Annotated in this window: 60 protein-coding genes (2 of these 60 cut by a window edge); 18 read left to right on the top strand and 42 right to left on the bottom strand. The window is 45.1% G+C overall.

Annotated features, from left to right (window positions below; genetic code table 11):
* The 7 genes from AYO36_RS12195 to AYO36_RS12165 form a co-directional block, all read right to left on the bottom strand.
* On the bottom strand, window positions 1–744 hold the 5' portion of the coding sequence (locus AYO36_RS12195; RefSeq protein ID WP_064300580.1) for an MBL fold metallo-hydrolase. It extends 393 nt beyond the left edge of the window; the window shows 744 of its 1,137 coding nt (coding positions 1–744); its start codon is at window positions 742–744; its stop codon lies beyond the left edge, outside the window.
* Window positions 745–779: 35 nt separating this feature from the next.
* Window positions 780–1,355: a sulfurtransferase TusA family protein gene (locus AYO36_RS12190; protein WP_064300579.1), complete on the bottom strand. Its 576-nt coding sequence runs from the start codon at window positions 1,353–1,355 to the stop codon at window positions 780–782.
* Between the two features lie 28 nt (window positions 1,356–1,383).
* On the bottom strand, window positions 1,384–1,680 hold the full coding sequence (locus AYO36_RS12185; RefSeq protein ID WP_023466941.1) for a rhodanese-like domain-containing protein: 297 nt from the start codon (window positions 1,678–1,680) through the stop codon (window positions 1,384–1,386).
* Between the two features lie 25 nt (window positions 1,681–1,705).
* A complete protein-coding gene (locus AYO36_RS12180) occupies window positions 1,706–2,065 on the bottom strand; it encodes a rhodanese-like domain-containing protein (protein WP_064300578.1) in 360 nt (119 codons plus the stop codon).
* 22 nt (window positions 2,066–2,087) lie between these two features.
* A complete protein-coding gene (locus AYO36_RS12175; RefSeq protein ID WP_023466937.1) occupies window positions 2,088–2,567 on the bottom strand; it encodes a DsrE/DsrF/DrsH-like family protein in 480 nt (159 codons plus the stop codon).
* 55 nt (window positions 2,568–2,622) lie between these two features.
* On the bottom strand, window positions 2,623–2,886 hold the full coding sequence (locus AYO36_RS12170; protein ID WP_023466936.1) for a metal-sensitive transcriptional regulator: 264 nt from the start codon (window positions 2,884–2,886) through the stop codon (window positions 2,623–2,625).
* 144 nt (window positions 2,887–3,030) lie between these two features.
* On the bottom strand, window positions 3,031–3,879 hold the full coding sequence (locus AYO36_RS12165) for a LysR family transcriptional regulator (RefSeq protein WP_064300577.1): 849 nt from the start codon (window positions 3,877–3,879) through the stop codon (window positions 3,031–3,033).
* A gap of 115 nt (window positions 3,880–3,994) precedes the next feature.
* Between AYO36_RS12165 and AYO36_RS12160 the strand changes: the two genes are divergently transcribed.
* Window positions 3,995–4,843 (top strand): sulfite exporter TauE/SafE family protein, encoded by an 849-nt coding sequence (locus AYO36_RS12160; protein WP_064300576.1) that lies wholly within the window; start codon window positions 3,995–3,997, stop codon window positions 4,841–4,843.
* 50 nt (window positions 4,844–4,893) lie between these two features.
* Here AYO36_RS12160 and AYO36_RS12155 read toward each other — a convergent pair whose 3' ends face one another.
* On the bottom strand, window positions 4,894–5,751 hold the full coding sequence (locus AYO36_RS12155; protein ID WP_023466934.1) for a YihY/virulence factor BrkB family protein: 858 nt from the start codon (window positions 5,749–5,751) through the stop codon (window positions 4,894–4,896).
* A 187-nt stretch (window positions 5,752–5,938) separates the two neighbouring features.
* Here AYO36_RS12155 and AYO36_RS12150 point away from each other — a divergent pair, with 187 nt between their 5' ends.
* Together AYO36_RS12150 and AYO36_RS12145 are read left to right on the top strand one after the other, a co-directional pair.
* Complete coding sequence (locus AYO36_RS12150) at window positions 5,939–7,033, top strand: nitric oxide synthase oxygenase (protein WP_064300575.1); 1,095 nt, start codon at window positions 5,939–5,941, stop codon at window positions 7,031–7,033.
* Window positions 7,030–7,476, top strand: a complete 447-nt coding sequence (locus AYO36_RS12145; RefSeq protein ID WP_064300574.1) for an NUDIX hydrolase — start codon at window positions 7,030–7,032, stop codon at window positions 7,474–7,476. Before AYO36_RS12150 ends, AYO36_RS12145 begins: the two co-directional genes overlap by 4 nt.
* A gap of 21 nt (window positions 7,477–7,497) precedes the next feature.
* Here AYO36_RS12145 and AYO36_RS12140 read toward each other — a convergent pair whose 3' ends face one another.
* From AYO36_RS12140 to AYO36_RS12115, 6 genes are all read right to left on the bottom strand, one after another.
* Complete coding sequence (locus AYO36_RS12140) at window positions 7,498–8,277, bottom strand: GNAT family N-acetyltransferase (protein ID WP_193748177.1); 780 nt, start codon at window positions 8,275–8,277, stop codon at window positions 7,498–7,500.
* A 93-nt stretch (window positions 8,278–8,370) separates the two neighbouring features.
* A complete protein-coding gene (bcaP, locus tag AYO36_RS12135; protein WP_023466930.1) occupies window positions 8,371–9,759 on the bottom strand; it encodes a branched-chain amino acid transporter BcaP in 1,389 nt (462 codons plus the stop codon).
* Window positions 9,760–9,975: 216 nt separating this feature from the next.
* Window positions 9,976–11,772, bottom strand: coding sequence for a mechanosensitive ion channel (locus tag AYO36_RS12130; protein WP_050678922.1), 1,797 nt, complete (start codon window positions 11,770–11,772; stop codon window positions 9,976–9,978).
* A gap of 214 nt (window positions 11,773–11,986) precedes the next feature.
* The gene (locus AYO36_RS12125; protein WP_053452507.1) at window positions 11,987–13,843 is read right to left on the bottom strand and encodes an ABC transporter ATP-binding protein; all 1,857 of its coding nucleotides are present in this window, start codon (window positions 13,841–13,843) and stop codon (window positions 11,987–11,989) included.
* The gene (locus AYO36_RS12120; RefSeq protein WP_064300573.1) at window positions 13,840–15,564 is read right to left on the bottom strand and encodes an ABC transporter ATP-binding protein; all 1,725 of its coding nucleotides are present in this window, start codon (window positions 15,562–15,564) and stop codon (window positions 13,840–13,842) included. The genes AYO36_RS12125 and AYO36_RS12120 overlap by 4 nt, the downstream gene beginning before the upstream one ends.
* A complete protein-coding gene (locus tag AYO36_RS12115) occupies window positions 15,557–16,042 on the bottom strand; it encodes a MarR family winged helix-turn-helix transcriptional regulator (protein ID WP_029343299.1) in 486 nt (161 codons plus the stop codon). The genes AYO36_RS12120 and AYO36_RS12115 overlap by 8 nt, the downstream gene beginning before the upstream one ends.
* A gap of 157 nt (window positions 16,043–16,199) precedes the next feature.
* Between AYO36_RS12115 and AYO36_RS12110 the strand changes: the two genes are divergently transcribed.
* Window positions 16,200–16,541, top strand: a complete 342-nt coding sequence (locus AYO36_RS12110) for an ASCH domain-containing protein (protein WP_064300572.1) — start codon at window positions 16,200–16,202, stop codon at window positions 16,539–16,541.
* A 45-nt stretch (window positions 16,542–16,586) separates the two neighbouring features.
* On the opposite strand, the gene AYO36_RS12105 is transcribed toward AYO36_RS12110, so the two are convergent.
* Window positions 16,587–17,456: a cation diffusion facilitator family transporter gene (locus AYO36_RS12105; protein WP_053452503.1), complete on the bottom strand. Its 870-nt coding sequence runs from the start codon at window positions 17,454–17,456 to the stop codon at window positions 16,587–16,589.
* Window positions 17,457–17,755: 299 nt separating this feature from the next.
* Here AYO36_RS12105 and AYO36_RS12100 point away from each other — a divergent pair, with 299 nt between their 5' ends.
* Complete coding sequence (locus tag AYO36_RS12100; protein ID WP_064300571.1) at window positions 17,756–18,079, top strand: thioredoxin family protein; 324 nt, start codon at window positions 17,756–17,758, stop codon at window positions 18,077–18,079.
* A gap of 78 nt (window positions 18,080–18,157) precedes the next feature.
* Here the strand turns inward: AYO36_RS12100 and AYO36_RS12095 are convergent, their stop codons facing one another.
* The 12 genes from AYO36_RS12095 to AYO36_RS12045 form a co-directional block, all read right to left on the bottom strand.
* The gene (locus tag AYO36_RS12095; protein WP_064300570.1) at window positions 18,158–18,337 is read right to left on the bottom strand and encodes a hypothetical protein; all 180 of its coding nucleotides are present in this window, start codon (window positions 18,335–18,337) and stop codon (window positions 18,158–18,160) included.
* A gap of 153 nt (window positions 18,338–18,490) precedes the next feature.
* Window positions 18,491–18,787 (bottom strand): excalibur calcium-binding domain-containing protein, encoded by a 297-nt coding sequence (locus AYO36_RS12090; protein WP_029343294.1) that lies wholly within the window; start codon window positions 18,785–18,787, stop codon window positions 18,491–18,493.
* Window positions 18,788–18,901: 114 nt separating this feature from the next.
* Window positions 18,902–19,756: an anti-sigma-V factor RsiV gene (gene rsiV / locus AYO36_RS12085; RefSeq protein WP_064300569.1), complete on the bottom strand. Its 855-nt coding sequence runs from the start codon at window positions 19,754–19,756 to the stop codon at window positions 18,902–18,904.
* Window positions 19,740–20,258, bottom strand: coding sequence for an RNA polymerase sigma factor SigV (locus AYO36_RS12080; RefSeq protein ID WP_082874247.1), 519 nt, complete (start codon window positions 20,256–20,258; stop codon window positions 19,740–19,742). The genes rsiV and AYO36_RS12080 overlap by 17 nt, the downstream gene beginning before the upstream one ends.
* 109 nt (window positions 20,259–20,367) lie before the next feature.
* Entirely contained in the window at window positions 20,368–20,526 is a 159-nt protein-coding gene (locus tag AYO36_RS16815) for a hypothetical protein (protein ID WP_156501857.1), read from the bottom strand.
* Window positions 20,527–20,547: 21 nt separating this feature from the next.
* On the bottom strand, window positions 20,548–21,021 hold the full coding sequence (locus AYO36_RS12075) for a hypothetical protein (RefSeq protein WP_064300568.1): 474 nt from the start codon (window positions 21,019–21,021) through the stop codon (window positions 20,548–20,550).
* A gap of 159 nt (window positions 21,022–21,180) precedes the next feature.
* Window positions 21,181–23,538: a carbohydrate binding domain-containing protein gene (locus AYO36_RS12070; protein WP_064300567.1), complete on the bottom strand. Its 2,358-nt coding sequence runs from the start codon at window positions 23,536–23,538 to the stop codon at window positions 21,181–21,183.
* Between the two features lie 61 nt (window positions 23,539–23,599).
* Window positions 23,600–24,946 carry a GH1 family beta-glucosidase gene (locus AYO36_RS12065; RefSeq protein WP_064300566.1) on the bottom strand — a complete coding sequence of 449 codons (1,347 nt, stop codon included), beginning with the start codon at window positions 24,944–24,946 and terminating at the stop codon, window positions 23,600–23,602.
* Window positions 24,947–24,969: 23 nt separating this feature from the next.
* Window positions 24,970–25,893, bottom strand: coding sequence for a carbohydrate ABC transporter permease (locus AYO36_RS12060; RefSeq protein WP_081637442.1), 924 nt, complete (start codon window positions 25,891–25,893; stop codon window positions 24,970–24,972).
* Between the two features lie 3 nt (window positions 25,894–25,896).
* On the bottom strand, window positions 25,897–26,793 hold the full coding sequence (locus AYO36_RS12055; protein WP_023466912.1) for a carbohydrate ABC transporter permease: 897 nt from the start codon (window positions 26,791–26,793) through the stop codon (window positions 25,897–25,899).
* Between the two features lie 60 nt (window positions 26,794–26,853).
* Window positions 26,854–28,161, bottom strand: a complete 1,308-nt coding sequence (locus AYO36_RS12050) for an ABC transporter substrate-binding protein (protein ID WP_064300565.1) — start codon at window positions 28,159–28,161, stop codon at window positions 26,854–26,856.
* A 204-nt stretch (window positions 28,162–28,365) separates the two neighbouring features.
* Window positions 28,366–29,379 carry a LacI family DNA-binding transcriptional regulator gene (locus tag AYO36_RS12045; RefSeq protein ID WP_023466908.1) on the bottom strand — a complete coding sequence of 338 codons (1,014 nt, stop codon included), beginning with the start codon at window positions 29,377–29,379 and terminating at the stop codon, window positions 28,366–28,368.
* 221 nt (window positions 29,380–29,600) lie between these two features.
* Here AYO36_RS12045 and AYO36_RS12040 point away from each other — a divergent pair, with 221 nt between their 5' ends.
* A complete protein-coding gene (locus tag AYO36_RS12040; protein WP_064300564.1) occupies window positions 29,601–30,029 on the top strand; it encodes a VOC family protein in 429 nt (142 codons plus the stop codon).
* Between the two features lie 185 nt (window positions 30,030–30,214).
* Here the strand turns inward: AYO36_RS12040 and AYO36_RS12035 are convergent, their stop codons facing one another.
* On the bottom strand, window positions 30,215–31,372 hold the full coding sequence (locus AYO36_RS12035; RefSeq protein ID WP_064300563.1) for a sigma-70 family RNA polymerase sigma factor: 1,158 nt from the start codon (window positions 31,370–31,372) through the stop codon (window positions 30,215–30,217).
* A 60-nt stretch (window positions 31,373–31,432) separates the two neighbouring features.
* Here AYO36_RS12035 and AYO36_RS12030 point away from each other — a divergent pair, with 60 nt between their 5' ends.
* Together AYO36_RS12030 and AYO36_RS12025 are read left to right on the top strand one after the other, a co-directional pair.
* Window positions 31,433–34,645 (top strand): DEAD/DEAH box helicase, encoded by a 3,213-nt coding sequence (locus AYO36_RS12030; protein WP_064300562.1) that lies wholly within the window; start codon window positions 31,433–31,435, stop codon window positions 34,643–34,645.
* A 19-nt stretch (window positions 34,646–34,664) separates the two neighbouring features.
* Window positions 34,665–35,480, top strand: a complete 816-nt coding sequence (locus AYO36_RS12025; protein WP_064300561.1) for an HNH endonuclease — start codon at window positions 34,665–34,667, stop codon at window positions 35,478–35,480.
* Window positions 35,481–35,739: 259 nt separating this feature from the next.
* On the opposite strand, the gene AYO36_RS12020 is transcribed toward AYO36_RS12025, so the two are convergent.
* The 6 genes from AYO36_RS12020 to AYO36_RS11995 all read right to left on the bottom strand — a co-directional run bounded on the left by AYO36_RS12020 (window position 35,740) and on the right by AYO36_RS11995 (window position 45,102).
* Window positions 35,740–38,901: a type I restriction endonuclease subunit R gene (locus AYO36_RS12020; RefSeq protein ID WP_064300560.1), complete on the bottom strand. Its 3,162-nt coding sequence runs from the start codon at window positions 38,899–38,901 to the stop codon at window positions 35,740–35,742.
* 24 nt (window positions 38,902–38,925) lie between these two features.
* The gene (locus AYO36_RS16935) at window positions 38,926–40,176 is read right to left on the bottom strand and encodes a restriction endonuclease subunit S (RefSeq protein WP_082874246.1); all 1,251 of its coding nucleotides are present in this window, start codon (window positions 40,174–40,176) and stop codon (window positions 38,926–38,928) included.
* Window positions 40,166–41,758, bottom strand: a complete 1,593-nt coding sequence (locus tag AYO36_RS12010) for a type I restriction-modification system subunit M (RefSeq protein WP_064300559.1) — start codon at window positions 41,756–41,758, stop codon at window positions 40,166–40,168. The genes AYO36_RS16935 and AYO36_RS12010 overlap by 11 nt, the downstream gene beginning before the upstream one ends.
* Window positions 41,759–41,917: 159 nt before the next feature.
* The gene (locus tag AYO36_RS12005) at window positions 41,918–42,415 is read right to left on the bottom strand and encodes a type II toxin-antitoxin system HicB family antitoxin (protein WP_064300558.1); all 498 of its coding nucleotides are present in this window, start codon (window positions 42,413–42,415) and stop codon (window positions 41,918–41,920) included.
* A gap of 54 nt (window positions 42,416–42,469) precedes the next feature.
* Window positions 42,470–44,782, bottom strand: a complete 2,313-nt coding sequence (locus AYO36_RS12000) for a DEAD/DEAH box helicase family protein (protein WP_082874245.1) — start codon at window positions 44,780–44,782, stop codon at window positions 42,470–42,472.
* Window positions 44,779–45,102, bottom strand: a complete 324-nt coding sequence (locus AYO36_RS11995; protein WP_064300557.1) for a nucleoside triphosphate pyrophosphohydrolase — start codon at window positions 45,100–45,102, stop codon at window positions 44,779–44,781. The genes AYO36_RS12000 and AYO36_RS11995 overlap by 4 nt, the downstream gene beginning before the upstream one ends.
* A gap of 89 nt (window positions 45,103–45,191) precedes the next feature.
* On the opposite strand from AYO36_RS11995, the gene AYO36_RS11990 reads away from it, so the two are divergent.
* Window positions 45,192–45,581, top strand: coding sequence for a RidA family protein (locus AYO36_RS11990; protein ID WP_064300556.1), 390 nt, complete (start codon window positions 45,192–45,194; stop codon window positions 45,579–45,581).
* 33 nt (window positions 45,582–45,614) lie between these two features.
* Here the strand turns inward: AYO36_RS11990 and AYO36_RS11985 are convergent, their stop codons facing one another.
* The 3 genes from AYO36_RS11985 to AYO36_RS11975 are packed head-to-tail and all read right to left on the bottom strand — an operon-like array spanning window position 45,615 to window position 46,664.
* The gene (locus tag AYO36_RS11985) at window positions 45,615–45,878 is read right to left on the bottom strand and encodes a hypothetical protein (protein WP_064300555.1); all 264 of its coding nucleotides are present in this window, start codon (window positions 45,876–45,878) and stop codon (window positions 45,615–45,617) included.
* On the bottom strand, window positions 45,868–46,230 hold the full coding sequence (locus tag AYO36_RS11980; RefSeq protein ID WP_064300554.1) for a hypothetical protein: 363 nt from the start codon (window positions 46,228–46,230) through the stop codon (window positions 45,868–45,870). The genes AYO36_RS11985 and AYO36_RS11980 overlap by 11 nt, the downstream gene beginning before the upstream one ends.
* Complete coding sequence (locus AYO36_RS11975; protein ID WP_064300553.1) at window positions 46,227–46,664, bottom strand: hypothetical protein; 438 nt, start codon at window positions 46,662–46,664, stop codon at window positions 46,227–46,229. The genes AYO36_RS11980 and AYO36_RS11975 overlap by 4 nt, the downstream gene beginning before the upstream one ends.
* Window positions 46,665–46,813: 149 nt before the next feature.
* Between AYO36_RS11975 and AYO36_RS11970 the strand changes: the two genes are divergently transcribed.
* The 4 genes from AYO36_RS11970 to AYO36_RS11955 are packed head-to-tail and all read left to right on the top strand — an operon-like array spanning window position 46,814 to window position 49,589.
* Window positions 46,814–47,494, top strand: a complete 681-nt coding sequence (locus AYO36_RS11970) for an ABC transporter ATP-binding protein (RefSeq protein WP_082874244.1) — start codon at window positions 46,814–46,816, stop codon at window positions 47,492–47,494.
* Window positions 47,487–48,485: an ABC transporter permease gene (locus AYO36_RS11965; protein ID WP_064300551.1), complete on the top strand. Its 999-nt coding sequence runs from the start codon at window positions 47,487–47,489 to the stop codon at window positions 48,483–48,485. The genes AYO36_RS11970 and AYO36_RS11965 overlap by 8 nt, the downstream gene beginning before the upstream one ends.
* A gap of 49 nt (window positions 48,486–48,534) precedes the next feature.
* Window positions 48,535–49,185: a Type 1 glutamine amidotransferase-like domain-containing protein gene (locus tag AYO36_RS11960; RefSeq protein WP_064300550.1), complete on the top strand. Its 651-nt coding sequence runs from the start codon at window positions 48,535–48,537 to the stop codon at window positions 49,183–49,185.
* Window positions 49,182–49,589, top strand: coding sequence for an NUDIX hydrolase (locus tag AYO36_RS11955; protein ID WP_064300549.1), 408 nt, complete (start codon window positions 49,182–49,184; stop codon window positions 49,587–49,589). The genes AYO36_RS11960 and AYO36_RS11955 overlap by 4 nt, the downstream gene beginning before the upstream one ends.
* Window positions 49,590–49,637: 48 nt before the next feature.
* Here the strand turns inward: AYO36_RS11955 and AYO36_RS11950 are convergent, their stop codons facing one another.
* Window positions 49,638–50,729: a GGDEF domain-containing protein gene (locus AYO36_RS11950; RefSeq protein WP_064300548.1), complete on the bottom strand. Its 1,092-nt coding sequence runs from the start codon at window positions 50,727–50,729 to the stop codon at window positions 49,638–49,640.
* Between the two features lie 145 nt (window positions 50,730–50,874).
* Between AYO36_RS11950 and AYO36_RS16930 the strand changes: the two genes are divergently transcribed.
* The 3 genes from AYO36_RS16930 (at window position 50,875) to AYO36_RS16925 (ending at window position 53,470) form a co-directional block, all read left to right on the top strand.
* Window positions 50,875–51,051, top strand: coding sequence for a hypothetical protein (locus tag AYO36_RS16930; protein WP_023466867.1), 177 nt, complete (start codon window positions 50,875–50,877; stop codon window positions 51,049–51,051).
* Between the two features lie 89 nt (window positions 51,052–51,140).
* Window positions 51,141–52,775 carry a methyl-accepting chemotaxis protein gene (locus AYO36_RS11945; protein WP_064300547.1) on the top strand — a complete coding sequence of 545 codons (1,635 nt, stop codon included), beginning with the start codon at window positions 51,141–51,143 and terminating at the stop codon, window positions 52,773–52,775.
* Window positions 52,776–52,888: 113 nt separating this feature from the next.
* Entirely contained in the window at window positions 52,889–53,470 is a 582-nt protein-coding gene (locus tag AYO36_RS16925; protein ID WP_064300546.1) for a sunset domain-containing protein, read from the top strand.
* 42 nt (window positions 53,471–53,512) lie between these two features.
* Here the strand turns inward: AYO36_RS16925 and AYO36_RS11935 are convergent, their stop codons facing one another.
* A complete protein-coding gene (locus AYO36_RS11935) occupies window positions 53,513–54,040 on the bottom strand; it encodes an NUMOD4 domain-containing protein (RefSeq protein ID WP_064300545.1) in 528 nt (175 codons plus the stop codon).
* Window positions 54,041–54,172: 132 nt separating this feature from the next.
* On the opposite strand from AYO36_RS11935, the gene AYO36_RS11930 reads away from it, so the two are divergent.
* Window positions 54,173–54,751, top strand: a complete 579-nt coding sequence (locus AYO36_RS11930; RefSeq protein ID WP_064300544.1) for an AAA family ATPase — start codon at window positions 54,173–54,175, stop codon at window positions 54,749–54,751.
* Window positions 54,752–54,791: 40 nt separating this feature from the next.
* Here the strand turns inward: AYO36_RS11930 and AYO36_RS11925 are convergent, their stop codons facing one another.
* Genes AYO36_RS11925 through AYO36_RS11915 form a run of 3 tightly spaced genes read right to left on the bottom strand, consistent with a single transcriptional unit; the run spans window position 54,792 to window position 57,220 of the window.
* Window positions 54,792–55,133: a GNAT family N-acetyltransferase gene (locus AYO36_RS11925; RefSeq protein WP_064300543.1), complete on the bottom strand. Its 342-nt coding sequence runs from the start codon at window positions 55,131–55,133 to the stop codon at window positions 54,792–54,794.
* Window positions 55,134–56,180 (bottom strand): DNA alkylation repair protein, encoded by a 1,047-nt coding sequence (locus AYO36_RS11920; protein WP_064300542.1) that lies wholly within the window; start codon window positions 56,178–56,180, stop codon window positions 55,134–55,136.
* 17 nt (window positions 56,181–56,197) lie between these two features.
* Window positions 56,198–57,220 (bottom strand): bifunctional transcriptional activator/DNA repair enzyme AdaA, encoded by a 1,023-nt coding sequence (locus AYO36_RS11915; RefSeq protein ID WP_064300541.1) that lies wholly within the window; start codon window positions 57,218–57,220, stop codon window positions 56,198–56,200.
* Between the two features lie 162 nt (window positions 57,221–57,382).
* Between AYO36_RS11915 and AYO36_RS11910 the strand changes: the two genes are divergently transcribed.
* Window positions 57,383–57,671: the 5' portion of a class I SAM-dependent methyltransferase gene (locus AYO36_RS11910; protein ID WP_064300540.1), read on the top strand. 287 nt of this gene lie beyond the right edge of the window; only the first 289 of its 576 coding nucleotides appear in the window; it begins with the start codon at window positions 57,383–57,385; its stop codon lies beyond the right edge, outside the window.

Below are 57,671 nucleotides of genomic sequence, written 5' to 3'. Positions count from 1 at the left end.
ATAACGCTGATCGACGATGAATGAAGTCGATCCAATCGTATGTCCTGGGGAATAAAGAGCGCGTACTTCAATCGCTGTATCCCCTACTTGAACCGTACTACCGTCTTCAAGTGGTGCATAATCGAATGTGACATCCGTCGCATCTTTCGGTGGCAACCAGTATGTCGCGCCTGTTTTTTCGGCGATGTCGCGTCCTCCAGAAATATGATCCGCATGAAGATGTGTATCAAACACATGCTTAATCGTGACGTTGCGTGATGCGGCATAATCCAAATACACATCTGTCATTCGTGTCGCGTCGATGAGTACGGCCTCTCCTTCTGAGATGACCATATACGAGAGACAACCTTTACCGATTCGAACGAACTGAACGACTTCGCCTTGATCAGTTCCTGTTTCGTTCAGCGTTCCGAGTGAAATCGGTTCTAGATGTTCACTCCATGCTTTCATACCGCCTGACAGATACGATACGTCTCGTCCTGCTTCTTCTAGCATATCGGCGACGAAAATCGATGAACCTTCTTTTGCGCAAACGACGAGAACATCCTGATCCGTCGGAAGCTGATCGAGAATCTCCTCGACACCATCCAACAATTCAAAATACGGAATGTTGAGGTACTTGAAGTTCTCTCCTTCGATTTTCCAATCTTGAAACGCATCCTCATTCCGGACATCTAAGATGAACAGAGACTCACGTCCAATGATTTTTTTTGTAACTTGTGCGGCTGTCATTGCTTGTGCCATATCTACTCGTTCCTCCTCTACTTTACGCTGTTGTATTATTTCGCTGAAACGAGTGTCGTCGTCTCAGACGCCCATTCCTGCATACCCGGTACGACATTGTGGACCGTATACCCCTTGTCACTGAGCTGTCGGCATGCCATGTCACTTCGGCTACCTGTCCGGCAGATGACATAAATCGTCTGATTTGAATCCAGTTCTGCATGGCGTGTCTCCAGTTCGCCTAACGGAATATTGATGGCTCCCGGTACATGGGCGAAGGCATATTCTGCTTGTTCACGAACATCAAGCACCGTGATCGAATCGTCTTGGCGTGCTGCTTCGACTGTTGCGTTGTCGACGGTTTGAGCGAATGCTGCTGGTTCCGTGACATCACCTGTTGATTTCCGAACGTAATGACGGAGCACTTCGCCTTCTTCAATCGTGCCTAAATAATGATTGCCGGTGCTGTTTGCCCAGGCACGGAGATCTGCAGTTGATCCTTTATCCGTCGCCTGGACTTCGATGACTTGTCCTGGTTCTAACGTCTTGATCGTTTTTTTCGTCCGAACGATCGGCATCGGACAAGCGAGACCTTTGGCGTCCAATACGATATCTGATTTAATCCTAGTCATACAATTCGCTCCTTTACGGTGTGGGGTATTATTTCGTTTCGCCTTCGTACGACATCATGCCGCCATCCATGTTCGTCACGTCATATCCTTGTCCTTCGAGATATGTCGTTGCGCGACCACTGCGCGCACCAGAACGGCATACCATGACATACTCTTTTTTCTTGTCGAGTTCGTTCATCTTGAATTCAATCAATCCGAGTGGAATATGGATCGCTCCCGGAATCATTCCTTCTTTGACTTCATCGACTTCCCGGACATCAATGACGTTCAGTTGTTCACCACGTTCGATTTTTTCCTGTACTTCTGTTGCTGTCATGCGTTTCATGTTCAATTCCTCCTCTTGATTCGATTTAGCGCCAGGCATTCATTCCGCCACGGACTTCCGTGACATTTGAATAACCGGCTTTTTTTAGTACTTTGACGGCTTGTTTGCTTCGCATCCCGCTTTGACAGATGACGAGCACTTCTTTGTCTTTCGGGATTTGATTCAGTTGACTGTTTAGCGTTTTTAACGGAATGTTCTTAAATCCTTTGATGTGATTGCCTTTGAATTCTGCCGGTGTCCGAACATCGAGATAAAATCGTTTGCGGTCGTTTAGTAACGGCTTCAGTTCCGTGGTCGACACTTGCTTGACGCCTTTTGTTGGGGCGAACATCTTATAAGCGAGATAGCCGACGACGAGCAACAAGATAATCGATAGTACATCCATGCGTCATTCCTCCTTCAGATCATTAGATGAATAGATTGACGTTTCCGTTCTCCGCATCGGCGAGGTAGGCGGCAACACCTGCATACTCAATCCCGTCGTGTAATTCTTCCTGTTTCAAACCGAGTAAATCCATCGTCATCGTACAGGCGACGAGTTTGACATCCTGCTCTTTCGCTAATTCGATTAAGTCCGGAAGCGGCATCGCATTGTGCTTCTTCATGACGTTTTTAATCATTTTTTGACCTGCACCACCGAAGTTCATTTTCGAGAGTGGCATCTTATCAGCACCGCGTGGCATGAACTTACCGAACATCTTCTCAAGGAATGTTTTATCCGGCTGGATCGGTTCATCTTTACGCATCGCATTCAAACCCCAGAAGGTATGAAAAATCGTGACTTCGTGATCGTATGCGGCTGCACCGTTGGCAATGATATAAGCTGCCATGACTTTGTCGTACTCTCCACTAAATAAAACGATGGTTGTTTTTTTTGTATCTGACATGAACGTAATTCCTCCAAGTTTTTACCCTAAGGGGTATATTAATTCATAAAAAAATTTATCTGCTTTTCATTAAGAGTTGAACAGCCTCTGCAACGGCTTGTTCATGATTTTCCGTCGCATCATCCTGACGAACACAGTCGATCAAGTTCTCACTGACGACGAGACCGATGACGCGATCGATTGCACTACGTGTAGCGCTCAGTTGTGTGACGACATCCTTACAAGACGCCTCTTCTTTCATCATTCGAACGATTCCGTGGATTTGTCCTTCAATCCGATTCATCCGATGAATGATGCGATCTTCATAACCGTTTTCCATATGAAGTCCATCTCCTTTTTTAAATGTGACATGCGTCATACCTCGTTGGTACATTTCATACAATAATACCTACAGGGGTATAAGTCAACGAAAAAGATTTCCGATTTTATCGCCATTGTAGAACGTCCGGAAATCTTTTTACATTTAACCTTTCCAATTCGCCTGTAAAAAAGTGATCCAATGTTCTGCAAGGCGAGTCGGCATCTTCTCTGGTAACAGGTAGCGAAACGTTCGTTTAGAAATCCCTTTCGCATGAAGCGCAAAGGACTCGGACGGGAAAGACGTGACGAGTCGTTCCGACAAGGCTGCAATGCCACTCCCATTAAAAACAAGTTGACGCACTAAATAGTTGGCATCGACTGTAATCGTTCGTGCGGGAACGATCGACGAAGCATCTAGCCAACGATCGAGCGCATAGCGGGATGCAGATCCTTCTTCGCGAACGATCCACGTTGCATCGTTTAACGAAAGGTGAGCCGCACCAATGATGTGCAGTTGATCTTTCGCAAAGACGATTTGTTTGATCCCATCAAGTGTCAGTTCTCCTTCGATCATCCCGAGATCAATCTCACGATGTCTTAAGGCTGCTGCCACTTGATCGTGATTCATTAATTGGATATCTAGTGATACCTCGGGATGAGCGCTCGAAAACAGATGAATCATGTCATCGAGCAACATTTCGTGAATCGTATGCGTTGCTCCAATCCGTAAGGTTCCGCGGAAGACACCTTCCGATTCATCCAGCTGGGACTGCATCTGTTCGAGCTGGAAAAGAACTTCTTTTGCGTGGCGATAGACAATCCAGCCCATTTCCGATACCTCGACCCCTATTGCGAATGAATCACGTATTAATAATGAATGTCCGATCTCTTCTTCTAGTCGTTTGACGTGAACACTGACCGTCGGTTGCGATAGAAATAACTGTTCCGCTGTTTTCGTAAAATGACGTGTTTCAACAAGTGTGACGAACGTTCTCAGTTCAGTTAATTTCAACAATACCCCTCCTCATTACATTTCATAATCATTTGTATGTAATTAATTCATTTTTATAATCTTGTATTCCTCTTTCATACTCAAGGTATCACGTATTAGAAAGAAGGACAGTTTCATGATGTATATCTCATTTATGTTATTAGGAGCAACCATCGGCATACTCTCCGGCTTTTTCGGAATCGGTGGCGGCATCATCCTGACCCCACTTTTATTGATTCTCGGCTATGAAGCCAGCACCGCGATCGTCCTCAGTCTGTTGCTGACACTCGGATCGACTGTGACCGGCACGCTCTCGCATCTTCGATTAAAAACATTCCGTTTTCGTGATGCCGGGATCATTGGTCTGTCTGGCATCATCGGTTCTGCGTTGATCACACCAGTCGTCTTTTGGCTCGAGCGTCATGCTGGTGCTGATGTCGTCTTATCAAGTCTCTACATTGTCTTACTGATTGGTTTTTCGATTCAGTTCCTTCGTCCCCGTTCAAAGGAACGTCCGTCTTTTCCGGTCCATCATGCTTCCGTCGTAAAGCTCGCCGTCATCGGACTTGCTGCCGGAATCCTCTCGTCGTTGATGGGTGTCAGCGGTGGATTCTTGTTGACGCCGCTCTTGCTCGCCTGGGTTCGCTTCCCGCTCAAAAAAGCAATCGGAACGAGCATCGCCTCTGCGACATTGATTGTTCTTGGAGGCGTGACGAGTTATGTTGCTTCCGGAACCAGTGCTCCGTTATCACTCGGGATTGCTTTAATCGTCGGTGCGTTCATCGGCTCACCACTCGGTGCTTCACTCTTGCATCGCTTCAATGAACCGTTCGTTCAAAAGACGTTAGGAATCTTTTATGGTGTCGTCGCCTTAAGCGTCATCGTCAAAGTATTCGGTCTTCCTTATCTGTCACTCGTCTTACTCGCTTTATTCACACTCAGCCTGTTGAGCGTCTTCGGTTACCGGATTCTTAAAACGGCCTAAATGAAAAAGCAGCTGACACATCGTCAGCTGCTTTTGTGCGTGCTCAATGATTAACGCACGCTTTCTTCTTTGATTTTTTGTGGTTTCATGATTTTTGCCTCTTTTTTCTGACGCATGCGTTCCGCATTCATCAATCCCCCTAACATCAGGACGACAGCGGACAAATAGAACCACGTCATCAAGACGATGATTCCGGCAAGCTGACCGTAAAGACGATCGTAACTCCCGAACTCAGCATAGTAAGAGAAGAATTCCGAAACGACTTGCCAAGCGATCGTCGCAAAAATGGCTCCAGGGAGTACTTGACGAACCGTTAGTCGGACACTCGGTAAAATCCGATACAATAAGATGAAAAAGACAAGTAAGAACAACGTCCCGAGTCCCCAGCGGAATAAGAACCAGATCCACGAATAGTTCGTCACGAAATCAGCGACGATTGCAAAGTGGTTGATGAAACGCCGTGTTAACTTTTCTGAAATCGGAACAATCAATGAAATCGGTAAGATGATCATCATCCCGATCGTAAAAGCGAAGTCTTGCAACAGTCCGCGCCAGAATGGCGCTTTTCGTGTCACTTCGAGCGCATCGTTTAGCGAGCGGACAAGTGACTGGACCGACATCGAAGCAAGCCAAAAGGCGGCGAGAAAACTGATCGAGGCAAGTTTGAATCCGCCTTGATCAAAGATTCCAACGACGTTCCGCTGAATCAAATCATACGTTTCTGCCGGAGCAAACGGTCGAATTAAATCCAGCACGTTATCGGACGTAAACGGTAAGAACGAGACGATCCCAACTACGAATAATAAGAACGGGAATAAGGACAACATCAGATAATAGGCGAGCTGAGCCGATTTATCAAAAAAGGCTTCACCAAAAAAACGGGCAAATACAGGTTTGATTAAAGACATACAAATTTCCTCACTTTCAACTAATTCTCTACACTATCCCCCATTTCATACCTCCTTTAAACTTTTGGAAGTCTTTTGAACTTATAACAACCTTATACATCATTCAAGTTTGGCGCTTCGGTTCTGCGCGGGGTACACTAGGAACAGAGATTGTATCGTGCTTGTTTTTTAGAAAGGATTTCGATTCGTGTACTCACTCATTCAAACCGAAGCAGAACGCTTCTTTACTTCTTATATAGAGCAATACCCCGAAATGGCCGGACGTCAGCAAGAAGTCATCCGTTCGATTGAAACAACAGGAACGTACGAACAGACGGCTTCCGAGCTAGCGTTCGGTGCCAAGCTCGCTTGGCGGAACAGTAACCGATGTGTCGGACGTCTCTTTTGGGAACAACTCCATGTCTTTGACGCGCGGGATGCGTTGACCGTTGAAGCGGTCCGCGACGCGTTATTTGAGCATATCCGGTTCGCGACGAACGAGGGACGAATTCGCTCGACGATCACGATTTTCCATCCGACACGTGTCCGGCTGCATAATCATCAACTGATCCGCTACGCTGGTTATGAGACCGCAACAGGAATCATCGGTGATCCGGCTTCGATCCAACTGACGCGACAATGTGAAGCACTTGGCTGGACCGGAGCGCATACACCCTTTGATATCCTGCCCCTCTTGATTGAACTCGATGGACAAGTCAGCCTGCATCCGATTCCAGATGAGTTCGTGCTCGAAGTCAGCATCACACATCCTGACTATGACCTGTTCGGTGGTCGCGAAGTCCGCTGGTATGCCGTGCCGATGATTGCCGACATGCAGCTCGAGATCGGTGGCATCGTCTATCCGTGTGCCCCGTTCAACGGATGGTACATGGGAACAGAAATCGGTGCCCGTAACCTCGCCGATACGGATCGTTACGATCTGTTACCGCTCGTCGCGACACAACTCGGTTTGAATACCTCGCGTGAACGTTCGCTTTGGAAAGACCGAGCGCTCGTCGAACTGAACATCGCCGTACTTGAATCGTTCGAACGCGCCGGTGTTACGATCGTTGATCACCATACGGCTGCGAAACAGTTCGCTCGTTTTGAAAAAAATGAAGCCGCGTGCGGTCGTGATGTCACCGGGGAATGGTCCTGGCTCGTGCCACCGATGAGTGGTGCAACGACGCATATGTTCCATAAGGATTACGACCCGGAAATCAAACGACCGAACTTCTTTCCGAAATCAACACAGACAGCGCCCGTGACCGGCTGTCCGTTCCACCAAGGAGCACTGAAATGAATTATGTCGAGCAGTTACGTCAAAAAATCGGTCATGACCCAGTCATTCTTGTCGGTTCCGTCGTCCTCGTCGTACAAAATGAACACATTTTGCTCGAACAACGAAACGAAACACAAGCCCGCTTTGGTTTACCAGGAGGATTGATGGAATGGGCGGAATCACCGGAAGAGACCGCGCGTCGAGAGCTTAAAGAAGAGACTGGCTTAGAGGTAAAACGATTAACGTTACTCGATGTCTACTCCGGTCCGCAATACGTGACGACGTTAGCGAACGGAGACGTCTTTCAAAGCGTCACCCTCGCCTATATCGGTGAACATCCGATTGGAATGTTAAAACAAAGTGATGAAAGCATCAATCTCCAGTTCGTCCCGCTTGATGACTTACCCGATCACTTAGTCGGTTCTCACGCTCGAATGATTGAAGACTACAAAAACCGCCGCTAAATGAATAGCAGCGGTTTTTGTTTATAGCGACTGACGCATGATGTATTGTTTCAAATCCCGCTGAGTCCACCCTTCAGAACGTAACGCCTCCCAAACCTGCACATCTGTTGATTGATAATGGTAGGTCGTTCCCGGTAAACGACGGACGACTTCTGTCGCATGTCGTGCTTTTTGTTCTGCTGGACCTACGACTGACAAGAGAGATGATCCGGCTACTGCCACTACACTTGCTTCTAATTGGTAATAATCCGTTTGTAATTGCTGCATGACATGAGGATCTTGCTGCCAGATGTATTCCCCTTGTCCATGGTATTGTTTTAAAAACTCCACTTCTTCGATCGTCGGCAGAGCGGCTTCTTGACGTTCATCCGTTAAATGAAAATATCCGATTTCTCCAACAATCGTATAGTGAAGCGATTCATACAAGCGAATTGCCGGATCGTTCCCTTGAATGACTTCAAGCATCAGACCATCCATTCCGATTTCTTTAGCATGGCTCAGTTGTGCTTGATACAAGGCTTTCGCGATCCCAAGACGACGATATTGTGGTGAAATCCCCAGTCCCCCACACCGCATGATGCGTTGACCCTCGATCTCCTTCCAACCGTTCAGCCAGAGACCGACCGGTATTTCTCCATGATAGGCAACGAATGAATGCTCCAATTGGTTCCCGTCTCGTTCGATGATGCGCTCTTGGAATTCTGCTTCCGATAAGTGCAGTGGAATCAAATAATCTTGGAATCCATCCTGCATCGCTTTGTACGCCGTTTTTACGCCAGGTGCGCGTTGAATATGAATCATCGAAAAACCTCCTTTTCCACTGAGCTGTTTCGCTTTCGTTCGCCTCATTTCCTGCATACAAAAACACCCTTGTCGCCAAGGGTGTTAGTCGATTCATTGATGGAGTTTCGAACGCTTGCGTCCATATCCGAAGTACAACAGTAATCCAATGGCTGTCCAGACAAAGAAGGCAATCCACGTGAATGGTTGTAAGTTGAACATGAGCATGATACAAGCAAGGACTGACAAAATCGGTAAGACTGGGACGAACGGAACCTTAAAGGCGCGCTTCAAATCGGGACGCGTCCGGCGTAGGACGATGACCGCGATCGAGATGAGCGAGAAGGCTGCTAGTGTTCCGATGTTGATCAATTCAGCAAGTGTACCAAGCGGCACGAATCCAGCGATTAAACCAGCAGTCGTTCCGAGAATCCAAGTCGCTTTAACTGGTGTGTGTGACTTTTCATTGACGTCTGAGAAGACTTTCGGTAATAATCCGTCACGGCTCATCGCGAACAAGAGACGGACGAGACCAAATGTCATGACGAGGATGACCGTCGTCATACCAACGATGGCTCCTAAGTCAACGAATCCAGCGACCCAGTCTTGGCCAGCCACTTTTAAGGCAAGGGATACTGGGCTATCAACACCTTCAAACTGTTTGAATGGAACGATTCCGACCATGATAGCAGAGACCACGACGTACAAAACGGTAACGATCGCAAGCGATCCTAGAATCCCAATCGGTAAGTTACGTCCCGGGTTTTTGACTTCTTCTGCTGCCGATGTGACGGCATCAAATCCAAGATAAGCGAAGAAGGCAATCGCTGATGCTTGCAGGACACCGCTCATACCGAACGGCGCAAACGGCTTGTAGTTGCCTGGTTCGATATACCAGATCCCGACGACGATGAACAAGACGACGACGGCAACTTTGACAAGTACCATGATGTTGTTGACGCGTTTTGTCTCTTTAATCCCAAGCGAAAGCAAGAGCGTGATGACCATCAGAATCAAGAACGCTGGTAAGTTAAAGAACGTTTCGCTTCCTGGTACAGCACCTGGAGCAGCTGTTAAAGCTGTCGGTAAATGGAGACCAAAGCCTGCTAACAGTGACTGGAAGTACCCTGACCAGCCGGTCGCAACGGCACTCGAAGCGAGTCCGTATTCTAAAATGAGACACCAGCCGATGATCCAAGCCACGACTTCCCCAATCGTTGCGTATGTATACGTATATACACTACCTGAGACGGGAATCATCGACGAGAATTCAGCATAACAAAGGGCTGCGAGCGCACAGACGATAGCGGAAATAATAAATGAGATCGGTAAAGCAGGTCCTGCATAAAGAGCGCCCGTTCCTGTCAGAACGAAAATCCCGGTACCGATGATGGCACCGATTCCAAGTAAAATAAGGTCAAACCCTGATAAGTGACGTGCCAGTTTGGAATGTTGTTTCATGTCCATCATCACACTGACATCTTTCTTGCGAAGCAAACTCATGTTTCATCCTCCGAACTTTTCTCTTTTTTCTGAATATTCAAATCATTGAGGTAATTGACTTTCTTATCATAACAAACGATGTCAGGTTCGATAAGTCTTTTTTTCTGTATTTTTTCACAAAGTGGTCAAACCACTTTTGTGAAAATGCGACAACGCTTTGATGCGTCAACGCAAAAACACCCTTTCCTCAAAATGAGAGGAAAGGATGTACTCGTATTACGGACGATCGTTTGGATGATCGAGGTTAGGACCTTTATGATCATCTGGATCGATCGGGTAATCATCTTGCTGTGCTAAATCGTTTTCTGGCAATGCACCTTTTGGTGTACCATGTGTCGTCTCATCTGTTGAAGAAGAGCGCGCTGAACGTGGTGCACGATCTGGTGTGACATCATCTGCTGCTTGTGAAGCTGCACCTTTTGCTGCATCTTTCAAGCTCGGTGATGAAGAAGTCGATGCTGACTTACTTGGAAGGTTCGATGTGTCGACTTCCGTGTTCTCTGCTTTCTTTTGCAGACGATCGAGGTAACGCGATGCATTATCACGTCCACCAAGACCAAAGGCAAGACCGAAAGCAAGCGCAAGTGCTCCAAGGATCAAGATGAAGGCTGAGTTGACAATCGTATCCGCAACACCCAATTGATCAAGTGCCATGAAGACAGCAAGTGCAAGAATCGCATACTTCGCAACGCTTGAGAGGACTTTTAGTTCAGAGTTGCCGAACAAGCTGTCCATCGTACGTTTGACGAGGTTACTGACGATGATCCCGATTGCGAGAATGATGATCGCTGTCAAGACGCTCGGTAAGAACGCAAGGACGGCACGACCGAGGTCGACCATGAAGTCAAGACCAATCAAGTTGAATGCTTCGACGACGAAGAGAACGACGATGACGATCTCAACGAGTGCACCTACGATTGAAGCTGGTGATGTAGAAGCTTGGTTCGCATCCCATGAACCGATCTTCAAGTGACGTGTCAGGTTGTTGAATCCAAGACGTGATAAGAGATCCGTAACGAATTTCTTGATGAAACGTCCGACGTAAAGACCGACAAGAATTAGAACGACACCAACGATGATGTTCGGAATCATACCAAGGACATCGTTCAACATGTTGATCGCTGGTCCTGTGATTCCTTTAATGTTCAATTGATCAAGTGCTGAAATCGTGATTGGAATCAGAATCAAGATGAAGACGACTGTTCCGAGAATCGACGAAAGTGATTTCGCATCTTTTTGATCCGTTGATCCAAGATTGAAGCGAGCTGCGAATTTATCTGTTCCAACAGCATGAAGGAAATTCGTCACGATATCGCGGACGATTTTCGCTACGAGGAAGCCGACGAAGAAGATGGCTGCCGCAGCAATCAAGCGTGGAATGAATCCAAGGAATGACGATAACAATTGGCTGAACGGTTGTGAGACACTCTCAATGTTCAACGCACCGAGTACACCCGGTAGGAACAGAAGCAAGACGAGGTAGAAGACGATCTCCCCTGCTACTTTTGGATAAGCTGAAAGATCCGTCTGACCTTGAAGCATCTTGTTCGAACGCACTTTGTCGTTCGCCATCAGCTTCGTTCCTGCTTTGACGATGATCATGCGAAGAACGACCGCGATGACGTATGCCAAGAGAAGGATGAGAGCTGCTTTCAAGATGTTCGGGATTGCCGCGAGTAATGTACTCATCGTATCCGCAAGTGGTCCAGCAATGATGTTCAGATCAAGGATGTTGAAGACCAAGATAAGAACGAAGACCATGAGAACCCAAAAGACGACGGTCCCGATGATTTTTTCAGGTGTCCACTTTTTCTTCTTTGGTGGCGTACCTTCTTTTTGAGGTGACAACTTATTGACGACCCCAGACTTCTCTAACGCTTTTTGAACCCCGTTCGCGATCAGCTTGGCAATGAGCCATCCAATCAAGAAAATGATGATCGCTCCAAGCAAGTTGCCGAGTGATCCGAGAATGCCGTTCAAGTTCAACGACGTTCCGTTCCAAATGTTATTCATCCTGCCACACTCCTTCACCTAAATAAAATTATATATTTCTGACACTTCTTTAATTTCCCCAGCTAAAGGATTTATTAAACCCTTGTCAGTACCAGAATGTGGCGTTTCTTGTTTCTCCTACAAAAACTGGATGTTTACTATATGTGAGTATACACTGCTACAGCAATCATTTCGGAAAAAAGCAGTATCGTCTAAATGACGACACTGCCTTATATCAAACGACTTCTTTTTCAGAGAATTGACTGTTGTACAGATCCGCATAAAAACCATCTGCCTCGAGCAATTCTTCGTGTGTTCCTTGTTCGATGACACTTCCTTGATTCATGACAAGAATCAAATCGGCATCTTTGATCGTCGAGAGACGATGGGCAATGACGAAGCTCGTCCGTCCCTCCATCAAGCGACGCATCGCTTGCTGGATGAAGACTTCTGTCCGTGTATCCACACTAGAGGTCGCTTCATCGAGAATCATGATCGGCGGATCAGCAAGAACGGCCCGAGCGATCGTCAACAGCTGTTTTTGACCTTGCGAGATGTTCGAGGCTTCCTCGTTCAAGACCGTATCATACCCGTCCGGCAACGTCCGGATGAAGTGATCAGCGTGCGCCGTTTTGGCTGCAGCGATGATTTCCTCCTCGGTCGCTCCACTCTTACCGTAAGCAAGATTATCTCGGATCGTACCGTTGAAAAGCCACGTATCTTGTAAGACCATCCCGAACGTCGTCCGTAAGTCTTCGCGTGACATCTCGCGGGTATCGATGCCGTCAATCCGGATCGTCCCCCCGTTCAACTCATAAAAGCGCATCAATAGATTGATCATCGTCGTCTTACCGGCACCCGTCGGTCCAACGATCGCGACCGTTTGTCCCGGTGCGACATCGATGTTCATGTCCTCGATCAAGAGATCGGTTCCGTAACCAAAATCAACGTGTTCGAACGCGACCGCCCCTTCAGCTTGCGTGAGACGATGTGTCGTCACTTCCTTGATTTCTTCTTCTTCGTCTAGTAATTCAAAGACACGTTCTGCTGCTGCGACCGTCGATTGAACGATGTTCGCGATGTTCGCCGTCTGTGTGATCGGTTGCGTGAATTGGCGTGTATAGGTGATGAACGCTTGGATATCCCCGATCGAGATCGCCCGTTGCGTGACGAGAATCCCGCCGACGATACTGATCAGGACGTAACTGATATTTCCGATGAACATCATCATCGGCATGATGATCCCGGAGATGAACTGTGCTTTACGTCCTGCTTCATACAACTCTTCGTTGACGGCATCAAACTGCTCGACCGCTTTGCGTTCATGTCCGAACGCTTTGACGACTGAGTGTCCGGTATACATCTCTTCGACGTGTCCGTTCAATTGTCCAAGCGTCCGTTGTTGATCAGCAAAGTATTTTTGAGACCGTTTCAAAATCGGACGAATCGCAAAAATCGAAACCGGTAATGAGACAAGTGAAATCAGTGTTAACAGCGGACTGATCGTCAACATCATGATCAAAATCCCGACGATTGTCACGATTGAGGTGATGAACGATGTCACACTTTGTTGTAACGTACTGCCGATCGTATCGATATCGTTCGTCACGCGGCTGAGCGTCTCCCCGTTCGGACGACCATCGTAGTATTTCAACGGCAGGCGTTCGAGTTTATGATTGACGTCTTCGCGTAAATCGTAGACTGTTTTTTGAGCGATACCTGACATTAAATACTGTTGCAAGTAATTGAAAAGACTACTGATGATATACAGTCCAGCGAGCCAGAGCAGGATCTGTCCGATTTTCGTGAAATCGATTGCCGCTCCCGGTACACCTTGGAACTTCGCATATGCCCCTTCAAACAATTCCGTGATTGCCGTCCCCATGATTTTCGGACCGGCAATCATGAAGACCGTACTGAGGATGGCTGCAAGGAAAACACCAACGAGCGCTGTCCGACGCGGACGCAGATACCGAAGCAGACGACGGAACGTTGCTTTGAAATCCTTTGGTTTTTCTCCGAGCATCATCATATTTCCGCCACCGGGACCACCAGGCGGAGGACCGCCGGCAGGTCGTTTTTTCTCACTCATGCGATTTCCTCCTCTGATAGTTGTGACTTAACGATTTCCTGATAGACGGCATTGTCAGCAAACAATTCATCATGCGTTCCGATTCCAGCGACTTTCCCTTCATCCAGGACGATGATTTGATCGGCATCGATGACGGTGCTGACACGCTGAGCGACGATCAAGACGGTTGCTTCGCGTGTTTCTTCCCGTAAGGCTTTCCGAAGTGCCGCATCAGTTTTAAAGTCGAGCGCTGAAAAACTGTCATCAAAGACATATAAATCTGGTCGACGAACGAGTGCTCGCGCAATCGACAACCGTTGTTTTTGCCCACCGGAGACGTTCGATCCACCTTGTTCGATCCGTGCTTCGTAACCGTCCGGCATCCGTTCGATGAAATCGGTCGCTTGTGCGATTTGCGCCGCATGCGCGACTTCTTCGTCTGTCGCGTCCTCTTTCCCGAAACGAATGTTTTCAGCGATCGTACCCGTGAACAGTAGCGCCTTTTGAGGAACGAAGCCGATTTTCGACCGCAGTTCCTCTTGCCGTACATCCTGGCTATCGGCACCGTTGACCCGGATGCTTCCTTCCGTCACGTCATAAAAACGAGGAATCAAATTGACGAGAGTTGATTTACCGGAACCGGTTCCACCGATCACAGCCGTCACTTCACCTGGTCGTGCCGCAAAGCTGATGTCGGATAAGACAGGTGTCTCAGCACCTGGGTAACGGAACGTGACACGATCAAAGACGAGCGTTCCTTTTTCACGGTCAGCGGTTTGTGTCCCCTCATCTGTCATCGTTGGTGTCATCTCGAGAACTTCATTGATCCGTTTCGCCGAGACAGCTGCCCGCGGAATCATGACGAACATGACCGACGCCATGACGAGCGCGAACATGATTTGCATGACGTACTGGATGAATGCCATCAAATCCCCGATTTGCATGCCACCATTATCGATCCGGATGCCCCCGAACCAAATGACACCGACGACCGTCAAGTTCATGACGAGCATCATGACAGGCATTAAGAACGCCATGATCTTATTGACCTTGATCGAGACTTCTGTCAAATCCGCGTTCGCTTTCGTCAATCGTACTTGTTCATCGCGTTCTCGGTTAAAGGCACGGATGACACGAATCCCGGTCAAGTTCTCCCGCAAGACGAGGTTCAGACGGTCGAGTCGTTTTTGAACCTTCCCAAACAACGGAACGCCTTTCCACAGAATCAACAGGATCGAAATAACAAGGACCGGCATCGCCGCGACGATGACAAGTGATAGTTTGGCATCTTTTGAGACGGCCATGATCAATCCACCGATGAACATGATTGGTGCACTGACGACCATCCGCAACATCATGATGACGACTTGTTGGACTTGTGTGATGTCGTTCGTCGTCCGCGTAATCAGTGACGCCGTTCCGACCTGGTCGAACTCTTGCAGGGAGAAACGTTCGACATGGTTAAAGACTTGGCGACGGATATCCCGTCCGAGCCCCATCGACGCCTTCGATGAATAATAACTGGCGGCAACGGCAGCTAACGCTCCGATACCGGTAATCCCCAGCATGACGGCACCAATTTTCCAGATATACGCGGTATCGCCGGTAACGACGCCTTTATCGATGATATCCGCCATCAGTGTCGGTAAATACAAATCGGACATCGATTGTGCAAATACAAGGACAAGCACAGCAAAGACCGCCCATTTATAGACCGTCAACCGTTTGAGTAACTTAATCATCCGAACATCCTCCTTTCAGATCTGGACGTAAAATCTGACCGATTCCCTCAGCAATCACTGCGTGTGTTTCAAGCATCTGTTCGAATACGTCCGGGTCAATCGTCGCAAGCACTTGCTCCAGTTGACGTTGCATCCCCTTCTCTTGTTCCTTGATGTCAGTGACGAATTGCTGCCCTTGATCACTAAGCTTTAAGACGACTTCCCGTCGATTGTCGGGATTCGTCTCCCGAATGACCCAGCCCGATTGGACGAGACCTTCAATCGACTGACTGAGGGTACTTTTCGGTAAGTGCGTATGTGCGGCGAGCTCTTTTTGCGAGATCGGTCCACGCGGTGCAATCGTCATCAAGCTATGAAATTGCGGTAAACTGAGTCCGTTTTCCTGTGCCGTCTGATGCGCTGCTCGGACCAGATGGCGCTGGACATTCCAAAACGACTGCATCATCGCAGTCGAACGGGTCGTTTCCGTTTGATCCATCTTGTTTCGCCTCCTTGTTCCATTTCAAATCGTTCCAAAAGGAACAATTACTTATATGAATTAAATTACGCCGATTATTTTTGATTGTCAACGAAAAGGCAATGTGAAAAATCACATAGTTTTTGCTATGCTCAAGGAACACAAGGAGTGAGCATAGATGAGACATGAAATGGGATTATTTGAAGAACCGTTTCGTTCGATTGAACAAGGACGAAAGACCGTCGAGATTCGATTGAATGATTCAAAACGACAACAGGTACAAGTCGGTGATCAGATTCAGTTCACCCATACGGAAACAAGTGAGACGCTACTTGTCCGCGTGACAAAACGACAAGTCTTTCCTGATTTCCGAGCGCTTTATGAACACATCCCAAATGAAGCTATCGACTGTGTTGGTTGGTCGCTCGACGAACTCGTGACGTCAACCTATGCAATCTATTCACCGGAAGCCGAGCAACAGTACGGGGCACTGGCTCTGACGATCGCATTAGAACCATAAAAAAACGTCTTTTCTACAGTCAACGTAGAAAAGACGTTTTTGAATTCATTCGGGTTCGACGTGTACATGGATATCATAGACACCGTATTCTTCCGTCAGTGTATCTTCAACACGTGTCGCAATATCGTGCGCCTGATGGATGTTCAAGGTGGAGTTGACGAGGATGACGACATCAACGACTTCATTGTTGCCGTAATTACGTCCTTTGATTGACTTAATCCCTTTGACACCTTCGAGATCGAAAATGACATCTTCGTACATCTTCAGCTTCTTCTCATCGAAGCCATCCGTCAGTTCGTGTGACGCTTCCGTAAAGATGTCCCACGCTGTCTTACAGATCAAGAAGCCGACGATGATCGCGGTCACGACATCGAGCCATGGCATGCCGAACTGTGATCCGACGATCCCAATCGTCGTCCCGACACTGACCCACGCATCGGATAGATTATCTTTCGCTGCTGCCATGACGGCTTTGCTTTCAATCTCCTCGGATAACTTCTTATTGTAGCGGTAGACGAAGTACATCACGAGAGCTGAACCGATTCCGACGTATGCTGCAAGAACATCAGGTGATTCCTGCTTGCCTTCGAACAACGTCGAGATTGTATCGATCAAGACTTGGAGACCGACTGCCATCATGATGAAGGAAGCTACGAGCGAGGCAATCGTCTCACTTTTCCAGTGTCCGTACTTGTGATCGTCATCTGCCGGACGTTGTGAAATCCGTAAGCCGATCAAGACAGCGATCGACGCGATGATGTCAGTCGCGTTGTTCAAACCGTCCGCCCGGAGTGCGGCAGAATCTGCTGTATACCCAATGATTAATTTTAATGATGATAACAAAATATAGGCTGCGATACTAATCATCGCACCGCGTTCGCCGCGTTTTAGATTATCGTATTTTTGTTGTTCCATTCTCGTCGCCCCCACTTTCTCTGCGATTAGCAAACCTCATCGTACCAGTCGGAAATCGAGTGGGTCTAGAGAAATCATTTTGTTTCGAACTAGGTAATTAACAAATACACAACAATGTTTCCCTATACCAAACCAAATTTGATTGAGTCATGTGGCTCTTTTAAAGAAAATCAGCAACATTACCTTAAAGAGCAACCAACTTTTTTGACTTGTCAGACTCTTTAACAAACATAATTCGTGCAAGTTCTGAAGGGAATCGGTAGACTAAAGATACAACACCAAGAGGAGGAGTTCTCACAATGGCAGAATTCATTAAGAGTGAAGAAACATTCAAGGAATTGATTTCAAGTGATGCACCGGTCATCATTAAGTTCGAAGCAGACTGGTGCCCGGACTGCAAACGGATGGATTACTTCATGCCGGACGTCGAGTCACAATTCGACCACTTACCAATCCACACGATCGACAAGGATGAGTTCCCTGAAATCGCATCGAACCATGATGTCATGGGAATCCCAAGCTTGCTCGTCTTCAAAAACAATAAAAAACTGGCGCACTTGCACAGTGCAAATGCTAAAACACCAGAAGAAGTTACAGCATTCTTAAAGCAAAATTTCAACTAAGCAAAAATAACCTGACGCCGCAGCGTCAGGTTATTTTTTTATGTATCGATCTGATTTAGGATACTACTTCAATCCGTCTCAACTTTTCTTAAAAAAGATACGGGTGAACAGATTCGTAATCGTTCCAGCTATAGTTGCTTCAATCATAGCGACGACTACAATCGCTAAAATATCCTGCATGCCTAGTGTTCCTAAGAAATTAATAAGGTTCAGAATAAAAAATAAAATGAAGAAAATTAGATAATCTCGTTTTCGCATCGTAGTCCTCCTACTCAATACGTATTTGTCGTCTTTTGTCGCTACAACACTACCATACATAATGATTTCTAAGGATTACATAATTGAAAGGAACAACCAACATCTACAAAAAAGTAGTCTTTCTCTCGCTCGAGAAAGACTACTTTTACTCATTTAACGTTCACACGCGATGCCGTCTTTATCCCGGTCGCTCTTCGTGTTTAAGTTATACGTCGCAAGGCTCACGTACGCCTTGTACTTCGTTGCTTTATAGATCGGTTTTCCGTTCTTGTCATACCCTGTCCGATTTTTTAGACCCGCTTTTTTGGCGACACCGCCTTTGTACGTCTTCTGCATTTCCGTACAGTTCTTAAAGGCTTTTGCTTTCGTTGCCGCTTCACTGGCTGCTGGAACATGGATCAAGGCGAGACTGACGACACCCGCTAGTACAAGCCGACTCCATTTTTTCATAGGGATTCCTCCTTTTTTCAAAAAACGACAATTTGTCTTTTGATTATAAGAGGTCATTTTAAAAAATTGTTTTCTTTTTTCATTTTTACATCAATGATTTTTAAAATCTGACAATCAACGAATATAGGACGAGCTGACGAGGTCATCTTTTAAGATTGACGTCGGGATCTTGAATTCGACGATGCCCATATATCCTGGCGCGATGCTGTACTCATCAAACGACAGGACTAATTTGTGATCTGCCGTAATATAGAAGTTTTGTTTCGCTGAAATCTGCTTGAACTGCTCGTCCTCCAGTACATCCGGTGTTCCTTCGACGAAGTAGACCTTCCCTTCATCGGCTTTCATTTGGCGACGCATCTCTTCTTTTAGATACTCACTGATCGTCGTGATATATCCGTCATCCTTAAACAAGGACGGTAACGTCAGGACAAGTTGTTGTTTCTTATCAATCGTATCGTACTGAACGCTTTCCGATGCACTTGCCCGTGTCTCGGTAACGGTTCGCCCGATCGACAACAAGTCGTCTGTATCCGTCTTAACGTCGTAGCGGCTATCGACGGCAAATACCCCTTCCTGTCCGTTCGTCTCCTGTTTGAACTTTTCGTAGAGTGCTTGTCCTTCCGCAATATACTTTTCGTTTAGTTGTTGCTCGAGTGCTTTGTCCGGTAACGTCACTTGAGGGGATTTGATATCAGCCGACTGTTGTGTCTTCGTCTCTTTCCAGTCGATCGTCACGATCTCAGTCAGTTGACCAAAGACCGGCACCTTCGCCATCGCGTCCGCAAACGACGCATTACTATTTAATCCGCCGACGAATAACGTGATGGCGGCGGCTGTAATCAGTACGGATCGTTTCGTCCTCGAAGGACGCGTCCGATGCTCGACTCGGGCAATCATTTCATCGAGTTCTTTTGGAACCGGTGGTTGTTGGTATGCCTGTTTCAGATCATCAAGTTTGTTCGACATCTAACTCATCTCCATTCAATTTCATTTTCAATAAGGTCAACCCTTTATACAGCCGGGACTTGGTCGTACTTAAATTCAGCTCTAAAATCGTCGCGACGTCTTTTAAGATCAAGTCCTCGAAATAGTGTAAGATGACGACTTCCCGGTACATGACCGGTAGCTCCTCGAGCGCCTGTCGTAAATCGGAATCCGGGTATGTATCTTCTTTTGTCGCGACGAGTTCGATCAGTCGATCCGTGTCGTAACTGATACTATGCTGACGCTTCCGGATCGCATCAATCGCTGTTCGTGTCAAAATCTGATAGAACCAGGCTTTCATCCGTTCCTCATCCTCTAGTCGGTCGAGTGACTGTAACGCTTTTTGGATGCTGTCCTGTATGACATCCAGACTATCCTGTTCATTTTTCATATAACTGTAGGCTAACCAGTAGAGATTCGGTTTGTATTGCTTTAAAAAACGGACGAATGCTTTTTCCCGTTTTCTCATTTGACGAGAGGTCATAGGCCGCGGCTCCTTTTTTCGATATCGTTCTGTGTATACATCATTAAGACGGGCGAGTCGAGAAAAAAGTTGACGACACAACAAAAAAAGGTGACACCAGGTCACCTTTTCATGGAGCAGACTTCATTAAGATAAGGATGATCAACAGAAACGGAACGATGAACAGTAATGGAATGCCGACGATCGTGACGCATCCCACATCGATTTTTCGTTGTTTTCGGCGTTCACGCTTCCCCGTCCGTTCTTCGCGCTCATTCACGGGACTCAACATACCATTCACCTTTTCTACTTAATAATGCAAATGCCGCGATGTATCATTCCAGACCTTTACGTAGAGCGTAATCAAGGCGATACCGTACAGGACACTCATGTATAACGAAAACTCACCAAACAATACATCCGTCCAGGCATTTAATCCAAACAATGGGACAACGAAGAGAAAATAGAACACGAACTGAACACTCGCCAATGCATCAAACCAAATCGTTTCAGAAAATGCGCCTTCGAGTAACGAAACACCATAAATGAATAACGCCGCAACGAGACCAATCCGGATATACCAGACCACGAGGCGAAGCGCCTTGTCATCCTTCATATAGAATAGCGACCCGACTAGACTAACGAGCCAGACGACGGAGGCGATGCTTTGCCAGCCGTTAATCGTGCCGTCCGGATGGAGCATGGCGGACCATCCGTTGATGCCGATCATGCCAAGTAAACCTACGATGAAGATGAGCCGATACGGTATGTACCTTTGACGCATGACGTTTCCTCCTCTGAAAACGAATAGATGTCACTTCTACGTTGTATATTCCATATGATGGGTTTTATTCCTTTTTCATCATGAAAAATAGTTCGGCTTTTTTGTTTAAGCTGATGACACTACAACAAGGTAATGGACGCGTCCATTACCTTGCCTTAGTCATTCCTTCACTTTAAGATTCACATCATCAATCGTCACATCATGGGCGGCGAACGGCGAACCTTCCGCGCGTCCCATCAAGAACTTCAACGCACCTGTATCGGCTTGTCCCATCGTGAAGGTATAGCTATACGTTTTCGGTGTTGCCGTGATTGGCTCGACTTGACTGAAGTAACGCGTGTACGAAGCATTTTCGACTGTTACTTCGATCGGACGCGGTACAGTCGACGATGCCGTAAAGCTCAATTCATATGTTTTGCCTTTCGCGAGTGACAAGTTTCCTTGCTCGAGCAAGACACTCCATGGTTCTTGTCCTTCCGCTCCGATTTGGATGCGTGCTGCTTCATTGACAGCTTCGATAGCGGCTTGCGCATCATAGTGGACGTATGACGACCACGACGTCAATCCGTTTGCGAACGAACCGTTCTTCAGTGGTGACGGATCGACCGGCACTGGTGTCACATCGATCAATTCCACATCATTGAGCGAGATTTTTCCGGCTTGTCCACTGAAGTCAAACACAAGCTGATTGTCGTCTGCCGTTTGTGTAGCCGTGAACGGAATGTCGACAGTCGTTGCTTGTTTCGTCAACGGTACAGTCGTCTGTTTCAATTGATCCTGTGCCCCAGTGATTTTCACCTGAAGTGATTTCGCTTTTTTCGCACCTGCTGTGAATCGAAGCTGATACGCATGCCCGGCTTCTAGTTGAAGTCCCTTTTGCGTTAAACGTGCCGTCGTTTTTTGTCCATGTCCTTCATAACGGAAATCACGTGACTCGGGATCAACAGACCCTGTCGTCCGTTTACTACCGTCGAAGTGCCAGTACGTCAAACGATCCATCGCCCCTTGATCGAATGTACCGTTGTAGACGAGGTTCCCGTCCGGTAGTGCGGGTTTCGTTGCATCTTCATCGATGACGCCGCGTGGAATCTGTTCGACACGGACGTTCCCGATCTGGACACCCGCTTTTTCGAGTCCGAGGTTGAACTCAAGACGCGCTGCGAGATCCGTCTCTGCCGCCATATCGAACGTGAACATATGTCGTTTGACGCTCGGTGTCAGAGCAATCGACTGTTCATTTGAATATTTCGTGTAGCCACGCTCTGCCCCACCGCCGACTTTGACCATCATCTTCCGGTCTGCTGTGCTGCTCGCGTCAAAGCTGACTTGGTAACGTCCACCTTGCGCAAGGGATAAGTTTTGAATCAGTTGGTGAGAATACGTCTGTGAACCAGGCTGATCAATCGTGACGTCTGCCATCCGTTGCCCTTCTTTTTCAATGATCGCAAGGCTTCCTTTGCCACCGAAGTCTGGGAGCGTGACATAGTTCCAGTACAGCGGATCAAACGACTGATTTCCAGTGATCATCGTGACCGGTTGTTCATATGTCGTGTCGTAGACGAGATTCCCTTCGATTGGTTGCTTGGCTCCGTCCGGTAACGTCACGTTTTCGTAGGTCGGTTCGATCGGTTCGCGGTACGCTCGATTTTTTAAATCATAGACCCGGACGTAGTCGACTTCCATCTCGGCTGGGAACTTCGTCGTCGCATCGACCTCTCCATCGAACCAACCACCGACCGCGAGGTTCATGACGAGATAGAAGTTTTGGTCGAACGGTGCCGGATAACTATAGTTCGTTGCCGCGTTCAAGCCTTTGCTGTACCAATCGTTTTGTGTTTGATAGAGATTGCCGTCGACGTACCAGCGGAGCTCACCCGGCTCCCACTCGACCGCGTACGTATGCCATTGATCGATTCGCTGTCCGTCTGGGAAGTGATAGTCTTTCCCCGTGTATTTATTGTTCGGCCAGTTCTCCCCGTAGTGAATCGTTCCAGCGACCTTGTCCGGCTGACTGCCCCAAGCTTCCATGACGTCAATCTCACCGGACGCTGCCCATGCACCGTACTTATCTTGCTCCGGTAACATCCAGAACGCAGGCCAAAGCCCTTTTCCGGTCGGCAGCTTCGCTTTGATCTCATAACGCCCGTACGTCTTACTGAATAATCCTTTCGTCTTCAGCTTCGCCGACGTGTAATCGTATGTACCGAGATCATCCGTCGTCTTTTCCTGCTTTGCCTTGATGACGAGTTTCCCGTCACGAATAAACGAGTTGTCTCGCTTCGTCGTATAGTATTGTTTTTCATTGTTGCCCCAACCCGGTGAGACCGGTTGTCCGTTCGCATCCTTGATCCAGTTCCCCGTATCGTACGTCCATTTCGTCCGGTCGAGTTGTTTTGCCTGAAACTCATCCGACCAGACGAGTTTCCACTTCGTCTCTTTTTTGTCTGCCTTCGCGTCGACCGCTTGACCGCTCAGCAATAAACCGGTCCCGACCGCCAGTGCTACCCATGTCTTCATGTCTGTTTCCTCCTCTTAGTCAAAAAGAGGCAAGGACGAATGTTCGACCTTGCCTCCTTTGTCACGCTTCTTGCGGAATCGTTGCCTTATGTTGCTCGATGACGCCCGCATACCAGTGGGCGCTGTCTTTCCAAATCCGTTCCTGTGTCTCGAAATCGACGTAGAGAATCCCGAAGCGCTTATCGTAGCCGAAGCTCCACTCGAAGTTGTCGAGCAGTGACCAAAGATAATAGCCTTGGATGTTCATCCCTTCTTCGTTTAAATCAGACACGGCTTGCAAGTGTTGTGCGACGTAATCGATCCGGTTCTGGTCAGCGACGCGACCATCGACTAATTCATCGTCGAATGCCGCACCGTTTTCCGTGATGTAGATCGGTAAATCCGTATACTCAGCACGCAAACGACGAATCAAGTCCTTGAATTCGCTCGGGGCGATATCCCAGCCCATGCCTGTTTTGTCGTAATCCGAGTACGCATCCTTCTGCAGGAAGTCGTTCGCAGCACTGAACTCGACGAGGTTGCGGCTGTAGAAGTTGATCCCGAAGAAATCACACGGGACAGAGATCGTCTCCATGTCACCTTCTTCGATGAACGCGTACGAATGGACGTATTTCGAGAACAGGTTCATCATGTCGACCGGATACTGACCTTTGAAGACTGGATCGAGGAACCACCGATTCGCGTATCCGTCCGCGTTGTTCATCGCCAGCTGATCGTTGACGGAATCCGTCTTCGCATACTTCGGTGCCAAGTTCAACGTGATACCAATCGGTGTGACCGATTTGAACTCACCCTTCAACAGCTCGACTGCTTTTCCGTGTGATAACAACAAGTGGTGCACGGCACGAACGGCTTCGTTCATATCCGTATGACCCGGTGCATGTTGTCCGAGATGGTAGCTAAGGAACCCGGCACACCATGGTTCATTGTGTGTGATCCACGAATCGACGATCCCGTCGAGTTCCTTAAAACAAGCACGAGCGAAGTCAAGGAACCAGTCGACCGATGCTCGGTTGACCCAGCCGCCTTCTTCATGTGCCCAAAGTGGTAAGTCCCAGTGGTACAGCGTCACGGCTGGCTTGATGCCTTCAGCCCGCAGACGTGTCGCGAGTTTCTTATAGAAGGCCATGCCTTCCGGATTGTAGACCCCTTTTTGCGGGAAGATGCGTGGCCAGGCAATCGAGAAGCGGTACGTGTCGACGCCAAGACGTTTGATGTGCTGGATGTCCTCTTCATAACGGTGATAATGGTCACAAGCGACATCACCGTTATGCTTTTCGAAAACTTTTCCGTCCTCATCACAGAAGGCATCCCAGATCGAAGGCGTACGTCCGCCTTCGTTGTGGGCTCCTTCGATTTGATACGACGACGTCGCCGTTCCGAATACGAAGTTCGGTGCAAATTTCATATGTGTAATCTCCTTTAAGCTACTTATTCTTTAACGGCACCTGCCGAGATACTGCTGACGATATATTTCGAGAGGAACAAGAAGGCGATCATGATCGGTACGACGGAAATCGCGATCCCGAGATAGAGCGAGCCTAAGTTCTCTGCGACTTGTGATCCTTTCAAGAAGCCCATCAAGACCGGCAACGTGTACTTCTCTGGGGAGAATAGTAAAACGAGCGGCATGATGTAGTTGTTCCATGAACCGATGAACGTAAAGATCGACATCGTTGCGATCGCCGGCATCATCATCGGTAAAGCGATCGTATGGAAGATCCGGAACTCACTTGCTCCGTCCATCCGTGCTGCCTCGATCAAACTCGGGTGCAGGACGGTCTGGACATATTGTCGGACAAAGAAGACCGTGAACGGACTCGCGATTGCCGGAACAATCAATGGGATGTAGCTATCAAGCAAGCCGAGATTCTTACTTAGTTCATAGAACCCGATCAAACCGAGTTGACCCGGAACCATCATCATGACGAGCATGAAGACGAACATCGCGTTCTTGCCTTTGAACTGATAGAATGCGAATCCGAATGCTGTCAACGCCGAGAAATACCCTGATAAGACGGTGACGAGGACAGCGATGATCAAGCTGTTCTTGAAACCGGACCAGATGTTGACGTACGAACTGAGTGCGGCGTAGTTCTCAGCAAGCGAGTTCCCCGGAATCAACGAGAACCCGGACAAGACTTCTTCGTTCGAGCGCGTCGCGTTGATGATCATCATCAAAAACGGGATGATACAGGCGATCGTTAAGACGACGAGACCAATATAGATGACACTTTTGCCGAACCAGGCTTTCTTTTGTTTCGGTGGTGGCGTCAACTTGAGCGGGCGTTCGGAACGCTCCGGTTGTTCCTCCGTTTGTGGCACGATCCGACGTGCTTCTGCATTTCGTTCCATCGGTCAGGCTCCTTTCGGCGAACGTTCTTTTCGGAACATCCCTTTGAAGACGATGATTGAAAAGACGAGCGTGATGGCAAACAGTCCGTATGCGACAGCAGCGGCGTAGCCATAGTTGTTGTATTTGAAAGCTTGGTTATAGAGATAGAGCACCATCGTGTTCAAGGCACCATCTGGCGCACCGACACCATCCGTAATCAACATCGGCAGGTCGAATAATTGCAGACCACCGATCAACGACGTGATCATAATGTAGAGCAAAATCGGTTTTAAGAGTGGCAACGTGATGCGTGAGAAGATCTGCCAACGTGTTGCCCCATCAATCAAGGCTGCTTCGAAGTAGTCCTTCGAGATCCCGGATACGCCCGCCATGACGACGATGAACGAGTGACCGAGCCACATCCATGTCAGGATGAGCGAGACGGAAATTTGTGCTGTCACCGGTTGCGTCAACCAGTTGATTGGCTCCGAGATGATTCCGATTTTCATCAACATCATGTTCAGTGAACCATGCTGCCAGTCGAGCAAGATGCCGAACAATAAGGCGACCGAGCTGATCGTGATCAAGTTCGGTAAGTAGAACGTCGCCCGGAAGAAGGCAAGTCCTTTTAATTTCAACTGGAGATCCGAGAACAACAAGGCGAGTAGTAAAGCGCCGCCAATCTGAAGGATGAAGTTCAGACCCCAAATCTTCAGAGTGTTAAAGAACGCTTCGATGAAGTACGTATCCCCGAGTAACCGCGTATAGTTCGCGAGTCCGACGAGTTGTTCGCCTTCAGCGCCCGTGTAGTTCGTGAAGCTGTAATAGAAAGTCAAGGCAACCGGATAGATGCTGAAGATCAAGAAGACGATCCAAAACGGTGCGATGAACAGATACCCATGGCGATCGAGTTTTTTCACAGGTCAAACCCCTTTCTTAAACAAGAAGAGGTGAGGCGAGGATCGCCCCACCTACTCTCCTTATTCCGGTACTTTGACGTCCGGATACGCGTTTTTGACTTTTTTGTAGAACTCAGCAAGTGCTTCGTCTTTTGATTTTTTACCTTGGACGTATTCCATGACCGATGCACCATACAATGTATCGAGCTGCTGGTCATACTTCGTGACGATTCCTGGTGTGATCTTGTCTGCTTGATCAAGGAAGAACTCATAGTTGTTCTGTCCGCCGAGGAACTCATCTTTGAAGTCGGTCTTGATTTTTTCAGTAACTGGTTTGTACGCTAACACGTCACCTGTTTCTTTTGCCCAATCTGTTAGGAACGCTTCGTCTTGTGTCATCATCTTGACGAAATCATACGCAAGCTTTTGTTTCTTCGAATCTTTGTAGACACCTAACCACGTACCGCCCCAGAAGTATGGGCTCGGTCCGCTTGTGACAGCCCAGTCACCCGCTGATTTTTTCGCGTTTTCTTTGAGAACACTGTGAAGACCCCACGTCGGGAGGACGTAAGAGAAGACTTCTGTTTCAGTCTCCTTACCGTTTTCTTTGACTTTGACTGGTTTATCCATCCCTGCGAACCATGATGGTGACCATTCTGGTGCAAGTGCTGTATATTGTTTCGTCCGAAGTTCTTTCGCGTAATCCATGTAATCCTTCTTGTCTTGCGTCAAGACGAGTTCTTGCTTATCGTTGACCCAAGGTTGTGGATCATTCCCTTGTGCGAACCAACGGATCGATCCTTCATCCGGGAACATCTTGTAGCCTTTACTCTTCATTTTTTCAGCGACTTCGAAGACGCCGTCCATCGAGTCCATCATGCCGCCGATTTCTTTTGGATCGTCTGTACCGAGAACTTTTTTCGCGATGCTTCGTTTGTAGTAGACGCCACCTGGTGTCGTTTGCCATGACAGCGCACGCACGTTACCGTCCTTATCTTTCCCCATGTCATAGACGTACGGGATGTAGTCATCTTTGACTTCGCCTGCGTTGAATGGTTTTTCAGAGAGGTTCGCCCAGTACCCCGCATCGACCCACTGCTTGAGGAACGCAATCTCACCTGTGAAGATATCCGGTGCTCCGACACCACTCTCAAGTGCTGGTTTCAATTTCGTCGGGTAATCGGCGATCGGCACGATCGTCAATTCGACTTTGACTCCGTTTTTCTCTTCGAACTTTTTGATAGGTTCTTTTAACTCATCCGTGAACGACCAGATTTTCAAGACTTCTTTCCCGCCGCTCGTTTTTTCTTCGCTGCTTCCTGTACATCCAGCAAGGACGCTTGCTGTTAACGCACCGACTGTTAACACGCTAACTAACTGTTTCTTCATCTCATCTCATCCTTTTATTAAGTATTCCGCTTATAGGTAAGCGGTTTCAATTTGTTATTCAAAAATATCGAAAGCGCTTTCGAAAAGGCTTTAAAGAAAATTCCCGAAAGCCCTTTCGGAAAAAGTGATAAAAAATGATTTCGAAATCGCTCTCGCTTTTCCTCACTGACAACGAGCGAGAGCGATTCCGAAACAACCATTGTGTTATTCAGGTACTGGACCTGTCGATTGACGAACCATCAAATTGACCGGGATGACATCGCGTGTCGTGACCCGTTTTTTGTTGACGATCTGTTCAATCAAGACTGATGCTGCGTGCTGACCGATCGTTTCCGTATCTTGTCGGACCGTCGTCAACTTCGGTGTGATGTACTGCGCCATGTAAATATCATCGTACCCAACGACTGAGATGTCTTCTGGAATCCGTAAACCGGCTTCATGAATCGCCTCAATCGCACCGATTGCCATTTCATCCCCAGCAACAAAGACGGCTGTCGGTCGATCAGGTAGTGCTAGCAACTCGTTCATTGCCCGCTTGCCTTCTTCTCCGGAAAAGAATCCGCCATTGACGAGATAGCCGTCTGGAATCGGCAAATCAAGTTGTTCCATTGCTTGCTGATAGCCTTCAATCCGCGCTCTTCCGGCATCTGTCGTTGTATCCCCTGCAATGTGGGCGATCAGACGATGACCGAGTTCGTGCAAATGATTGATGGCAAGTGTGCCCCCGGTAATGTTATCCGAGTAGACGACACTACAATCGGCACTATCCATGTCGACGACGACGATTGGAATCGTACTTTGAATCAACTCCTGGACGTGCTGGTCCATCTGATCGGAGCAGATGACGACGATGCCGTCGACTGCCCGGTGTCGGAAATGCTCGAGGTAACTCATATCGCGATTGCGTAAGTTCCGCGATGCGAAGATGAGGTCATACCCTTGTTGTTCTGTTGCTTTTCGGAAACTCTCAATGATCGCGTTGAAGAACGGATGCATCATTCCGACGCCATGTGCTTCCGAGAACATGACACCGATCGTCCACGAACGTTTCGTCGAGAGCGACTGGGCGTGCGCGTTCGGTAAGTATCCCATCTCGGCTGCTGCTTGGACGATTTTTGCTTTCGTCTTTTCGCTGACATCCGAATAATTATTTAAGGCTTTTGAGACCGTTGTAATCGAAAAACCGGTCATCTTCGCTAAATCATAAATTGTTCCCATGCTACTCACTCCATTTCACCGAAAGCGCTTTCGATAAATTTAGTATACGAAGTCTCTCTGGAAGTTGCAACCTATTTTTTAATGAAAAATCAGATAAATTGAAAACGTTATCATTTATACTGGATTCAATACAAAAAGAAATCGATTTTTCTTTTAATACGAACAAATGTTTGGTATACTTAAAAAAACACACTTCGCCTTTTTTAGAGAGGAGCTTTCCCATGCCAATCAATCCGTATCTTGTCTTCAACGGCAACACGCGCGAGGCAATCACGTTCTATGCACACGTTTTCGGTCAAGAACTACCGGACATCATGGAGTTCGGACCAGGTCCCGGTCCTGACGGTCAGCCCTACCCAGAAGAGATGCAGTCGCTTGTTCTACATGCTGAACTGATCGTTCATGGTACCCGCTTAATGTTCTCAGACGCAATGCCACATGATCCGGTCACGATCGGTCAGAATGTTACCTTGGCGCTCCACTTATCTGACGTGGATGTGTTACAGAAGACATTTGATCAACTCGCAAAAGACGGTAACGTCATCATGCCGATCCAAAAGACATTCTGGAGTGAAGCATACGGAATCGTCGAAGATACGTTTGGTGTGCAGTGGCAAGTCAATCATGTAGTGAGTGAAGTGTCGGTGTAATTCATGCTATACATTTTGACATGAATAATGCCCCTATTCTGCATTACACAGGAGTAGGGGCATTTTACAATGATAATTTAAAGTTTAATTCAACATTCTATTAGTTTTTTAAAGAATCCGTTTCTTCTGGATAATCAATTTTTCTCTTATGATCTATACACATATTTATACACTATGTATGTCGATCAAGCGTCAAAGTTATATAGTGCATTTAAAGCTTTATTATCTTTTAGTTTTTTTAAAGTCTTATTCTCTATCTGTCTAATACGTTCACGAGTAACACCAAATATGTGACCTATCTCCTCTAAAGTTCTAGTTTTGCCATCATTTATTCCAAACCTTAGTTTGATTACTTCTCTTTCTCTAGAAGGAAGCATATCAATTTCATCAAGAATAATATCTTTTATTTCGTTATTTATTATAGTTTCTTCTACAGTTAGTATGTTATCCATATAATCTGCATCAATATTTGTTATAAAGTCTATTATTTCTGAGGTTCCCGTCTCCGTATTAATAAAAGCATTTAATGATACGTCATGTAAAAACTTATGTTCTATTTCTTTTAAATCATAATATCCCTTTTTATCTATATCCATTTTTTCGCATACTATATCAACTGCTTTTTTTATATTTTCAAAATCTAATTCTTTTTCGATTTTCCGCATTTTAAAGACTTTTTCCATTGCATGAACAGGAATTCTAACCGTATATCCTTCATTAATAATTGTTCTAGTAATTTGTTGAGTGATCCAATAGCTAGCATAAGTAGAGAATTGAGCTTCATGCTTCAAATCAAATCTATCTATTGCTTTCATTAATCCTATATTACCAACACTAGTTAAGTCATCGATAGTTAATGACTTTCCTCTAGTACTATAATGTTGAGCAAGTTTCTTTACTAAAGCCTGATTATTTTCGATTAACTTTTCTTTTATTCTTAATAGTTGAACTTCATCATTTTTTTTCTCATCATAAAGTTTAAATAAATTACTGTTATCTTTATATGAAGTTTCTTCGATAATAATTTTTTCTGAATCAAAAATATTTGTAAAAAAAGCTTCTAAATTTAATTCACTACCGATATCTTCATCATTCTCATTTTTAATATTTAAATTTTCTTTGTTATCACTATTACTTGCCTTTACTTCAATTAATTCTTGTTTGAAATTTATATTTTTATAACCGTTTATTGATAAGTATCTAACTAATTCTTGATCATTTAAAGAACCAAAAACACCAAATGTCTCTCTCAAATCCTCTTTTAGTTTTGAAAAATCAATAACGACAGAATTATTTGGAAATTTGGTTTTCAAGAATTTTTTAAACTTATAATTGTTTACCATAAAAGGAACACCTCTTTTAAAATTCTGATATTATTATCATATCAAAAAGGAGGATTTTTTATGAAATTTAAAGAAAAAATTACAAGAGAAAACTTAGAAAGACATATAGATAATGTCACCAAATCAAAAAAGTTATTTGTTTTTTTAGGTTTTAGTCCTGAACAATTAATAGAGGTTAGTGATTATAAATTATTGCAAGACAAGTTTCCTCAAAAAATCGAAGAATTTAATCATAACCCAGAGGTTATTTCACATATTTTCCCAAAAATGACTGATGAACGTTTATTTTATTGGTGTACTGCTGAAGAATACCAGTTTTATATTGAAAATCAATTTGTAAACTATTTCGATATTCAATTTTTATATAATAATCTTTACCATTCTTTATTTCCCATTTTTTATTCATTTGATAACTTTGATCAAGTATTGAGAGATTATGAAGATGATGATCAAGAAATTAAATCTTCTAACTTTGAGAATATTAATAAATTCTATGGAAATATTGTTTACGTAGATTCACAGTTATATGGAACTTACTCTTTTGATGAAGAAATCTTATCTAATCTTAATCCTTATTTTACTAATGTAAGCCTTTTGAATTTGAAAAGTAGCGAAGTTCAAGCTTACGATTTGACATTCGAAATTCAAGAAAATCAAAATAGTTTTCTTATACTTATGAATAAATTAATAAATTCTACTCATAAACAATTAGTAAATATTGTTCATTCAAATGACAGCGAAATCCTTATTAATGAATACTTACAACGTCTATCTACTCTAGTACATTTAAATTCCAATATTAAAATTTTTTTCACAAAAAAATCTTTAGACTTAACAAATATAGATGAATCAAAATATCTAAAAATTCTTGATGAATATTGGGGATTTAGCTCATTTAGAAGTTTAAAAATGTATAAAGATCCTGATAACTCTAAAGAATTAATTGATGTTAAACAATCACAAATTATTCATGACATTGTAGAAGAGATCGAAAATGCTCAACAAGAAAAACCATTTAGAGATATTTTTATCACCTCTTCGACAGGAGCCGGTAAATCTGTAATGTTTCAACTCCCTTCGTTTTTAATGCATAAAAACCATCAACTACTAACTATTGTTATTTCTCCATTAATAGGTCTAATGAATGATCAAGTAAAAAACTTACAAGCTCGTGGTATTAATAATGTAGCGACAATCAATTCAAATATTACACCAATGGAAAAAGAAGAGATTCAAAGGAGGATTCACAAAAAAGAAATAGCTATTTTGTATATTTCACCAGAAACATTGTTGAATAGAGCCGATATAAAATTATTAATTGGTGAAGAAACTAAAGTTGGTTTATTTATTGTAGATGAAGCTCATATTGTGACCACATGGGGAAAAGCTTTTAGAGCTGATTATTGGTACTTAGGACCCTATCTGCAAAAACTTCGTAAAGAAATGAAATTTCCTATCGCTACTTTCACAGCAACTGCAATTTATGGTGGAGAAGAAGATATGTATAAAGAAACACGTGATAGTTTAGGATTACTTAATCCAAAATTTTATTTAGGTCAAATAAAACGTAATGATATAGAAATGAAAATTGATAGTCATCCTAAAGAGCTAAGTACAAATGAATATAGAATAGCAAAATTTGATTTTGCATCCTTGCGCTTAAAAAGTTTTATAAAAAACGAAAAGAAAGTACTTGTATACTTCCCTACGATACCTTTAATAAATCAGCTACAAACTTATATCGAAGAACAACACCCAAGATTATCAAAACAAATTGTAACTTATTATGGCAGTCTTCAAAAAGCACACAAAGAAGAAAATCATTACAGATTTTCTCGTGGCGATTCTAAAATTATGTTTGCTACAAAGGCATATGGAATGGGAATAGACTTACCTGACATTGACATAGTATATCATTACGCACCGACCGGAAATGTATGTGACTACGTACAAGAAATTGGACGTGCCGCACGTGATGAACAACTTAATGGACAGGCATATTTTGATTTTTTGAAAAATGACTTTTCACATATCAAACGTTTACACGGAATGTCGACTATCAGAAAAACTCAATTACAACAAGTATCCGAAAAAATTTATAAAATTTATAAAGAGAAAAAAAAGTCTAGAAATCTTTTAGTTAGCGTAGAAGACTTTTCACATATCTTCACATCAAACAACGGAAATGAAGATACTGATGTTGAAGGAAAATTAAAAACCTCGTTACTACTAATTGAAAAAGATTTTATTAATAGAATTGGATTTGCACCATTTGTTGCTAGACCTAGAGGGTTATTTTCTAGAGAATATTTTAAAGTTACAGCAAAAGGCGAGAAATTATTGCACCAAGTTCAGAATAAAGAATATGTAAAATATATCAAAACGATCGATCATGATCACTATAATAAAATTTATGAAATTGATCTCAAGAAAATCTGGGAGAAGAAATATCGTAACCTTTCTTTCCCTAATTTTAAGCGTAAATTTCATGATCGAGATCATACAATAAATTTAAATTTTTTAGATGAAATTGACTCTACATTTATCGTTAATTTTCAGTCGAAAAACTCTCTAGAACATTCTCTAACTTTTTTCTCTCAAAGATTACAGACCGTAAGCAGTTTTTTTAGTAACTATGCATTAACTCGCTCATTCTTTAAAAACGAAGATTTAGCAATCTATCTGGAAAAAGAATTAAAATTAGATAAATATAATGCTTCAAATCTTTCTCAAATTATTTTACAATCCATGATTCGCTATACTTCTCTTAGATTAAATACTAATTCTAGGTCCGTAATTCATGTAAATGAAAATAAAAGTTATAGAATTACTCCATCTTATGAAGATTTTTTTAAGTTTGTACTTCAACAAGCAAATATTTACTTCGATTCTAAATGGACTGATAAACAACCCGATTCTAGTTATAACGTTTATCTCTCTAAAAGCGTTAGAGATGCCATTAACCGCTCTACTTTAACATTCGGATTACTCGAAGGATTTGGTCTAATCAATTATCAAATTCAAGGAGGAAATACTCCAGAAATTTATATACGAATTAACTCTACTCTACAATTAGAAAGTCTAATTAAGAATCCTAGTAAGTATCAAAATAAAATCTTAAACGATGTACATTATCGTCATAAACTTTCAAATGAAATGTTGAAATATATTTTTGAAAATAAGATGACTACTGAAGTTTTTTGGGATGTAATTGAAGACTATTTTTTAGGGAAAATTCCTGAACAGGTTATCTCAGCAGCTAGAACTAAATGATCTTAAGGAGAGATATTTTATGAGTTTTTATATTGTCATGAATAATGCTTCTCAAGATCAGAATATTCTTGAATGCCCTACTAAGGATACTTTAGGAAATGTACCTCATTATTATTCTAGAATGGTAAATTTAAAAGAAAATGATTTTGTATTTCATTACAATCATGGATTGATTGATGGAGTAAGTAAAATCACACATTCAACGATTATAAATGAAAATCATAATTTTTTAGCAAGAATTGATTTTACACGGTTAAAGAATCCACTTCATATTAGAAGTAACTGGTCTATTATTAAGGAATTGTTGCCTCACGAATATTCTCCATTTCAAATAAATAGTGTTGAAAACGATGGATTTTTATATCCCTGTAGTGATGACTTAAGCATGTATTTATTATCTAAAATTTTTAAATATAACGCAGAAGTAATTGATGAAGATGAAATAAGACATACTGAAGTTCAATTAGAAATTTTAATGAGAAGAGGACAACATTTATACAAAGAAAGATTAGTAAATCTATGGGAAGGAAAATGTGCTATTTGTCATATTAACTTACCAGAATTACTTAGAGCATCTCATGCCAAGCCATGGAAAGACTCTAATCAACATGAGCGCCTCGACCCCTATAACGGACTATTATTATGTGCTCATCATGATGCGCTTTTTGATAAAGGACTAATTAGCTTTGATCAAGAGGGGCAAATTTTAATGTCAGAAGTATTATTATCTTCAAGTCCTCAAGTGTATCAAGTTGCTTCAGATATGAAACTTGATTTTTTCGAAGAAAACAAAAAGTATTTATTATGGCATCAATGTTATATTTTCAAAAAATAAATTCATTGGAAATATCAGTTAAAAATCTAAAATTCTTAGTCTATTAGTATTTTAAAACAGATTTAAACATTAACTGCACAAAAAAATGTGAAATACTAACTGGTTTATGAAAACAAGCTGTTATACATGTCTCCGTTCGTATCGTAATCAATTCCTACATGATCAATTGCAAAGACAACATGTCATCGACCTATTTAGCATGAACTAACAAAAAAGTCTTCCACATCTGAACAATAGATGCGGAAGACTTTTTACACTTTTAGCGAAGCTCTTGATCAAGCGGGATGATTTCTTCATCCAATACGGTACGCCATGAACGTTTCATGCCTGGACCGTATTTTAATAAGATCGCTTCAGGATGTGTGTCTTTGTAACGCGCAAAATCTTTACTCTCAATGATTCGTCCTACATTCGGTATTTTCTCCATCCCGATATGATACTGGACAGCAGAGGTATACAGCTCTTGCTCATCGACACACCACTCTAAAGCAAATGTTTCAATTTTTTCTTGATAGGCTTGTTTAAAATAGCGTCGCTTTATGACAAAGATATCCTCATCCGGTGAGACGACTTCGTTATCAATTGCATCTAAAATCGTATGATAAACCGTCTTCACGATTTCGGATTTTCCGAGTTTTTGTAGCGCCTTTTCAATTTCCGAACGTATGTCTTCACTGTTAGCAGAATACGTACCTAATAATTGGTTGATATAGGTCGAATCGATATCATAGAGCTTGATCGAATTCTCTGCGTAAAACTCGATTTCGGAATAATCCACTCGTTCTTCATCACTGTCATCTTCGTCTTCAATCAGAGACCCTTTTACCGTTTCATAAATACCAGCAAAGTCTTCAAGTACTTGTACTTGATCCACTAATGCTTTGGAACTCTCCATATCATCATTGTATTCATCATACGTGGCTAACGCTTCGAATACTCGATTGAATTCTTGATACGCCTTCACGAATTCCACACGTTCTTCAATCGGCGAATGCTCATCAATGACCTCCAGTGATGGGGCGATATCCTTTAGTACTTTGTATCCTTTTTTAAATCGCTTCTTCGATTCATCGTATGTCGGATAAATCAAGCTCGAATCCTCATTTTCATTCGAGTAGAGACGTGTCGCTGCGCGGACATTTTCTTCCATCGTCGCAGGACGCCGGAATGTAACGACTAATCCTTTTGTCTTATCCGGATATGTTCGATTCGTTCGTGAGAACGCTTGAATCAAGTTCGCATAGCTGAGGTTCCGGTCGACGAACAATGTCTGGATCGTCGGCGCATCAAAGCCAGTCAGTAACCGATCAACGACGATGACGAGATCGATATGTTTTCCGAATTGCTTGAACTCAGCTTTTTTCCGTGCCAACCGATTGTTGATATCGCCGTTATAACGCTCGATGTCTTCGATGGACCAAGCCGTTCCATAATAGTTGTTGTAGGCAAGAATGACTTGACGCATTTCTTCTTGTACTTCTGTTGCGTTCTCAGTGTTCTCTTGCATCGAGTAGGTAATCGCGATCCGCGGGAAATCAGGATCATCGATTGTCCGTCCTTTTCGAAGCGGATGCCCTGCAAAATGTGCCTCCATCCAGTTTGGATCTTGTTTCATCTCTTGGATGGCATGGTAATAGCGCTTCGCCATCGCAATCGAACTCGTCGTCAAGATGGCCGATTTTTGTGGTCGTCCGTTTTTAAAGTCAAACTTCGTGTAGGCATTATCCGGACGGAACAGCTTCTGCAAGACCTTCTCGATATGCGCGCCTCGCTCATACAAATCATTCGGGATGTATGTCTCTTTAGTCATCTCATCCATTTCTTCGATCAAGGTACCGATTTCTTCATCGGTTCGATCAGCATATTTGGCATCTGCTCGTAGATTCGAAAAAATGTGATTATAGAGCGAGCCAGGTTCGATCGTGTCCTCATGTTCGACTTGAAAGCCGAGGACGGATCCATCTTCGAGCGCATTCTTGATCGTATACGTATGTAGAATCTCACCGTATTGATCCCGTGTCGTCCGCGCCAATTGACCTTGTGCTTGTTTCTTGTTTTCATTGAAGATCGGTGTTCCCGTAAAGCCAAACCAGGTCGAATTCGGGAAGAAGCCTTTGATTGCCTCCATCCCTTCCGCACTCAAAGCACGATGACATTCATCAACGACAAAGACAATATGCTGTCCAATCAGCTTCTGGAATCGTTGCGTTCCTTTTTCAGCTTCTTGCTTTTGCGCATAACGTAATGCTGCCTCGAGCTTTTGACGCGTCGTGATGATGACGGTGTTGGAGTTCGTATCCGACAACAGTGTTTCGCTCAGTTTTTTTGAGCTCGACGTGCCAATGATTAAGCTATTCGCGGAAACCGTCCCAGTCGAGATGCCTGTGTTGAACTCCGAGGCGAACTTCGTGAATTCACTCGTCGTCTGGTTATCCAGGTCTTTCCGGTCAATCAGCATGATCGTTCGATCGACTCCCGGTTTCCGGGCTAACAACTTTGTTGAGACAAAACTCGTTAACGTCTTTCCGGATCCTGTCGCATGCCAGACAAAGCCGGATTCATGACGCATTGCTGCCGTAAAGAGTGCTTCAATCGCATGAATCTGATACGGATGGAGCACCATCAACGCTTTATTGTCTTGATCCTCGCTAACGATCGTGTAGTTCGCAATCAGACGGTGCGCATCGGGGATGTTCAAGACTTGTTTAACGAACTCATACAGATTGTCGACTTTCTGGTTGTTGGTTGTCCGCCAGCTGAAGATGAACTTCCGATGCATGTCTTTTGGCAGCGCATTGGCAAAATAACGTGTCGTCTGCTCGTTTGAGATGACGAACAGCTGCAACGTCGAGAAAATGTTGTTCCGGAACAAGCCTTCTTCCGCGTATTTCTTAATTTGATGATGTGCCTGGAAGACGCCATCTTTCGCCGTGACTTTCTTCAACTCGATTTGAACGATCGGTAAGCCGTTAATTAAGAGCGTGACGTCAAAACGACGATCCCGTCCGTCCTCTTTCGACCGTTGTTTCGCGATTTGATGGACGACTTCATACGTCGAAATCCCACCTCCGATATCTTGGTTCGAATAGAGAATGAGTGACATCGATCCAAGAGTGGCGTCTTCGCGTTCAATCGTAATGCGAGAGATTCCATTCTCTCCTTTTAACCAGCGTGCTGCATCAAAAGGCGTCTGCGTCTTCGACAACAACTCTGTCTTGATTTTATCGAACTCTGCATCAGTAATTGGGTGTTCACCAATCTCTGATAAGTTATTTCGCGTTATTTTGTGACGTAGATTGTTCCATAGATCCGCTTCAGATTTTAAGTCAGGACGATAGTTCCATTGATTATGTCCCTCGCCGAGAACCTCAATCAATCGCCGTTCAACCGTCAGCTCATCATCATGTGTTAACTTCACCACGATTCCTCTTTTCTTCTTAGTTGATTAGACAAACATCTTTTGAAGGAAACCTTTCTTCGTTTCTTTTAAAGCCTCGAGTTCTTTCTCCTTCATTTCGATGACTTCGTCTAATTGTTTAAAGAACTCGCCGATTTTAACTTGTTCTTCAACACTCGGTAAACATATTTCTAATTTTTTTATAATTTCTGCATTATAGCTTTGTTGTTTTGTCCCTTGTGTAAATTTTAATCCGTAATTTTCACCTACTTTTCTATACCACTGAAAGAGAAAAGTAGTATCAAGTAAGTTTTTTTTAGGGAACAGCGCCATGCAAGACTGGTTTAGTGTAGTTTCCATTCCAAGTATTGCACAGTTTCCTCTTGTCCCAGCTGCTTCTAATCCTGTAATTGCTATAACAAAAGTATTTTGGGGTACTATTTTTAAATTTGCGTTTCTTTGTCCGATTTCAGTTATTTTTTCAATAGTAGTCTTCACTACTCCTCGGTTAAGTTCCCCACTAGACAACCAATTTATGTTACCATTCCAAAAGTCTTTTCTATTTCTTGATGGTGTTTGACCATTATATATAGAATCTAATACCTCTCCTAACGTTTTTAGTTCCCATTGTTCGTGGAATTCCGGAAAGCGGATTTCCGGTATAGTCATTCCTTTTTCAGGAAACATCTTTTGCAAGAAACCTTGTTTCGTTTGTTTAAGAGCATCGAGTTCTTGCTGATGAAGATTAATTTTATTTTCTATGTTCTGTATCAATGTACTAATTAATAGTTGTTCCTTCAAAGAAGGGATATAAATCTCAACATTTTTTAAAATTTCTTGCCCAACGTTATATCTTGTACTTCCACCTGCTTTGGACTCTATTTGATATCTATTTCGGTAATTTAAACTGCATTCAATGAACTTAGCATCATATTCATTTTGTTTTTTTCCTCTTATTGTGAAACCGCTATGGAGTGCATACTGTTCTTGCAAATAAGCTTTTGCCCATCCAACTTCATTACGAACCTCAGACGACCGTACGAAAATTAAATCACCATTCTCAACTTTATTTTTACTTTCTATACTTTCTTTAACTTCTACAGAGTTACGTATTTTTTTATATTCAATTCTTTCCTCAGAGAGTATGTCCATGACACTAATCATTTTTCTCCCACGACCATAGCTTTCTTTAGGTGCGTTTATTCCATTGGAAAAATTCATTAAATTCGATAATTTAATCAAATTCCATTCATCCTCAATATTTTTATATCTAATTTCAGGTACAGTTTTATTTTTCAATATTAAACACCTCTAACGCCCCTTGAATCCATTGTTCACTTTCTTTCTTATATTTAAGCGATGAAATCATCTTGAATAAATCCTCTTCAAGTATAGCTTTCTTTGAACGGATTATTTTCAATTCATGACCGATTGATGCCATATCAATTTCTTCTTCTTCTTCAAACAAATCAACAAATCTCGGGATATTAAGGTTGAAATCATTCTCTTGAATTTCATCAAAACTTGCTACGTGAGCATATTTTTCTACAGTCTCACGTTTTTTATACGTCTCAACGATTCGGTCAATATGATCATTCGAAAGTTTATTTTGATTCTTTCCTTTGATAAAATCTTTGCTTGCATCAATAAAGAGAACATCACGTGTCTCGCGATTTTTCTTCAATATAACAACGGTTGTTGGAATTGATGTTCCAAAGAACATGTTTCCTGGTAATCCGATGACTGCATCGATGTTACCATCTTCTAATAACTTTTTACGAATAACTCCTTCCGCTGCTCCACGGAACAGAATACCATGTGGTAAGACGATCGCCATCGTTCCTGTATCTTTTAAATGATAGAAACCATGCAAAAGAAATGAAAAGTCAGCTTTTGTTTTCGGCGCTAATTTTCCATAACGATTGAAACGTGAGTCATCCAAAAAAGTTGCATCAGCTGACCAGTGCGCTGAGTATGGAGGGTTCATCAACACAGCATCGAATGTATAGGGTTCATCTGTTGGCCAGTCTTTATTTAATGTATCTCCGTTACGAAGACGCATATCTTCGCTTTTCACACCGTGTAAGATTAAGTTCATTTTCGCTAAGTTAAACGTCGTCGTGTTTAGCTCTTGTCCGTGATATTTGACTGTCTCCGGATAGTTTAAGTAATTCCGTACGTTCAACATCAACGAACCGGATCCCATCGTTGGATCGAAGACACTGAATAACTTTTTATCTTCATGATTGATTGTGACGATTCGTGCCATCATATCTGAAACTTCATGCGGCGTATAGAACTCACCCGCTTTTTTACCTGCTTCTGAGGCGAATTGGCTGATTAAAAATTCGTACGCATCGCCAATCACATCTCTGCTTTGACCAAGCAACTCAACATGATTCAATTTTTTTAATACTTCCGTAATCGTGATATTTCGTTGTTGATCATCCGATCCAAGTTTCTTCGACTGCAAGTCGACATCATCAAATAAACCATTGAATTGAATAAACTTTGTCGAAAGATCATTGAACGCTTTCGCTAAATCATTCAACTGGAACGTATTTTGTTGCGCTTGATCCGCTAAGACATTGAATAGATAAGCCGGTGCAATTTCATAACCAAGCATGTCGACAAGCGTCTCTACTAAATCATCTTTGATCTCCTCGTCAGAGAGTAGCTCTACATATAACAACGTTTGTTTTGCTTGCGTATCGTAATCCTCAAAAGACTTATCCGCTAACGTTACGACCCTCTCTAAAACTCTGTCTGATAAGTATTTATAAAAAATCAATCCGAGTAAGTAGTTTTTGTACTCCGAAGCATCCATCTTGCTTCTCAGACTATCGGCTGCGCTAAATAGCTGTTGATTTAATGCTGACATCTATTTTCTCTCCATTCCATGAGCAACCAGTAGTAGCTCTATTAAAAAAGTATTCTTCTATTTTCATTATAAATGAATCAGTTACTATTTTCTTCTAATTACAACCCTTATTTAATTTATGAACCATTTAGTTATATTTTCACCCTTGTTATGCTAGTGTCATTTTACGACCCGCCCTGTATAAAACACCTCATCTTCATCCATATCATAATCACCTAGAGAAATGATTGTTCCTCCTGCATCCAGTACGCGAGTAATAGACTCCATCAAAAATTTACTATCTAAGCCAACCTCAACGTCTTTATTTCTCGCATCCACACACTTCAATAAATAAGAATCTGGTGTCGCTAATTTTGAATCGGGTCGAGGTTCTACATCCACTTCAATCAATTCGACATGAACTTCTTTCGAATCCTTAAGATTTAACTGCTGTAATGTAGATGGCTTATTAAACGATTTCCCATGCGTCAACATACTCTCTAACATTAATTCTAAAGCATCTTTCGCCATGAACAGTGCATGTTCATACGTCTCTCCATCCGTGAATACATTATCTAAATCTGGAAAAGAAACGTAGTATCCATCATTACGTTTATCACCAAAGCCCTCACCTTCTTCTATTTTTGTCAACACTGCATAATACTTATATATAGCCATTTATGTTCTCTCTCTTCCTTCTTTTTCTCTTTAGCTTAAAACGTTCCCAGCTAATTAATTCGAAAAATACATATGCAGTCGGAAATGAATTATGTCTTTTATGACGTTAAACAGTTTCTGTCCTGATGTTTGGTTTTCGATTGATAACACGTCACCATCAAAAACAAATGGCTTTCCCATCTTCGGAAACGGCATCTTCTTCAATAACCGTTCTACTTTTAATGCATTAAACGGTCCTTTTAATTCCGCCGTTTGCGCATCCTTCAACTCCCGATACTTTTCCGCATACAAATACTCATAAAAGAACGGTGCGACTTCTTCGGTCGTAATCGGCTCCATCCATCGTTCTTCTCCCCGCTCAAGCATCGCTAACAGAACGACCATCTTATAACTCCGATTCATGATTGTCTTTTCGACCTGCTCGATCAATTCTCGATTTGTGTCGTACGCTTCGACCTCTTCGTCTGATAACTCCTGATGCTCTCTCAAGAAACCAACGTAAGAACCCCACTCCTGTTTATAGCCTTGCGGAACTGCTGCATACTCACCGATTTCAACATAGGATGGTCGACGACCGAGTTCGTATTTGATTTGCTCATATTGTTCAATCAGTCGTAACTTCCGCTGACTTGGTTGTCGTAGTCGATGAATCAATTCTAGTGCTTGCGTATCGAACTGAATCACACAGCCTGGCGGTGGCGTAATCGGTTCTGTCTCCCCACGCTTGAACAATTCTTTCATTGTCCCGAGCAGTTTCAGTTTCATCTCGACGTTACGATAGTTCCCAATTAAGTCGATAATGACGCAGTGTGATTTATCTTGCGCTAAGCGTAGTCCGCGTCCGATTTGTTGCGTATAGATGGCGACAGACTCAGTTGGACGACAGAACAGGAGTGTATCGACTTTCGGAATATCGACACCTTCGTTAAACAAATCGACTGTAAAAAGGACTTCAATCTCACCCTGCTCGAATGCTTGCATATGTTGCGCGCGATTCGTCGTCTGCCCTGTCAGTGCAAACGCCGTCGTTCCTTTTTCCCGGAATACTTGCGCCAGATATTCCGCTTGCTTGATCGACGAACAAAAGCCGATCGTCTTCGTTTGCCGATGTTTCTCCCAAGAATGATAGATATTATCCGCGACTTCACGATCGAGTTGCCGATGCTCGAGCTGCGATGCATCATAGGTCCGACCGATTCGTTGAATTTGGGAATAGTCGATCGTGTCATGAATACCGTAATAATGAAACGGCGTCAAAAAGCCTTCAGCAATCGCCGCTGTAAAATGCATCTGGAAAGCAACGTTATGGTGACAGATCGCATAGACATCCGCACCGTCCATTCGGTCTGGTGTTGCCGTCAGACCAAGCAAGAAACGCGGTGCGAAATGATCAATGATTTTCCGATAACTCGTCGCTGCCGCATGATGGAACTCGTCAACAATGATGAGATCAAACTGATCCGTTGCAAAACGGTCCAAGTGACGCTTTTGCGCCAACGTCTGGACGGAAGCGAAGACAATCTCCGTCGTCTCCGTGACAGTCCGGTCACTGCCGATATAAAAGCCAGTCTGCCACGCCGGATTGACTTTTTTAAACGAACGCTCGGCCTGTATTAACAGTTCTTTTTGATGTGCCAGGAACAGGACTCGTGTAAAGTCTCCCGCAAAAAACGCACTCAGATAGGTCTTCCCTAATCCAGTCGCAAGCACTGCCAATGCACGTGTCCGTCCTTCTTCCATCGTTTCCCGTAACGCGTGCAGTGCTTCTTCCTGCACCCGGTGTGGCAGGATTTCTGATGCAACGACGACTGTTCCTTCGTCATACTCGACTTCCGGTTCCGCGACATATTGCCGCGCCGCATACTCTTGACGGTAAGCGTCTAAGACCACTGGATTCAGTTCTTCTGCCGATTCACTGAGGTAAAGGTCCATGAAGGCATCAATCGCATCATCAAGAATCTGTGGAGCGACAGCTTGTGGTAGATGAACGTTCCATTCGATACCGGACCGAAGCGCACTGTTCGAGATGTTTGACGACCCGACGATTGATAAGCCAGTCTCTGCGTTTCGAAACAGATATGCTTTCGGATGGAACGAGCGTCCGCCTGACCGATAAAAGCGAACTGACAACCCATCAAGCGCAAGCAACTGCGCCAATGCTTCTGGATCGGTGATATGCAGATAGTCGCCAATCAACAGCCGAATCTCGGCTCCTCGTTGCAAAGCACGACGAAACGTTGGGACGAGTAAGGCGACGCCTGACTTCTGGGCAAACGCTGCGACGATATAGACTTCCTCCGCCAAATCAATGGCTTCGACGAGTGAGTCATATAAGTGATGCGTCGTCAGCTTCGCTTCCGGGATCAATCTTCGACCTCGATCAGGTAGAGGCGTTCTTCGAATCCACCGCGTTGTTGCTGTTTCTTCGTTCGGACGGCTTCCAGTTCCTCGACTGTCACGCCATGTGTCTTCGCTAACGCTTGAATGAGCTCCAGTAAATCAGCTAACTCCTCGACAGCGTCTGTGTCCGTCGTCGCTTCCTCGTATTCAGCCAGTTCTTCATGTAATTTCTTTTGCGCTTCCACTAGGAATTCATTTTCATCCAACGTGCGGAACGTCGCTTTTTTCCCATTTTGGTCGATGATGTTTGGAATCGCGTCTCGAACTAATTTATGATAAAGTGGCATATCAATTCACTCCTTTGAAGGGTTGAGGGATATCCGAGTCGAATCACTCGGTGTCGTACATATGTATTTTATAAGAGGAGGTTCTTTTCATGTCTACATTCAAACAAATCGACACACCGAACGCCCCTACTGCAATCGGTCCTTACTCACAAGGCTTTATCGCGAACGGTACACTCTATGCTTCTGGACAAATCCCGATCGATCCAGCAACAGGTGAACTTGTACCAGGCGGAATCACGGAACAGACGGAACAAGTCATGCGAAACGTTGATGCCATCCTGAAAGAAGCAGGACTGACACCTGACCGCGTCGTCAAGACGACATGCTACTTAACGAGCATGGAACACTTCGCTTCTTTTAATACGATTTATTCCGATTACTTCGCACCGCACAATCACTTCCCAGCTCGGTCTTGTATCGCTGTGAAGGAATTACCAAAAGGTGCATTAGTTGAAGTCGAGATCTTAGGACTCGTGTGATCTGATCGCTACGCACTCGTTGCGTAGCTTTTTTCATCGCAATCCCCAGCGTCCTGTTCCTTTTCCGGTCTCACTGTAAAAAAGGTCCTGCTCCCCCTGGTACAATTCACACTCGCTCGCATGCAGGTAAATCAATTTTCGAATGCGTGCCTCGAGTCCTGCTTCTGATGTAAAGCGTGATAAATCCAAATGTTCTGCTTGTCTGACGCGCTGGTAGATATCGATTAAGTCGAGTGGTGATTGTCGTTCTAGGATTCGCTGAATTACATCAAGTAACTGCTGGCTCTCATCCGTCATGTCCTTCTAACTCCTTTTTCATCACCTTGTTTTGAATCGCATTCATCACCATTGGTATTTGCACGACCAGATTCAAGACACTCACTCCGAGAACCAGTTGACTGACTGTCAATGGATTAAAGTATCCTTCGCCATATCCTTCCCCCACGCTGAGCGCGATCCCGTACGAAATCGCAAACGAGACCATATTGCCGATGACGATGTATTTTGGTTTTCCACTCCGTGCCAGTGAATACGATAGTACACCAAGTCCAAATAAAAACAAGGCATATCCTAGTATCGAACCCTCTTTCCAATCGAGGTAAGGTCCAAGCCACGCAAACGGAATCAGATACAATAGCGCTCGTTTCATTGTTCACCCTCCCCTTCTTCGTCTTTTCGGTTACTCCCGGCATCGTAGTAACCGTATAAAAGTTCCCGAATCATCCACCATCCAGGTGGATAGATATTTGATCCTGAAAGTTTCTCTGTACCATTTTCTGTCGTCACATGAATTTCCCAATCCGTGCCGTCACAAATCATAACGCCTTCAGGATACGGATAGTTTCGCCAAACTTCTGCATCGAACCGATCCGACCACATGTCGATTAAGTAGATGTCCTCTTCTGTCAGTTCTATCAGTAACGGATTCAATTCCTCTGGTAAATTTAGTTCTTGAAACCACCATCCGGATAATCGTCTTTCCTCATCTTCCGCACGAACCCTTCGACTTGCACGGTCCCACCAAAACGTCTGTCCTCTTCCCATGCCGGATTCCCGAAAATAAATTCGCTCGACTGTTTGCATCGTGATCATCCTCTAAAATTGATATTTCCATTATAGCCCATTTGTTATTTTTAACCTGTTACATTTTTTACTATGGTTCTACTGATTTCTGTTGCTGTGAAACATTTTTCTCCTTCTATCAGTAGATGTAGTGAAAGGAGATGTTTCACATGCATGTATCCATTCAACAAGCCGGTTATGACGTCGGTCAGCCCGTCTTAAAAGAGATTGCGTTTGCCTTACAGCCTGGATCCATCACCGGTTTGATCGGTACAAACGGTGCAGGAAAAAGTACGACGATTCAAGCGATGTTCGGTACGCTACCTTGGGTCGAAGGAGAGATCGATTTACCGGTCTCACTCGCCTATATTCCGGAACAGCCAACCTATTATGAATATTTGACGCTCGCCGAGCACCTTGAGCTGGTCGCTTCGCTCCACGAGACGGATCATGCCTATACGGAACGACTCTTAAAGACGTTCGAACTGCATGCTGTCACAGGTGACTATGTATCTTCTTTCTCTAAAGGAATGAAACAGAAGGTGATGCTCGTCTGTGCTTTGATGCAACGCGCAGACTGCCTGATCATCGATGAACCGTTCGTTGGTCTTGACGCGGTCGCAACGATTCGGTTGTTACATTTACTCGAAGCAGAACGAACGCGTGGCGTGGCGATTCTGCTCGTCACCCATGTCCTTGATTCCGCAGAACGTCTGTGTGACGACTTTGTCTGGATTGATCAGGGGCGCATCAAACATCAAGGAACACTCGCTCAAATCGGTGAAGCCTCTGGTCAGCCTGGTGCCCGCTTATTCGACATCATGGAAGCGATGGTGCTCGAGCATGATTGAAACCTTTTTGAAGCAACGGATCCGTCGACGGCATGCGGAACAGCGTCGCTTCTTTCGAGAAATCTTCGACTGGACAATCTTGCTGTATCTCGTCATTCCAGTCGGTCTGTTCATCATCTATGAGACGATTCAGATCTTAAACGGTCAAGCGGACTGGGTTCAAACGGTTCCGGTCGCTTGGATCTTACTCGGATGGATTCTGTATGGATTCCTGCCCGCTTTTTACGCTTGGTTCGAACCAGCAGATCGCCTCTTCTTCAAACCGGTTCCTGGAGCGATCGTTCGAATGAAGTGGTATTCCGTTCGGTATCATTTCGCGCGGATTTTCTTATTAACGGCCGGCTTACATTTACTCTGTTTTCCATTACATCGCATCCGGTTTGACCAATCTAGTATCACAGTACTGCTGATTAGTCTCGTGCTCTCTTTGCTACAACCGTTCTTTAGCTTTTGGACATATCGGTTATCTGGACAACGGTTCTTGCGGAAATGGAGCGGTCATCTCGTCCTGGCAACCGGACGCATCACTCTGTTGCTCCTGCTTTGGCTTCAATCGCATCCTGTCCTCTTCGTCGTCGCACTGTGTGTGGTGCTGCTCGGATCCCTTCATGTCCGGCACTGGTCACGGCGTGAGGACGGATTAACGGAAGATATCCTGTTGTCGACGAAACGACAGTCGAGTTTATCGGCGACCGTCCTTGAATTGAACGGTGCCTTACCGAAGCCGTCTCACCGAAAGCGTCCGTTCCTTCATCTGCGATTATTCAAACAGACGCACCAGCAACTTCCACTGATCACGTATCTGCGGGATCCGAGTAAGCGTCGCTTCTTACTCCAGCTATTTGCTGCGATGAACTACGGTCTTCTCGTTTTACCATGGATTGGACGCGGTCTCGTTTTAGCCTTCGTCCTGTTTGTTCTCTTTCAAGAACGGAAACAACATCATACATGGTTCCGCAGACAATCATTCTACCAGCACATTTCCAATTGATGGATTTCTGCTATACTTTTTCTATTACATTGGTTGGAGGGATGACTTCATGCGTACTCATTTATTCTTATTCGGAGGCGGTCCTCCTTTTACACCGAACTTACGAACACGATTTGCTACATTAACGAATGGTGGACCGGTCGCGATTCTATACGTTCCGCGGACCGGTAAGGACTGGACGAGCTACGCCTCAATCTATACGAAGCCGTTAGAGGAAGATGGCATCTCGTCGTTCGTCCATCTGCCACTGTCTGACGCACCAACGGACGAACAACTTGCACAACTACAGCAGTGTCAGGGCATCATCATCTCCGGTGGCGAGACCGAATTGTATCAGCAATACTTGGTCGCTACACCGATCGGTGACATCATTCAGTCGCGTTTCGCAGATGGTGTTCCGGTCGCCGGCTTTTCAGCCGGTGCCCTCGTTTCGCCCGAACGGTGTGTGATTCCGGAGATCGACCAACGCGACAATCGACGCCTTCGCTTACCTGGTCTTGCCTTACTGAAAGACGCGGTCGTCTGTGTCCATTATGAGACGTGGGGCGAAGCTGCTCATCTCACGCAATCCTTTACGGAAGAAAGCACAGACCGTGCCTTCGGACTTGCTGACGAGAGCGGGATCTATCTACGCGATCAGTACCTCGTCGAAACAGAAGGAACCGACCCTGTCGTATTATCGCGGAGTCTCGTCAGATGACGGCGATCGTTCCTGCCGTCAAAGGCATCATCATTCACGAGCAACGTCTCCTGATTGTCCGCCGGGCTGCTGCTGACTTCGGTGGCGGGACATGGGAATGTCCGGGTGGCAAGATCGACTTCGGTGAATTACCAGTCGACAGTCTTGTTCGCGAGATTGAAGAAGAGACACAATTGACTGTGACGCCGGAGCGTCTACTCTATGCCTCGAGCTTCCTGACGCATCCCAATCGGCAAATCATTTTATTGATGTACATCTGCTCGACAAACCAGACGAGCGTTCAGTTATCAACGGAACACGACGCTTATCTTTGGGCGGACGAAACAACGATCCGTCAGTTGATCGCGCCGAATATTCTCGCTGATTTTGAACGCCATGATGTATTTTCGTTACTGCATCACTAAACACAACTGCCCCGCCTGACCAATCGGTCGAGCGGGGCAAGCTTTTATTTACAGCAAAGGGTCTCGGTAACAGACAACACGATTTCGCCCAGTTTGTTTAGCTTCATACAATGCTAAATCCGCTTTCTGGACGGTCTCAAATACGGTTGATGCTTGATCGGAAGAGGCAGCCCCTAGCGATAATGTGACATGAAACACTGGATGTTCCTTATAAACGAAGTGTTGATCAGCACAGGCAGATCGAATCCGCTCCCCGAGTCGTTCCGCTTGTCGGAGTGGTACGTCCGGCAATAGTAAAACAAACTCCTCACCACCGTACCGACCGACGACGCCCTGTTCCGGACAATACGATTGCAAGAGATGGCTGAGTTGTCGTAAGACGACGTCGCCTCCTTCATGTCCATATGTATCATTGATTGATTTAAAATGATCGAGATCAAGAATGAGGACGGAAAAGACCGTTCCGTTCTGAGCGTACTCGGCTAACGTCTCATCTAGCTTCCGGCGATTTCCCAGTTGCGTCAGCCCATCCGTTAAAGCCAGTTCTTGTTGCGTGTGCACGAATAAAAAGTGTTTCCGGAGTTCTTGTAAGAAACGATAGGTCACGTAACCACCAATCATGATGACGATGATATAGACGAGCGCAATCTCTAAAAACCGCTCGAACGTGTTCGTCAATAAATAGAGCGCCGGTAAGCTGTATGCGATACCTGTTCCAAGCAACACGAGATAATCCTTCATTCGCTGAGCAGCAAACCGACGATAAATCGTCGCTGTCACGAGTAACGCGACACAGATCAAGGTCGTCAGGATCAGCCCCTCGTATTCGCCAGCCGGTGTCACCGCAAATCGGGCACCGATGATGAACAGCATCGTGATGCTACCGCTGACTAACCCTCCGTAAAAGTACGCCGTAACAAGTGCAACGAGACGCAAATCAATCTTTGCGACGTCATAGGAGATACTGTTGAAAATCAACAGCGCACCAATCAAACCCGCGATACAACCGATTGCGAGTCGGACTTGTAAGGAGGAGTTGGGTGAGATCCGCTCGATTCGTCGTAGCGGTAAAAACGCGAACAGCAATGTCGCAATCAATAGGGAAAAGTTCAACAACAATGAATTGAGCAACGTAAGCACGACGACATCCTCCTCATTCCATTTCAGATGTTTACTCTATTCCCGTCAGATTACACATTCCCCTCTTTTTCCAAGGTTTTCAAACAAGAAGAGAGGGAATCAAACAAATATGTCTATCGTCTACATCATTAAGGGGGAATCTTTCATGGATCGTCAAGCTGAAAAACGAAAAAGTAAGATGCCGTTCTTCATCATTCTCGTCATCGCCATCTTCGTCATCGTTGCTGCTGCGTTGATCATTTACGTCACATCTGAACCAAAAGAAGAGACACAAGCACTTATGACACATCTTGCGACTGTCCTTCCGATTTACGTGAATTAGATTCACAAGACCTTTACACAAGCCGTACAACACCTTAATACATGTTGCTTCATCTCCTTCCGATAGGTACACGGGAGGAGATGTTTTTTATGCTTATGAAAAAACGATTACTGGCACAACAATTAAATGGATGGTTGATTCCGATCGTCGCCATCGGACTGATCGTGATCAGCGGTCTAAGCGTCTACGCTTCCTATCAACAATCCGTCGCAGCAACCGAGGAACGGCTGATGCGTGAATTAACGATGTTCGATGCGAATGTCCGGGCAACGTTTCTGGCGTACCCGGATGACGCAGCAGACCGCTCGCGTGCCATTAAACGATTGCAACAGCAACAGCGAACCGACTTATCACGTGACGACTACACGGTTCGCTTCCAAAGCCTGAACACGAGTGAGGCGTTCCGACCGTTGACACTCGAACCGGCAAAACGAAAACAACTACTACAGCACTTAAAGAATGCACGTACATATGCCTTTTCGTATCAAGACCAATTTCTTGTCGCGATGACGATTCCAGAACTCGATGACGTCATCTTACTGACGACCGACCGTGATAAATTAATCGCCCCTGCTCGAGATTTAGCTTGGACACTCGTCTGGGTGAGCGTAGTCACACTTGTCAGCATCAGCCTGTTGATTCGCTGGCGGATTCAACGCCAACTGGCACCGTTATCGAAACTCGCCTTACAGATTGAAGAAGCGCATGCGAAGCGATCGTATCGTCCATTAACGCTCAAAACGACGACCTTTGAGTTACAACAGCTGACGTTTCAATACAATCAGTTGATGCAACAAATTAATGACTTAACGACGGAGATGCAACAAGCCAGTCAGGAACTTGAATCCGTCCAGCCTCACTTCTCTTCGCGCTTATCCGCAATGGATCAATCGGTCCAAGCCGTCGATGAAGTCGCCGGTTCTTTACTTGCGCAATCGACACAGATGGATCAGACAATCGTCGCCTCGACACGTTTGACTGCCCAAGGACACGATGCGTTAAGCGAAATGCAAACGACACTCCTGAACAGCCAACATGCTGTAACCCGTTTTCAACAGACCGTCCAGACGAATCATACGACCCTCGAGACCTTACAAGAGGAAAGCCAGTTACTGAAGGAACAATCCGCGACGACAGAGCAGATTTTGCAACAGACCTCACATCTACAGCAACAGATGGAAACCTCAATTTCGCACATCCAGCGCGTTGCTGAAGAGACACGCCGTTTGTCACTGAACGCGCTGATTGAGGCAACCCGTGCCGGAGAAGCCGGTCGCGGCTTCACGGTCGTCGCTAAGGAGGTCGAAAAACTAGCGATCGATATCCGAACGAGTACGGACCATATCGGGCAGGTCAATCAGATGTGGACGACAGGACTCGATCAAGTCGAACAAGCGCTCTCGCAGATGACGGAACGGTTTCTCTCGACGTCACAACAGCTTGAGACGGCAACGGAGCATTTAAAACAGATGCTAACCGAAGCGACGACGATTGAGACGACACTGGGTACCGTGGAACACCAACGACAGATCGTCGCAGATGTTCAGTCGAACATGCAGGAACATCTACAGTCGGTTCAACAGTTGATGTCAGAGCTCTCATCCTACAGCCAGGTGCTCGGGGAACAGATGCAGCACCACGTCATTCAGCAAACAGAATTGAAGACACATAGTGCTGTACTCGAGTCGCGGATCAGTTCGTTGCAACAAACTATAAAAAATTAATTTTTTACATTTTTCCTAGTATTAATCTTTAAATTACAATATTTACTTATCATTTAATATGAAATAAAATGTTTTTTGGTAGGTAATTTTATATTTAAGGGGTTAATGAATCAATGGAAGAAAAGAAAAAGAAAAAAGGCGGCTGTTGTGGCTGTGGTTGTCTCATCTTCATTATTTTAATTTTCTTAGGCGCTTGTGGCGCTATTTTTGGAGAAGATGACTCTGACGATAAAGACAATAATACAAAGAGTCATCAATCTACTAAAGACTTGGACTCTGATGATCATAAAAATAACACTGAAGAAAAAAATGATGCTAAAGCTAAGGCAGAAGCTGACGCTAAAGCTAAGGCAGAAGCTGACACTAAAGCCAAGGCAGAAGCTGACGCTAAAGCTAAGGCAGAAGCTGACGCTAAAGCTAAGGCAGAAGCTGACACTAAAGCTAAGGCAGAAGCTGACGCTAAAGCTAAGGCAGAAGCTGACACTAAAGCTAAGGCAGAAGCTGACGCTAAAGCTAAGGCAGAAGCTGACACTAAAGCTAAGACTTGCTTAAATATTCGGGGTAATATCTCTAGTTCAGGTGAGAAAATATATCACCTTCCTAATCAAAGGTTTTATAGTAAAACGGACCCTGAAAAAGTTTTTTGTACAGAAGGTGCAGCTGTAAGTGCTGGATATCGCAAATCAAAAATCTAACTAAAAGTACCGGATATCTCATTTGATATCCGGTACTTTTAGTTAGCTAATAAATTTCGCTTCCTTCTTATCGATGATGTTGCGAATCCGGTTCTCCGTCACCTGATACTGCTCTGCCAATTGACGGGTTGTTTTCCCTTTTTCGTACTGCGCGCGAATCGTTCGAATCTGAAAAGGTGACAGCGTCACATGTTGACCTAACAAGAGATCAAACTCACCAAGTAGTTCAGTATACTGCTGATCGATCGAAGGCAGAACCTCTAAGTTCGACAACTGATCGTCAGCCCGTTTGCCGTTGCGCCGGACGAGTCGCGCTTCCATGACATCTGTCGTCAGAAAGGCTTGTGCGACAAGCAATCCGACCTGCACCCGCTCTCCTCGACCACGTTGGTAGAGCGTGACTTTGCGGTATCCTTCCCGATTGAGCCGTGGACGGAGCAAGACACCTTTTCGTCGTTGCTGGACACCGCGACATGTCACGATCGTCCGGTCGAGCGACCTTACGCGACCAAGTGATGAGACTTCATATATACCTACATAGCCGATGACGGCTTTCCATTGTTCTTGCATGGTTGTCCTCCTTCAGACAAGGACACGACGGGACTTCATACTTGAATTATACCAAATTACGAACAAACGTTCTAGTGATGTCACTCGTCGGAATATGCTATTCTTAGCAGAAAAAGGAAATGAGGTTCGTCTATGAAATTTGTCTTGTTACTTGGTCCGCAAGCGGTCGGAAAGATGACGATCGGTCAGGAAATCGAACGGTTGACGGAGATGAAAGTTTTCCATAACCACCAGACAATCGATCTGTTATTGCCTTATTTTGATTTCTCTGAACCTGCACACCATCGCCTAAAAGATACGATCCGGCGCGAGATGTTCAAGGAAATGGCGAACAGCTCGCTCGAAGGTGTCCTGTTTACGTTCCTCTGTCTATTCGGCGTCGAAGGCGGTGGTCTTGAGTTCATCGAAGAGACAGTTGAGTTATTCGAACAAGCAGGTGCTGACGTCTATATCGTTGAACTGGATGCGCCGGTCGCAACTCGCCTGCACCGAAACACGACTGAAAACCGATTGACGCACAAAGTAACGAAGCGTGACCTCGCTGCTTCTGAACAAGACTTACGCGAAACGGCGGACGGTTACCGAACACGTTCATTGCCAGGCGAATTGCCGGACGTCAACTACCTCTTCCTCGATACGGAACCGTTAAGCGCACGTGAAAGTGCGGAAGCGATTTGCGACCATTTCAACTGGTCCAAAACAACGGTCTAATCACAAACAAGCCCCGTCCTGCTCAGCAGGCGGGGCTTTTTTAATGATAGAGTTTGCGTTCATATCGATTCGCCTGCAACTGGAATCCGTTCCGACGCCAGACCGCCGCACTGCCCGCTTCGCCGTAAATACGCGTCAGTAATAACGTCCGTGCGAGATACGACAAAATCGACGTCAACGCTTCTGTGATGTACCCGCGCTGATCATCCTCATCAGTCGTCGTATAACGTAAGTTTCCGGTCGATGCATTCCATGTGAAGGTAATCGTCCCGACAATCGTTTTCTCACGCAACGCATGCAGCGTCCACTTGCAACCCGATTCTTCATCCGTTGCTTCGACAAACAATCGTGACGTCGTAAAATCCGTATGTCGTCCTTGCATTCAGCTCTCCTCCTCGACCTCAAACGTTGCTGTCGCGTAAACCTCTCCGTTAATTAAAATCGTTAATGTATGTGTACCAGGATAATGGACACGCGTCGTCATGTTCCGAAACGATTGGCGTCGTTCAACTTGTAAGACACCTTTAACTTCCCGCTCCCGCAGTTGAAACACCTTCCGACTCGTTCCACGTTGTTTGACGTAATCGATCGCGTATTCAAGACGCAGACGTTGCTCGACGGAACTGTTTACTTGAAACGAAAACTGTAACTCTTGACCAATAGTCACTGGTGAGACGACCAAGTCCGTAACCGCAACCTCGCCTTGCGTAACGTGTCCGAACAACTGCAACACGTCTGGGTTTCCGCGCTTCAGTAACGTCCGGGAGGCGTGACGCAAAATCCAGTCCGTGTTCGGATCTGTTCCTAAGTGACGTCCAATTCGTTCGATCAAGTATTCCGGATGCGTTTTTGAAATATCATTCAAGTGATTGGCGACACTTTTTCGGACGTAAAGTGACGGATCCTGTAATAAGGCGTCAAGGATCGGTAACGCTGGACGCGGATCAGCAATCAGACGCGGGATCGCTTGTCCCCATGGTAAACGCGGTCGTGTCCCTTCAGACGCTAAGCGCCGGACATGTTCATCGTCTGATGTGGTCCATTTGAATGCCTGCTCAAGATAGAGTTCCTGATCAGCAAGTAGAAAACGGCGAACGGCGAACTCTGACGTCGAATGCGGCGTCAACTTGGCGAGTGTCGCTAACGCAAGCGTCCAGTCGGCGAGTGTTGCTGTCCGTTCGACATACTCCGGAAAGACGATTCCCGGTAGACCGGTAAACTGCGGTGCAAGCCGCTCTAGCTCCGGCACCGAGTCCGGAAACGGTGACAAAATCGTCTCTAGTGTCTCCGCCACACGGCGGACACGTTGTTTAAACGCGAGTTCATTCCAGTCTCCCTGTTCGACTCGTCTTCGAAAATCCGGTACGTCGACCGCTTCTCCTAAGCGGTCGAGCCAACTCGGTGAAAACACATCTTTAATCAAACTCATCTTTCATCCAGTCCCCTCTATGTGCGCTCTAGTTTGAGCAATGTTTCCTTGCGTGCGAGTCCACCCGCGTATCCACCTAAATCCCCATTCGTCCGAATGACTCGATGGCACGGGATGACGATTGCCAGTTGGTTCGCTCCATTCGCTCGTGCGACGGCACGAACAGCGGTCGGTTGACCGATCCGGATCGCCAGCTCTTGGTACGAGATCGTCTCTCCACTCGGAATCCGCTCGAGTTCTTCCCAGACGCGGCGTTGAAATGGTGTTCCGTACCGCATCAGTGGCGTCTGAAACGATACCTGCTCTCCTTTGAAGTAACGACGGAGCTCCGCTTCGATCTGTCCAAAGACCGGTGACTCCCCGGGAACGATGACAGCACGTGCTTTCTTACGCAATTGTTCGATTTCCCGTTCCAGTCCGCGTCGGTCGACGAACTCAAGCAGATGTAAGAGTTGATCGTCGGCAATCGCCAGCATCGAGCCGAGTGGCGTGTCGAGCCATTTGGCGCGTAAGACCTGCCCGTCAAAGCGCGACGGTGCCTGTCCGAGAATCCGTGCTGACGCCTCAAGAAAACCACTACTCGATTCATAACCTCCTACTAACTGTCCTTCGATGACCGGCTTACCGGTCCGGATCTCCTTCATCGCCAGACCCATCCGCCGTGCCCGGGCATACGCGACGAACGTCATCCCGAAGCGTTTCTTGAACTGGCGACGTGCCGTTGATTCATCCAGACCAAGTGCTCGAAAATCGGCTTCCTTGAATCGTTTGTCCGGTTCTGCCTCGACCGCTTCGATCAAGCGTTGAATCGTACCATGATCTCCGGGATAAGCAAGCGGATGACAACGACGGCACGGTCGATAAGAGGCAAGTAATGCCTCTTGCGCCGTCTCAAAAAACTCACAGTTCTCCGCTTTCGGTTTTCGTGCCGGACACGTCGGACGGCAAAAGATGCCGGTCGTCTTGACGCCGACGAAAAACGTCCCTTCGTACGTCGCGTCCCGGCGAACGAGCGCTTCATAATACGTGTGATGTTCCATCGCCTTCCCCTCCTTTGTCCTTAGTATACCGGCTTGTCCGGTCACGATGTCGCCGAAAATCAGGCATTGATATGTTTAAGATTCACTTAAGAAACATCGTCCTGTTTTCGAAAGGGACGACGTGCATACTACATGATATACTCAACGGAAAGTAGGGTTTTCATGTTTGATTTCTTAAAAGAAGCACTTCACGCACCACTCCGTGTTGGAGCCGTCGCACCGAGCAGTCCACGTCTTGCCGAGATGATGGCACGACGCGCCGTCGCCGATCGTCCGCGTCAGATTCTTGAAGTCGGAGCGGGTGACGGAGCGATCACCAAAGCTTTACTGGCCGCTCGTTCACCAGAAACACATCTCTTGATTTGTGAACGGAGCGAAACATTCCGCCCCGCACTCGAACAATTACTAGCTCAGGAAACGAATGTCACCCTCTTGATTGGTGACGTTCAAG

It is taken from the genome of Exiguobacterium sp. KKBO11, assembly GCF_001644945.1.
Taxonomy (GTDB): domain Bacteria; phylum Bacillota; class Bacilli; order Exiguobacteriales; family Exiguobacteriaceae; genus Exiguobacterium_A; species Exiguobacterium_A abrahamii.
This window is presented reverse-complemented; position numbering and strand designations above follow the sequence as displayed.

Coding starts and splice junctions, on each gene's coding strand:
- AYO36_RS12115 (WP_029343299.1), bottom strand. CDS start 16,042: ATGGATCAAACGGAAACGACCCGTTCGACTGCGATGATGCAGTCGTTT.
- AYO36_RS12105 (WP_053452503.1), bottom strand. CDS start 17,456: ATGGAACAACAAAAATACGATAATCTAAAACGCGGCGAACGCGGTGCG.
- AYO36_RS12170 (WP_023466936.1), bottom strand. CDS start 2,886: ATGGAAAACGGTTATGAAGATCGCATCATTCATCGGATGAATCGGATT.
- AYO36_RS11965 (WP_064300551.1), top strand. CDS start 47,487: ATGATTGAAACCTTTTTGAAGCAACGGATCCGTCGACGGCATGCGGAA.
- AYO36_RS11920 (WP_064300542.1), bottom strand. CDS start 56,180: ATGAGTTTGATTAAAGATGTGTTTTCACCGAGTTGGCTCGACCGCTTA.
- AYO36_RS12045 (WP_023466908.1), bottom strand. CDS start 29,379: ATGGGAACAATTTATGATTTAGCGAAGATGACCGGTTTTTCGATTACA.
- AYO36_RS16930 (WP_023466867.1), top strand. CDS start 50,875: ATGGATCGTCAAGCTGAAAAACGAAAAAGTAAGATGCCGTTCTTCATC.
- AYO36_RS12180 (WP_064300578.1), bottom strand. CDS start 2,065: ATGGATGTACTATCGATTATCTTGTTGCTCGTCGTCGGCTATCTCGCT.
- AYO36_RS12125 (WP_053452507.1), bottom strand. CDS start 13,843: ATGAGTGAGAAAAAACGACCTGCCGGCGGTCCTCCGCCTGGTGGTCCC.
- AYO36_RS12190 (WP_064300579.1), bottom strand. CDS start 1,355: ATGACTAGGATTAAATCAGATATCGTATTGGACGCCAAAGGTCTCGCT.
- AYO36_RS12175 (WP_023466937.1), bottom strand. CDS start 2,567: ATGTCAGATACAAAAAAAACAACCATCGTTTTATTTAGTGGAGAGTAC.
- AYO36_RS12030 (WP_064300562.1), top strand. CDS start 31,433: ATGAAATTTAAAGAAAAAATTACAAGAGAAAACTTAGAAAGACATATA.
- AYO36_RS11935 (WP_064300545.1), bottom strand. CDS start 54,040: ATGCAAGAACAATGGAAAGCCGTCATCGGCTATGTAGGTATATATGAA.
- AYO36_RS12160 (WP_064300576.1), top strand. CDS start 3,995: ATGATGTATATCTCATTTATGTTATTAGGAGCAACCATCGGCATACTC.
- AYO36_RS12095 (WP_064300570.1), bottom strand. CDS start 18,337: ATGCGAAAACGAGATTATCTAATTTTCTTCATTTTATTTTTTATTCTG.
- AYO36_RS12035 (WP_064300563.1), bottom strand. CDS start 31,372: ATGGTAAACAATTATAAGTTTAAAAAATTCTTGAAAACCAAATTTCCA.
- AYO36_RS11985 (WP_064300555.1), bottom strand. CDS start 45,878: ATGACGGATGAGAGCCAGCAGTTACTTGATGTAATTCAGCGAATCCTA.
- AYO36_RS12130 (WP_050678922.1), bottom strand. CDS start 11,772: ATGAATAACATTTGGAACGGAACGTCGTTGAACTTGAACGGCATTCTC.
- AYO36_RS12065 (WP_064300566.1), bottom strand. CDS start 24,946: ATGAAATTTGCACCGAACTTCGTATTCGGAACGGCGACGTCGTCGTAT.
- AYO36_RS11995 (WP_064300557.1), bottom strand. CDS start 45,102: ATGCCACTTTATCATAAATTAGTTCGAGACGCGATTCCAAACATCATC.
- AYO36_RS11975 (WP_064300553.1), bottom strand. CDS start 46,664: ATGCAAACAGTCGAGCGAATTTATTTTCGGGAATCCGGCATGGGAAGA.
- bcaP (WP_023466930.1), bottom strand. CDS start 9,759: ATGAGTTTGCTTCGCAAGAAAGATGTCAGTGTGATGATGGACATGAAA.
- AYO36_RS12140 (WP_193748177.1), bottom strand. CDS start 8,277: ATGATTCATATTCAACGCGCACCTGGCGTAAAAACGGCGTACAAAGCG.
- AYO36_RS12050 (WP_064300565.1), bottom strand. CDS start 28,161: ATGAAGAAACAGTTAGTTAGCGTGTTAACAGTCGGTGCGTTAACAGCA.
- AYO36_RS11925 (WP_064300543.1), bottom strand. CDS start 55,133: ATGCAAGGACGACATACGGATTTTACGACGTCACGATTGTTTGTCGAA.
- AYO36_RS12025 (WP_064300561.1), top strand. CDS start 34,665: ATGAGTTTTTATATTGTCATGAATAATGCTTCTCAAGATCAGAATATT.
- AYO36_RS12060 (WP_081637442.1), bottom strand. CDS start 25,893: ATGGAACGAAATGCAGAAGCACGTCGGATCGTGCCACAAACGGAGGAA.
- AYO36_RS12100 (WP_064300571.1), top strand. CDS start 17,756: ATGGCAGAATTCATTAAGAGTGAAGAAACATTCAAGGAATTGATTTCA.
- AYO36_RS12145 (WP_064300574.1), top strand. CDS start 7,030: ATGAATTATGTCGAGCAGTTACGTCAAAAAATCGGTCATGACCCAGTC.
- AYO36_RS12010 (WP_064300559.1), bottom strand. CDS start 41,758: ATGTCAGCATTAAATCAACAGCTATTTAGCGCAGCCGATAGTCTGAGA.
- AYO36_RS12080 (WP_082874247.1), bottom strand. CDS start 20,258: ATGACCTCTCGTCAAATGAGAAAACGGGAAAAAGCATTCGTCCGTTTT.
- AYO36_RS12110 (WP_064300572.1), top strand. CDS start 16,200: ATGAGACATGAAATGGGATTATTTGAAGAACCGTTTCGTTCGATTGAA.
- AYO36_RS12040 (WP_064300564.1), top strand. CDS start 29,601: ATGCCAATCAATCCGTATCTTGTCTTCAACGGCAACACGCGCGAGGCA.
- AYO36_RS11970 (WP_082874244.1), top strand. CDS start 46,814: ATGCATGTATCCATTCAACAAGCCGGTTATGACGTCGGTCAGCCCGTC.
- AYO36_RS11980 (WP_064300554.1), bottom strand. CDS start 46,230: ATGAAACGAGCGCTATTGTATCTGATTCCGTTTGCGTGGCTTGGACCT.
- AYO36_RS12005 (WP_064300558.1), bottom strand. CDS start 42,415: ATGGCTATATATAAGTATTATGCAGTGTTGACAAAAATAGAAGAAGGT.
- AYO36_RS12155 (WP_023466934.1), bottom strand. CDS start 5,751: ATGTCTTTAATCAAACCTGTATTTGCCCGTTTTTTTGGTGAAGCCTTT.
- AYO36_RS11945 (WP_064300547.1), top strand. CDS start 51,141: ATGCTTATGAAAAAACGATTACTGGCACAACAATTAAATGGATGGTTG.
- AYO36_RS11915 (WP_064300541.1), bottom strand. CDS start 57,220: ATGGAACATCACACGTATTATGAAGCGCTCGTTCGCCGGGACGCGACG.
- AYO36_RS11990 (WP_064300556.1), top strand. CDS start 45,192: ATGTCTACATTCAAACAAATCGACACACCGAACGCCCCTACTGCAATC.
- AYO36_RS12120 (WP_064300573.1), bottom strand. CDS start 15,564: ATGATTAAGTTACTCAAACGGTTGACGGTCTATAAATGGGCGGTCTTT.
- AYO36_RS11960 (WP_064300550.1), top strand. CDS start 48,535: ATGCGTACTCATTTATTCTTATTCGGAGGCGGTCCTCCTTTTACACCG.
- AYO36_RS16925 (WP_064300546.1), top strand. CDS start 52,889: ATGGAAGAAAAGAAAAAGAAAAAAGGCGGCTGTTGTGGCTGTGGTTGT.
- AYO36_RS12075 (WP_064300568.1), bottom strand. CDS start 21,021: ATGCGTCAAAGGTACATACCGTATCGGCTCATCTTCATCGTAGGTTTA.
- AYO36_RS11930 (WP_064300544.1), top strand. CDS start 54,173: ATGAAATTTGTCTTGTTACTTGGTCCGCAAGCGGTCGGAAAGATGACG.
- AYO36_RS12070 (WP_064300567.1), bottom strand. CDS start 23,538: ATGAAGACATGGGTAGCACTGGCGGTCGGGACCGGTTTATTGCTGAGC.
- AYO36_RS11955 (WP_064300549.1), top strand. CDS start 49,182: ATGACGGCGATCGTTCCTGCCGTCAAAGGCATCATCATTCACGAGCAA.
- AYO36_RS12090 (WP_029343294.1), bottom strand. CDS start 18,787: ATGAAAAAATGGAGTCGGCTTGTACTAGCGGGTGTCGTCAGTCTCGCC.
- rsiV (WP_064300569.1), bottom strand. CDS start 19,756: ATGTCGAACAAACTTGATGATCTGAAACAGGCATACCAACAACCACCG.
- AYO36_RS12185 (WP_023466941.1), bottom strand. CDS start 1,680: ATGAAACGCATGACAGCAACAGAAGTACAGGAAAAAATCGAACGTGGT.